Origin of the sequence: Desulfosporosinus sp. SYSU MS00001, from assembly GCF_049943955.1 — a bacterium.
Classification (GTDB): Bacteria; Bacillota; Desulfitobacteriia; order Desulfitobacteriales; family Desulfitobacteriaceae; genus Desulfosporosinus.
This window is the reverse complement of sequence record NZ_JBNFTW010000001.1, coordinates 1-57671: the sequence shown is the minus strand read 5'-3', so window position 1 is coordinate 57671 and position 57671 is coordinate 1. Positions and strand designations below refer to the sequence as shown.

Annotated in this window: 49 protein-coding genes, 4 tRNA genes and 1 pseudogene; 8 read left to right on the top strand and 46 right to left on the bottom strand. The window is 43.8% G+C overall.

Annotation, left to right across the window (positions count from 1 at the left end; translation table 11 throughout):
• Positions 1-713: 713 nt before the first annotated feature.
• The gene (locus ACPUYX_RS00270) at positions 714-1076 is read left to right on the top strand and encodes a hypothetical protein (RefSeq protein WP_426377754.1); all 363 of its coding nucleotides are present in this window, start codon (positions 714-716) and stop codon (positions 1074-1076) included.
• Positions 1077-1349: 273 nt separating this feature from the next.
• Here ACPUYX_RS00270 and ACPUYX_RS00265 read toward each other — a convergent pair whose 3' ends face one another.
• Positions 1350-1793: a hypothetical protein gene (locus ACPUYX_RS00265; RefSeq protein WP_426377753.1), complete on the bottom strand. Its 444-nt coding sequence runs from the start codon at positions 1791-1793 to the stop codon at positions 1350-1352.
• 474 nt (positions 1794-2267) lie between these two features.
• Here ACPUYX_RS00265 and ACPUYX_RS00260 point away from each other — a divergent pair, with 474 nt between their 5' ends.
• Positions 2268-2501, top strand: a complete 234-nt coding sequence (locus ACPUYX_RS00260; RefSeq protein ID WP_426377752.1) for a hypothetical protein — start codon at positions 2268-2270, stop codon at positions 2499-2501.
• A gap of 227 nt (positions 2502-2728) precedes the next feature.
• On the opposite strand, the gene ACPUYX_RS00255 is transcribed toward ACPUYX_RS00260, so the two are convergent.
• From ACPUYX_RS00255 to ACPUYX_RS00075, 37 genes are all read right to left on the bottom strand, one after another.
• Positions 2729-2811 (bottom strand) — tRNA-Leu (locus tag ACPUYX_RS00255).
• A 182-nt stretch (positions 2812-2993) separates the two neighbouring features.
• Positions 2994-3290, bottom strand: coding sequence for a hypothetical protein (locus ACPUYX_RS00250; RefSeq protein WP_426377751.1), 297 nt, complete (start codon positions 3288-3290; stop codon positions 2994-2996).
• Between the two features lie 351 nt (positions 3291-3641).
• Positions 3642-4787, bottom strand: a complete 1146-nt coding sequence (locus tag ACPUYX_RS00245) for a DUF5667 domain-containing protein (protein ID WP_426377750.1) — start codon at positions 4785-4787, stop codon at positions 3642-3644.
• A 171-nt stretch (positions 4788-4958) separates the two neighbouring features.
• Positions 4959-5603, bottom strand: a complete 645-nt coding sequence (locus tag ACPUYX_RS00240; protein ID WP_088228955.1) for a TVP38/TMEM64 family protein — start codon at positions 5601-5603, stop codon at positions 4959-4961.
• Positions 5604-5763: 160 nt separating this feature from the next.
• The gene (locus tag ACPUYX_RS00235; protein ID WP_426377749.1) at positions 5764-7926 is read right to left on the bottom strand and encodes a YhgE/Pip family protein; all 2163 of its coding nucleotides are present in this window, start codon (positions 7924-7926) and stop codon (positions 5764-5766) included.
• Positions 7927-7957: 31 nt separating this feature from the next.
• Positions 7958-10117, bottom strand: a complete 2160-nt coding sequence (locus tag ACPUYX_RS00230) for a YhgE/Pip family protein (RefSeq protein WP_426377748.1) — start codon at positions 10115-10117, stop codon at positions 7958-7960.
• Between the two features lie 530 nt (positions 10118-10647).
• Positions 10648-10723: transfer RNA gene (locus ACPUYX_RS00225), tRNA-His, on the bottom strand.
• 20 nt (positions 10724-10743) lie between these two features.
• Positions 10744-10820 (bottom strand) — tRNA-Arg (locus tag ACPUYX_RS00220).
• Between the two features lie 61 nt (positions 10821-10881).
• A tRNA-Pro gene (locus ACPUYX_RS00215) sits at positions 10882-10959 on the bottom strand.
• 120 nt (positions 10960-11079) lie between these two features.
• A complete protein-coding gene (locus ACPUYX_RS00210; RefSeq protein WP_426377747.1) occupies positions 11080-11673 on the bottom strand; it encodes an XTP/dITP diphosphatase in 594 nt (197 codons plus the stop codon).
• Entirely contained in the window at positions 11670-12395 is a 726-nt protein-coding gene (rph, locus tag ACPUYX_RS00205) for a ribonuclease PH (RefSeq protein WP_426377746.1), read from the bottom strand. Before rph ends, ACPUYX_RS00210 begins: the two co-directional genes overlap by 4 nt.
• Before the next feature lie 119 nt (positions 12396-12514).
• On the bottom strand, positions 12515-13450 hold the full coding sequence (locus ACPUYX_RS00200) for an alanine-tRNA synthetase second additional domain-containing protein (protein ID WP_426377745.1): 936 nt from the start codon (positions 13448-13450) through the stop codon (positions 12515-12517).
• A gap of 64 nt (positions 13451-13514) precedes the next feature.
• Complete coding sequence (locus ACPUYX_RS00195) at positions 13515-14258, bottom strand: heparan-alpha-glucosaminide N-acetyltransferase (RefSeq protein WP_426377744.1); 744 nt, start codon at positions 14256-14258, stop codon at positions 13515-13517.
• A gap of 2 nt (positions 14259-14260) precedes the next feature.
• The gene (locus ACPUYX_RS00190) at positions 14261-14914 is read right to left on the bottom strand and encodes an O-methyltransferase (protein ID WP_426377743.1); all 654 of its coding nucleotides are present in this window, start codon (positions 14912-14914) and stop codon (positions 14261-14263) included.
• A gap of 211 nt (positions 14915-15125) precedes the next feature.
• Positions 15126-16361: an HD domain-containing phosphohydrolase gene (locus ACPUYX_RS00185; RefSeq protein WP_426377742.1), complete on the bottom strand. Its 1236-nt coding sequence runs from the start codon at positions 16359-16361 to the stop codon at positions 15126-15128.
• A gap of 67 nt (positions 16362-16428) precedes the next feature.
• On the bottom strand, positions 16429-17673 hold the full coding sequence (locus tag ACPUYX_RS00180; RefSeq protein ID WP_426377741.1) for a methyl-accepting chemotaxis protein: 1245 nt from the start codon (positions 17671-17673) through the stop codon (positions 16429-16431).
• A gap of 461 nt (positions 17674-18134) precedes the next feature.
• Complete coding sequence (locus ACPUYX_RS00175) at positions 18135-18347, bottom strand: hypothetical protein (protein WP_426377740.1); 213 nt, start codon at positions 18345-18347, stop codon at positions 18135-18137.
• Positions 18348-18451: 104 nt separating this feature from the next.
• Entirely contained in the window at positions 18452-19009 is a 558-nt protein-coding gene (locus ACPUYX_RS00170) for a Fe-S-containing hydro-lyase (protein WP_426377739.1), read from the bottom strand.
• Positions 19006-19866, bottom strand: coding sequence for a fumarate hydratase (locus ACPUYX_RS00165; RefSeq protein ID WP_426377738.1), 861 nt, complete (start codon positions 19864-19866; stop codon positions 19006-19008). Before ACPUYX_RS00165 ends, ACPUYX_RS00170 begins: the two co-directional genes overlap by 4 nt.
• A 564-nt stretch (positions 19867-20430) precedes the next feature.
• Entirely contained in the window at positions 20431-23388 is a 2958-nt protein-coding gene (locus tag ACPUYX_RS00160) for a cell wall-binding repeat-containing protein (protein ID WP_426377737.1), read from the bottom strand.
• 314 nt (positions 23389-23702) lie between these two features.
• Positions 23703-24095 carry a hypothetical protein gene (locus tag ACPUYX_RS00155; RefSeq protein WP_426377736.1) on the bottom strand — a complete coding sequence of 131 codons (393 nt, stop codon included), beginning with the start codon at positions 24093-24095 and terminating at the stop codon, positions 23703-23705.
• 100 nt (positions 24096-24195) lie between these two features.
• Entirely contained in the window at positions 24196-24984 is a 789-nt protein-coding gene (locus tag ACPUYX_RS00150) for an acyl-CoA dehydratase activase (protein ID WP_426378288.1), read from the bottom strand.
• Positions 24985-25044: 60 nt separating this feature from the next.
• Positions 25045-26058 (bottom strand): 2-hydroxyacyl-CoA dehydratase family protein, encoded by a 1014-nt coding sequence (locus ACPUYX_RS00145; protein ID WP_426377735.1) that lies wholly within the window; start codon positions 26056-26058, stop codon positions 25045-25047.
• 687 nt (positions 26059-26745) lie between these two features.
• Positions 26746-27993, bottom strand: a complete 1248-nt coding sequence (locus ACPUYX_RS00140; protein ID WP_426377734.1) for a methylaspartate ammonia-lyase — start codon at positions 27991-27993, stop codon at positions 26746-26748.
• 77 nt (positions 27994-28070) lie between these two features.
• Positions 28071-29522 (bottom strand): methylaspartate mutase subunit E, encoded by a 1452-nt coding sequence (locus tag ACPUYX_RS00135; protein ID WP_426377733.1) that lies wholly within the window; start codon positions 29520-29522, stop codon positions 28071-28073.
• A 12-nt stretch (positions 29523-29534) separates the two neighbouring features.
• Positions 29535-30914 carry a methylaspartate mutase accessory protein GlmL gene (gene glmL, locus ACPUYX_RS00130; RefSeq protein WP_426377732.1) on the bottom strand — a complete coding sequence of 460 codons (1380 nt, stop codon included), beginning with the start codon at positions 30912-30914 and terminating at the stop codon, positions 29535-29537.
• A gap of 15 nt (positions 30915-30929) precedes the next feature.
• Positions 30930-31349, bottom strand: coding sequence for a methylaspartate mutase subunit S (gene glmS / locus ACPUYX_RS00125; RefSeq protein ID WP_426377731.1), 420 nt, complete (start codon positions 31347-31349; stop codon positions 30930-30932).
• A gap of 46 nt (positions 31350-31395) precedes the next feature.
• Positions 31396-32325, bottom strand: coding sequence for a glutamate racemase (gene murI, locus ACPUYX_RS00120; RefSeq protein WP_426377730.1), 930 nt, complete (start codon positions 32323-32325; stop codon positions 31396-31398).
• Positions 32322-33275 carry a GntR family transcriptional regulator gene (locus tag ACPUYX_RS00115; protein ID WP_426377729.1) on the bottom strand — a complete coding sequence of 318 codons (954 nt, stop codon included), beginning with the start codon at positions 33273-33275 and terminating at the stop codon, positions 32322-32324. Before ACPUYX_RS00115 ends, murI begins: the two co-directional genes overlap by 4 nt.
• 526 nt (positions 33276-33801) lie before the next feature.
• Positions 33802-35415, bottom strand: coding sequence for a cell wall-binding repeat-containing protein (locus ACPUYX_RS00110; RefSeq protein ID WP_426377728.1), 1614 nt, complete (start codon positions 35413-35415; stop codon positions 33802-33804).
• A gap of 94 nt (positions 35416-35509) precedes the next feature.
• A complete protein-coding gene (locus ACPUYX_RS00105; RefSeq protein ID WP_088228977.1) occupies positions 35510-36727 on the bottom strand; it encodes an ABC transporter permease in 1218 nt (405 codons plus the stop codon).
• On the bottom strand, positions 36724-37449 hold the full coding sequence (locus tag ACPUYX_RS00100; RefSeq protein WP_426377727.1) for an ABC transporter ATP-binding protein: 726 nt from the start codon (positions 37447-37449) through the stop codon (positions 36724-36726). Before ACPUYX_RS00100 ends, ACPUYX_RS00105 begins: the two co-directional genes overlap by 4 nt.
• A 38-nt stretch (positions 37450-37487) precedes the next feature.
• Positions 37488-39143 (bottom strand): efflux RND transporter periplasmic adaptor subunit, encoded by a 1656-nt coding sequence (locus tag ACPUYX_RS00095; protein WP_426377726.1) that lies wholly within the window; start codon positions 39141-39143, stop codon positions 37488-37490.
• Between the two features lie 125 nt (positions 39144-39268).
• Positions 39269-40801, bottom strand: coding sequence for a sensor histidine kinase (locus tag ACPUYX_RS00090; protein WP_426377725.1), 1533 nt, complete (start codon positions 40799-40801; stop codon positions 39269-39271).
• On the bottom strand, positions 40798-41493 hold the full coding sequence (locus tag ACPUYX_RS00085) for a response regulator (RefSeq protein ID WP_426377724.1): 696 nt from the start codon (positions 41491-41493) through the stop codon (positions 40798-40800). The genes ACPUYX_RS00090 and ACPUYX_RS00085 overlap by 4 nt, the downstream gene beginning before the upstream one ends.
• Positions 41494-41693: 200 nt before the next feature.
• Positions 41694-42128 (bottom strand): MarR family winged helix-turn-helix transcriptional regulator, encoded by a 435-nt coding sequence (locus tag ACPUYX_RS00080; RefSeq protein WP_426377723.1) that lies wholly within the window; start codon positions 42126-42128, stop codon positions 41694-41696.
• Positions 42129-42211: 83 nt separating this feature from the next.
• A complete protein-coding gene (locus ACPUYX_RS00075) occupies positions 42212-43036 on the bottom strand; it encodes a GerMN domain-containing protein (RefSeq protein WP_426377722.1) in 825 nt (274 codons plus the stop codon).
• 198 nt (positions 43037-43234) lie between these two features.
• Between ACPUYX_RS00075 and ACPUYX_RS00070 the strand changes: the two genes are divergently transcribed.
• Positions 43235-43981: a ZIP family metal transporter gene (locus tag ACPUYX_RS00070; protein ID WP_426377721.1), complete on the top strand. Its 747-nt coding sequence runs from the start codon at positions 43235-43237 to the stop codon at positions 43979-43981.
• A 179-nt stretch (positions 43982-44160) separates the two neighbouring features.
• On the opposite strand, the gene ACPUYX_RS00065 is transcribed toward ACPUYX_RS00070, so the two are convergent.
• Positions 44161-44862: a GDSL-type esterase/lipase family protein gene (locus tag ACPUYX_RS00065; RefSeq protein WP_426377720.1), complete on the bottom strand. Its 702-nt coding sequence runs from the start codon at positions 44860-44862 to the stop codon at positions 44161-44163.
• Positions 44863-45033: 171 nt separating this feature from the next.
• Here ACPUYX_RS00065 and ACPUYX_RS00060 point away from each other — a divergent pair, with 171 nt between their 5' ends.
• From ACPUYX_RS00060 to ACPUYX_RS00050, 3 genes are all read left to right on the top strand, one after another.
• Positions 45034-45516: a YlbF family regulator gene (locus tag ACPUYX_RS00060; protein ID WP_426377719.1), complete on the top strand. Its 483-nt coding sequence runs from the start codon at positions 45034-45036 to the stop codon at positions 45514-45516.
• 162 nt (positions 45517-45678) lie between these two features.
• Complete coding sequence (locus ACPUYX_RS00055; RefSeq protein WP_426377718.1) at positions 45679-46278, top strand: hypothetical protein; 600 nt, start codon at positions 45679-45681, stop codon at positions 46276-46278.
• The gene (locus ACPUYX_RS00050) at positions 46265-46552 is read left to right on the top strand and encodes a hypothetical protein (protein WP_426377717.1); all 288 of its coding nucleotides are present in this window, start codon (positions 46265-46267) and stop codon (positions 46550-46552) included. The genes ACPUYX_RS00055 and ACPUYX_RS00050 overlap by 14 nt, the downstream gene beginning before the upstream one ends.
• Before the next feature lie 212 nt (positions 46553-46764).
• Here ACPUYX_RS00050 and ACPUYX_RS00045 read toward each other — a convergent pair whose 3' ends face one another.
• Positions 46765-47607, bottom strand: coding sequence for a hypothetical protein (locus tag ACPUYX_RS00045; RefSeq protein ID WP_426377716.1), 843 nt, complete (start codon positions 47605-47607; stop codon positions 46765-46767).
• A gap of 112 nt (positions 47608-47719) precedes the next feature.
• Here ACPUYX_RS00045 and ACPUYX_RS00040 point away from each other — a divergent pair, with 112 nt between their 5' ends.
• On the top strand, positions 47720-48667 hold the full coding sequence (locus tag ACPUYX_RS00040; protein ID WP_426377715.1) for a metallophosphoesterase: 948 nt from the start codon (positions 47720-47722) through the stop codon (positions 48665-48667).
• Between the two features lie 321 nt (positions 48668-48988).
• Here the strand turns inward: ACPUYX_RS00040 and ACPUYX_RS00035 are convergent.
• Positions 48989-49345: pseudogene (locus ACPUYX_RS00035) on the bottom strand (cell wall hydrolase); the annotation flags it as partial.
• A 517-nt stretch (positions 49346-49862) separates the two neighbouring features.
• Between ACPUYX_RS00035 and ACPUYX_RS00030 the strand changes: the two are divergent.
• Entirely contained in the window at positions 49863-50255 is a 393-nt protein-coding gene (locus ACPUYX_RS00030) for a hypothetical protein (protein WP_426377714.1), read from the top strand.
• Between the two features lie 97 nt (positions 50256-50352).
• Here ACPUYX_RS00030 and ACPUYX_RS00025 read toward each other — a convergent pair whose 3' ends face one another.
• The 5 genes from ACPUYX_RS00025 to ACPUYX_RS00005 all read right to left on the bottom strand — a co-directional run bounded on the left by ACPUYX_RS00025 (position 50353) and on the right by ACPUYX_RS00005 (position 56867).
• Positions 50353-51828, bottom strand: coding sequence for a DEAD/DEAH box helicase (locus ACPUYX_RS00025; protein WP_426377713.1), 1476 nt, complete (start codon positions 51826-51828; stop codon positions 50353-50355).
• Between the two features lie 453 nt (positions 51829-52281).
• A complete protein-coding gene (locus ACPUYX_RS00020; RefSeq protein WP_426377712.1) occupies positions 52282-53502 on the bottom strand; it encodes a TolC family protein in 1221 nt (406 codons plus the stop codon).
• A gap of 19 nt (positions 53503-53521) precedes the next feature.
• On the bottom strand, positions 53522-54706 hold the full coding sequence (locus ACPUYX_RS00015) for a TolC family protein (protein WP_426377711.1): 1185 nt from the start codon (positions 54704-54706) through the stop codon (positions 53522-53524).
• 111 nt (positions 54707-54817) lie between these two features.
• Entirely contained in the window at positions 54818-55165 is a 348-nt protein-coding gene (locus ACPUYX_RS00010; protein WP_426377710.1) for a hypothetical protein, read from the bottom strand.
• Between the two features lie 64 nt (positions 55166-55229).
• Positions 55230-56867, bottom strand: coding sequence for a S41 family peptidase (locus ACPUYX_RS00005; protein ID WP_426377709.1), 1638 nt, complete (start codon positions 56865-56867; stop codon positions 55230-55232).
• Positions 56868-57671 lie beyond the last annotated feature (804 nt).

The window sequence follows — 57671 nt, the reverse complement described above, 5'->3', positions numbered from 1 at the left end:
ATAGAGAGTCTTTCATTCAGAGGAATGATTGACTCTCTATTTTGTTTGTTAATAAAATTGGGTCTAACATTAATACTTGTATTAAATCTATGATATTCACAAAATCCTAACAAATTTTTCAGCGAACGTTAGAGAAACACCCGTCCTGGCTTGGCGGCCTAGACGAGTGCTGACACAAGATGAACACCTGAGTGTCCTGTTCCAATTATAACAGGCGCTCCGGTCAGAGAAAAGAGGAGCAGAAAAAAGGGATTTGATACGTAGAAGAATTTATCATAGCAAGAACACTCGGCAGATACGCTAAAGGAACCTTTGATCAATAATTCAGGTCGTGAATTTACGGATACTTCCAGGGAGACATACTCACATAAACAGTGCTGGATGGCGCGGGGTATAACAAGTTTCAAGCGAGCTAACTAATGAAGCACTCGTTTCCTCTTCTGAGAAAACCTAATTTTTCGTGTTTTCTCCCATAGCACTCCTCCGACTAGGATGCCCGCAACGAAAGCTGGAAAAATATAAGCTATTTTTTTCATCCTCATTCTCCTTTAAAGAGAAATTTATATGCCCTTAGGCTATTTTTAGTAACTGAGAGCGTAATTTATTCATTTATGATTTTCACTCCATTAAACCGTCTTCCTTACCGAGTTTGACTTTTTTCTTTTAGATGTATTAAGATTCATGGAGTGACAATAATTATTGAGGTGAGTATATTGGTAAAACTTTTTTCTTTTGGATCTAATAAATCTAAGGTCAACAAAGACGAAGTAGTTAAATCCATTAACTACACTGACGAATTCCCTTATCTCCCATCTTACTTCGTATTAAAAGCAGCTAAATTTATTCCAGCGACTCCGGAAAGACCCTTAGCCGAAGCGGAATATATTATTCGCATAAGGCATGATACCCAGGTATATGAAAATTACCGAGCTACTTTAATCGAAGATGGTTGGAAAATTTCTGATGAAATGCCAGTTACTAAGTTTACTGCAGAAAAAGATACACACATTGCTTATATTATGATTTCCAGATTATCTGATACAGAGGATATATTGTTAAGAATTAATTCAAAATAATTCACGTATTAAGGTATCTAACTTAGATGCCTTAATATTTTAATTCGTAAAATGGGTCTTTAACAAAGTTTCGTCGATTAGGGTAATAAAAAAGGAGAGTGATTATGCTCTCTTTTTTTAATGAAAAACTCCCCAATAACTTCATATAGGAAGTGACCATCCAAAAGAATATTATATTTGTTACATTTGTTACATTTGTTATATTTGTTATATTTGTTATATTTTTATGCTTTATATGATTTACATGTTTTCCTTTATCCTAAAAAAATAATTCTATTTGTTAGGTTTAAATGAAACTGAATCTATTTTTTTACCCTCAACTATCGATTGAGTTGTTATCTGATGATCTGGATAAGTGACTTTCAATTGTGATAAATATTCACTAATTAATTGATGAGCATAATTTTTGTCTACTCCGCTCTTAAATGTAATATCTCCATATAGAATCCCTTTTTGCTCGTAGAATTGAGTTCCAAGGACATCTTTTTGGCCCATAATTTGCTTAGATAAATTACTAATGGTAGAAGATCCAGAAGACCCTTTTGGAACGGGGGTTAAATACTGCTGTTTTTGTTCCTGGGTACTAGTGCTTTGTTGATTACTAGTTGAATTTGTCGGGTTAGATTGTTGCTGAGTTTTACCTGTTGTGGCTCCACAGCCTACTAATGTTAATCCCAAAATTGAAACTAGCAATACTTTGTTTATTCTTCTAAACAAGTATAAACACTCCAATCAACTTTATTTTGACTTCGCATATTATACCACTTATTTAGAACTCATAAAAACTTAACAGAAATCGGTGAATTCTCATAAAGAGCTCTCACTATCTACTAAGCCAATCCAGCAATCACTATCGAAAGGCTCTTCCGTTTTTTCTAGCACATCGGGCTATTAAACCTAATTTCACCACTTGTACAAGTCTAATATTGCAAATCCCAAACACACATAGTATTTTCCTGAAGGTAGGTTTATTATGTAAATTTCGTCACCCTAGAACTTTCCTTTGTCGATATAATAATTCATTAATCAATTTATCGAGTTTTACGCTAATTTGAATTATCATCGGGCTATAAAAAAAGAAGCACCTCCCTGTTTTTGGTAAAACCCAGTTTTAAGATAGAATGCTCTCTTTAATGCAAAAACCCCGCAAACCTCTTTCATTAGCAGCATCTCCTTCAGGAGCAAAAAACTTTGTCAAGCGTAACTTTAGTCATTACAACTATATCCCATATTAATTGCGAATCATGGCGAAATAGCATAACTATTGCTAAAGAGAAATCCCCTTGGATAGAAAATAAAAAACTATCTAAGGGCTGTTCAAGCCAATTTCTTACTTCGCTTGCACTTCCCAAAGCATTATTAAAAAACCAAACTGCTTTTTGTCGTATAATTGAACGTTTCCCTTGGCTATATTTGCTGATATGATGTAGTTGCTCTAATAATTCGTCTAAACGCCAAAAATCCTCCTTTTAACCGTCTGAATCCAAACGGTTAAAAGGAGGATTCTACTTTTTCTAAGCAACAAAATCTCATTCAGTGATCCACTAGATTACTAAAATCAACTTCGCTGGATTTGCCCTTAAATCTCTTTTAAATTCTCATTTAAAAAATCCCGCAAATCCTTAAACCATAATCCTTGAGCCCAAATAAAATGGTGCGGGAGACAGGACTTGAACCTGCACGGTTGCCCGCTGGAACCTAAATCCAGTGCGTCTGCCAGTTCCGCCACTCCCGCATGTTGAAATCACGTAGCAGAAAATATAATATCATATTTCCTACAAAAAAACAAGTAATAGAATTTTAATTTGAGACCAATTCATTTCCCATTTTCCTAAATTTAGCGGTTTGCAATAAGCCGTAAAATTAAACAATTAATTTATCATAGTTTACCTAACCTGAGTTTACCCTATCACACCATTATCCCATGCTCCGTAATAACCAAAAATATTCGGATAGTAAAATGATCAGATCAATTCCTATCAAAAACAGCAAATTCTTCAGCCAATTCTCCGGATAGTTCCAAAAATACAAAATGAGATTGATTACGACAAGGACGACTGAGCTAATACCCCAACGCCAATACAAGCTTGAGTCTTTGGAAAAAAGATGAATAAACCAAATGATGGGCAAAAAAAGAAAGACACCCAAAAAGGTAATCATATTGTATCCAATTTGGCGACGCAGATCATCAGGGGTAGGTTTAGCTTTGCCCAAAATCTTCTCTCCTTATCTGCTCTGATTATTACTTGAATATCAGTATACCATGATTGTAGCAAATCCGAGAACATCGAAGAAACAAAGCTTAAAGATAACATGAATTCGATTCGAATAAAAATTCGAATTCGAATATGAACATAAGCATGAACATATTTTAAACGTACAATATACATAAAAAGACATTAACATTAAAACGCGAACATAATCCCGATTGTAATCATAAGCATCAGAAAAAACTTCCATAAACTTCTTCTGAATATAGAAACTCCCGCTCACTGCAGAAGTGAACGGGAGTACTTTTTCAACTATTGTTGCCATGCCTTCTCAGAGGATTCAGTTACCCCATCTCTAATCTCTTTGATGGTCTTCTCTGCCGTGGCTTTTACTTTTTGGCCCATTTCCATGCTCGGGATTTGTTGATCCTTTTACAGAAGGATGAACAGAATTGGCACTAGCCTTAAGACCGGGCATCGTGGTTCCTTGAGTCATCGGAGGTTGCTGAGCAGACGTAACTTGCTGAGTCCCGGAATTATCCTCATCCTGGTCCTGATCATCCAGGTTAAGCTTTACATTTTGCTTCAGGGACTTCTTAAAATTTTCTAAAGCGACTTTAGCTTCCTTTTCTAATTGCTTATTATTCTTTGTTGTCGGTTGAGTATTTGTTGGACTTGAGTTTGCTGTCACTGAGCCGGAATCAGCCACAGATCCCGATGTTGATGCAGAAGTGCCGGAAGCGACCGCCGAACTTGAAGTCGTACTCGCGGTGGAATCCATTCCTTCAGCCTGCAGCTTGGTTACATCCTTTTCCATAGTTTTAACAATATTCAAGGCTAATCTTTGGGCGGCTTGTGGGGGAAGCTTATCCAATAAACTGCTCAACACCGCAATATTATTTGAATTCACATTTGCGAGGGCTATGGAGAGAGCTTTAGCTGTTTCGCTGTTTGGATCTTTTGCTTGGTTAATGAAATTTTGAGCCTGGCTGATCTTGTCTGAGTATTGAGATAGACTGGCTTCAGCAGCTTCAGAATTTCCTTGCTGCATAAGGTTCTTAGCTTCGGCTAACTTTGCTAAAGCATGGTGCTCATTAATAGAAGCCTTATTCACAGGATCAGACGTCAATATCAGCTGAATTTTACCTAATAAATCTGTGAACCAATTTTCGGCTGTGACGGTATTGCCATTACCATCAACAACAGTCGCCGGAGATACCGTAACAGGCACTGTGGGGTCTAAAGGAGGAGTAGTTGTAGCTGTAGTTGAAGTTGAAGCTGGAGCTGTAGTTGTAGTTGTAGTTGTAGCTGGAGCTGTAGTTGTAGTTGTAGTTGTAGCTGGAGCTGTAGTTGTAGTTGTAGCTGGAGCTGTAGTTGTTGTAGTTGCGGTTGTATCGGTTGCCGAAGAGACAGAGGAAACGGTATCAGCAAGTGTTAGAGCGGAACCAACAGGCAGGGTAAGTAAGGTAAAGGTTGCGGCGATAGCTATTTTTCTTTTCATGTGTTGCATCTTGTTCATTAATTATCATAGTCCCCTTTTTTAAGCTTTAGTACGTACTATTATTTCTTACGAATATAAAAGACGTTTTAAGGGGGCATGCATGAAAATTTTATTAAAAAGGCAATCCTCAGTGAGCTTTTATCAGGGAAACATCAGCTATACCAAAACCCTTTAGAATACCGTTTTTCTTTTGTTGAGAAAATAACTGGTTCCCCAGAATAGTGCCAGGGCAGCAAATCCCAAAACCAGCCACAGCCAGGTCGCCCGCGCAATACCCAAAAAAACAAGAGCTGTGCCTATATAATAAGGAATCATGGAAACTGCAGCGGTCCAGAGATATGTCCACAGCTGCATCGAGGGCATGGCACCTGCTATGTAATTAACGGCAAAAGCGGGGATAGGCAGCAGCCGGGCCACTAATAAACCCATTGACCCTTTGCCTTTGACCCAATTATCGACGGTATTGAACCGTTCCGGCGAAATGAGTTTTTTCATCAGGGTTTGCCCATAATAACGCACAAGAATGAAAATCACCAAGGAACTAAATGTAGAACCGACCCAGGCAAAGAATACCCCTTCATACACTCCAAAAACTTTCAGAAACATAATAACCAGCCCTTCTGAGGGTATGGGTGTCATGCAGATCGCTGTCATCAGTAAAATAGCAAAAGCAACTCCCCAAATGCCCCAGGCCTGAATAACGTCGGAAATCCGGTTCTGACGATCATAGTAGAAAAAGGCCACTAACAAGATAATAAAAGCCACAGTAATAAGAGCGGTCAGGCCATACTTTCCCAGCTTGTTTTGATCTCCCATCGTTAGCCTCTCAGTCCTCCTCTTTTATCCCCTCGTGAGAAATTACTTGAAAACACTGATCGTTCCTTTGTCTTAAAACAATGAAGCCTAATTCCCGTTTAGTAATGTTCCCAAATCTTGCTATGTTATGTCTGATAATCCTTTTGCCCTTTTTGAGAACCTATAACCCGGATTCCTTAAATTTTCGCTCCATCAGTTCCGTCAGGCTGTAAAAAAGCTTCTTTAAAATCCCCAGGCAGAGAAATACCAGGCTAAAGATCAGCAGAGCGGCTGCATAGTTCATCACTTTACCCCATAACGGACCTGCTATCGCTTCTCTAAATCCTCCGATTGCATAAGTGAAAGGCCATAGAGGCTGCAGGATTCCAAAAATTCTTGGGTTTGTTTGAATAGGATATATTCCCCCGGAGCCGGCAATCTGAAAAACCATAATGACCACGACAATTGCTTTCCCAACATTGCCGAAGATTGAAACCAAGGTAAAGATTATACTGGTAAAGCAAATCCCCGAAAGCAAAGCAAAGCCCAGCATCAGGGGGAAATTTACCGGACTGACTCCTAAGATGAATTTGTCACCTAAGGTTACGATAACTGCTTGCACAAGGGAAATGGTCATAAATAAGAGCATTTTGCCATAATGTCTTTGGATCAGCGTCAATGTTCTTTTGTCATTATCCCCATAAGCAGTATGTTCAACACTCAATAATGATGAGGACAACAGCCCCCCCACCCAAATAGCCAAGACAGTGTAAAAAGGAGTTAAGCCTACCCCGAAGGTCTTCATGTTGTAAATATCAACTTCTTTGACATCAATGGGCGAGGAGAGAAAGCCGGCAGCCTGAGCAGGGTTCATTTTCATTATATTGATCATAGTATTAAGGTTATTTTCGTTTAAATCCTTAAGCTTAGCCTGTAATTGATTTAATTCGTCCTGAAGATTCGCAAGTTGATTATTTAAATCATTAGCCTCCTGTACGGATATCTCACTGCCCGCTATGCCATAATTGGCTAAAGCATTTAACTGAGGCACAATCACCTTTGTGGATTCCAGGATCGTATTAATATTATCTAAGCCGCTTGTTAAATTATCCGAGAGATTGTTAAAAACCTTTAGTCCCGCAGAATAAAAATTATTGGTTATCGGAACAAGATTATTCGCGATCTCCTGGTTTAGAGCAGCAGCTTGATCAATGGCAGAATTTAGAGACGCTTGGGAAGCGCCGTTGTTAAGAAGTGTTTTAAGTGCATTTACTTTTGTTTTCTCATCACTGACTAATCTCTGCAAATCCTTAAGCATACTTATTAATTGACTTATGGAGTTGTTGGGATAATTTTTATTGATGGATTCTAAGCTGTTAATGTCGGCATCAATTAAATTAGCCGCCGAGTTAAGGGGACTTGACAACTCAGCGATAATAGTTGCCAGATTACCGGCATCTGAAGTCGCGGCCATTTGCTTCAGAGTCGACAACAGGAGCTGATTTTGCTGATTAATAGCTTCCAGCTGAATCAAATCGTTATTAATCTCTGAAGCCGTGTTGTTAATTGCTTGCTTTGTGGAGAGCACCAGAGATTTATTGGCTTCGGAGGCACTTTGTAAATTGTTAATTTGGGCCGTAATTTGAGGCAGATTTGTTTTAACAGTTTTTAAATAACCTTGTAACGCTTCGGAGTCAGTATTTGCCTTAGCGATGAATCCCCGAATCGCTTCCAGATCACTGCCGGCCTGAGTCAATGTATCTTTTATCTGCAGGATTTTGGCCTTGTTGGTCTGAATATTGTCTGCCACGGGATTTAAGGTTTCTAAGACTTCCTTCGTAACTGTCGCCAGAAAATTACTCTTAATGTTATCGGCTAATTCCTGTGTTGCCGCATTAGAAATTTTGGAGGCGATAGCATTAAGTTTTTCATTAACCCTATAGATAATATTGGGTTTGGGGGCAGTAACACTTGTCAGACTTACTAACTTTTGCGAAAAATCACTGGGAATCTCTATGAGGGCGTAGTAGTATCCCTCATTGAGCCCATAGTTTGCCTGCCAGGAATCAAGGATAATCCAGTGGATCGATTGATTCTTTTTCAGTTCCGTAATAATCTGATTTCCCACGTTAATTTCCCGGCCATTAAAGGATGCACCTTCATCATTGTTCGTTACCGCTATAGGAAGATTGCCCGTGTTGGCATAAGGGTTCCAACTGGCTCGGATATTTATCCAGGCGTACAACGAAGGCAAAATGCATAAGCCTATAATGATTAAAATTGCTGCTTTGCTCCTGATAATGCTCTTTAAATCTTGTCTAAAGACTCCGAATACCTTTTTCATGCCCGGCTCCTAACTATTACGAAATTCAAACTTACTCTCCGATTCCAGACAACTTAAAATTCGTTTCGAATTTACGAACGCGCTCGTCCAACACCTTTTTAAGGAAGAAGCCCAGCAGGATGAATATAACCGCAATGAGGATCAGGATAAAAAAATCCAAAGCAACGCTGCTAATTAACGGGCCGGCCATGGCCTCCCGGAAGAGGGCAATAGCATAGGTAAAGGGAAATGTCGGCTGGAGTATTCTCAGGATTAAAGGGTCTACCTGGATAGGATACGTTCCCCCGCTTCCCGCTAATTGAATAATCATATAAATAATGGCTAAAGCCTTGCCAAGATTACCTAATAGGGAGACTAAAGTATAGGTGATAATGACAAAGGTTAAGGATGAAACTAAAGCAGCTACAATCATCAGAGGTGTACTGACTGAATACACGCCTAACAACAGCTTATCTCCCAGGGAAACAATGAGTCCCTGCACAAGGGCTAACGTTATAAAGGTTAACATTTTGCCAAAGTATTTCTCACGGATCGACAAGGTCTCAATTCCTGCAAAATAGGCAGCTTCCGTCTTGAGCAAGGAGGTTAAGATAAGTGTTCCCACCCAAAGGGCTAAAACCGTATAAACTGGAGCCATAGCAGAGCCATAGTTTGGCACCCCATAAATAGACTCCTCCCGCAAATTAAAGGGTGAAGCAATGTAACTTCCCATTAATTCAGGATTACTCTGAAGTATGGTTATAATTTGCGCTAAGTCATTATTGCTGACCATCTGAAGTTTATCGCTCAAAGTGGCGATGATCCCTTGATACTCCAATAACCTGCTTCTTAAATCGCCGGATACCTTGGCGGCCAATTGACTGCCTTGAATTGCTGTTCCCATAAGATTATTGATTTGAGTTTGAAGTCCTTGAGCCGAAGTTATGAGATTTGAAGCATCGTTGGCAGCATTGATCAGGTTATCCCCAATAGCGTTTAAATCCTTTCGGGCGCTGGCATTATAGGAATTTGCAACCTTAATAATTTGTAAGTTGAGATTTGTTGTTGTATCGTTTACTTGCTGCCAAAGTGTTTGATTAATTGTATTGGCCTGATTGAATTGCTGCTGTAAAGAATTTAATTGATTGGTTTCGGCGGTCAATGAGTTTTTAATGCTTTGCAACGAAGCAATTAGATTAGCCAGGTTTCCACTGGGGCTAAAATCATTAAATTTCTGCAAGTAAGAACTTATAGTGCCTATTTGGCTATTAAGGGCCTCTAATTCCAGGTTTATCTGTCCTATGGCGGAATTTACCTGAGATGTTGACGTATTGGCTGCTGAGGAATTCACGCTTTGCAGCAAATCATGGATTCTGTTCACTGAAGCCTGAGCATTATTCAAACCTGTGTCGATCGTATCAAAAGATTGGTTTAAAGTAAGCTGAGTCGTTTTAAGCATTGCCGAATTGTTGTCGTTAATTTGAGCAAGACCGTTTAATTGATTATCTACTGCCGGCATGGCAGCCTTGATTTCTGTCAACAATGAGCTTAAATTACCCGACCGGCTGTTGATGTCCTGAAGTAGCGGTAAGATTACACCCATGTTCCGATTAACCTGGATTATTTCATCTTTCCATTGAATTATTTTGCTTTTATTCGCTTCTGCATCTGCACCTACTTTGTTAAACAAGGTGAAAATACTGGCGTTGACGGTAGATATAAAGTTGGTTGAAATCTTGTCCACCAGTGAACTTTTGGCTGCCTCGGTTATTTTGCCGGCAACGGGATTGGCCTTCGTATCCACCTTATAAATTATTTCTGGTTTCTTCGTAGTATCCGTTAGAAAACTAACAAAGCTTGCCGAAAAATTGCTGGGGATCTCGATCACTGCAAAATAGGTCCCGTCAACGACCCCCAAATCAGCTTCATTGTCAGTCACGAATTTCCAGCCCATCTGTTTGTTGGTCCTTAGTGTAGTTACAATGGTATTGCCTATATTAATCGCTTTTCCTTGATATGTAACACCTTGGTCCTGATTCACTACCGCCACTGGAATTGTGCCGGTGTTTTCATAGGGATCCCAACAGGCCAGTATATTAACCCAAGCATATAGGGAGGGTAAAATGCATAATCCAGCAATGATTATTAAGGCAATAGGATTTGCTTTTATTCGCTTTAGGTCATTGCCATATAGTTTTAAGATATTCTTCAAAGGATCGGCCCTCCTTTTTAGAATTAATTATTTGCTCATGTGAACAGTATTTCCCTAACTCATATCGCTTATCAAAAAACAGTCTACGTTTATAATCAGAGAATATTCCCAAGTTTCTCCGTAATTATATCTTGAGATAAATAACTTTTCCAGACCAAGGAGCAACTTGGCCGGTTCTCGAAGGCACTGAACTTATTAACCTCTGCCGAAGGCGGAGGTTAACGGTTATTGGAGATTTGCAATACTAATACTAGAGGAACGTACTTAACGCAAGTCGAACTCTTTGATGTGGCCTTCTCGCCACAAAAAAATAACAGCAAACCTTCCTATGTTTCCTAAAAAACAGAGAAGGTTTGCTGTTATAATAATTATCAGATATTAGATATCCATTAACTATTTTAGAATTAAGCTTCCGTGAAAAAAGCGTATCACCGTAGGCGACTGATCATTTTATCCGCACATTACAATTGCTCACTTTTCCGTACAATGAAAAAAGCCAAGAACAATTCTTGACTTAGATTTTCCTAATATGGGGTGGGTGATGGGTTTCGAACCCACGAATGCCGGAACCACAACCCGGTGCGTTAACCGCTTCGCCACACCCACCATAGTGCAATAAAATTAATTGGTGCGCCTGGAGAGACTCGAACCCCCGACAACCTGCTTAGAAGGCAGATGCTCTATCCAACTGAGCTACAGGCGCAGTTTTAGAGATTACGATTGTCAACCCAGGTTACTCCTAAACCTAAACAAGTTGGGAATAATGGTCGGGGCAGAGGGATTTGAACCCCCGGCCTCCTGCTCCCAAGGCAGGCGCGCTAGCCAAGCTGCGCTATGCCCCGATTGGTGACTTGATTAGTATAGCTCATCTCCAAGTATTCGTCAAGAATTTATGCTCAATATTTTAAAGTTTTTTCGCCGATTTTTCAATGAATCGAATTTTGCTGGTTCATAATGGGAATCTAGCCTTGGAGGGCCTGCAAGATGGGGATCGCTTTACGGAAGGCCCTCGCTCTGTGACTCAAATCATTCTTCTCAGCCAAGGTTACTTCTGCTAACGTTCTTCCCAATTCCGGAACTAAAAACAACGGGTCATAACCGAAACCGTCCGTTCCCCGCCGCTGCCTGAGGATTTTCCCTTCAACGGTTCCCTCCGTAAGATATTCTTTCCCCTCGGGAGCCGCAATAACCAGGGCACAGCGAAAACGAGCCGTTCTCTTATCCTCGGGGATCGTTGCCAATAGCTCCAAAAGCTTGTCATTGTTGCGTTCATCGTCTTTAGGCTCTCCGGCAAAGCGGGCAGAAAAAACTCCGGGAGCACCGTTTAGAGCGTCTACCTCTAAGCCCGAATCATCGGCCAACGCAATGAGGCCAGTTCTTTGAACGGCTGCTCTTGCTTTTAGGGCCGCGTTCTCAGCAAAGGTTTCTCCGTTTTCTTCAACCTCTTCCCAATCCGGAAGATCCCGTAAGGAAACTACTTCAATCTCTACATCAGCAAGCAAATCCTGCAGTTCACTTACTTTACCTTGATTTTGGGTAGCTAATAATATCTTCATGAATTCGTCTCGATTGCTGTCTTCTGAACTTCCATGAGGGAACGAATCCCTTTTTCCGCTAATTGCAGAAACACATCCAAATCCCCACGATCAAAGGGAACTTCTTCAGCAGTTCCCTGAATTTCCACGAATTTCCCTGCTCCTGTCATAACGACATTCATGTCTACTTCTGCTTTTGAGTCTTCCTCATAGTCTAAATCCAGGACTTGAGTTCCCAGAACCTTGCCGACAGAAACTGCCGCCAAAGTGTCCATAATGGGATTCATTTTAATAAGTTTCTTGTCAAGCAAATACTGTATGGCATCCAACAAGGCTACATAAGCTCCAGTGATGGACGCTGTCCTTGTACCGCCGTCAGCCTGCAGAACGTCACAATCCAGCCATATCGTCCGTTCACCTAATTTTTTCAAGTCAACAACGGATCGCAAAGCACGGCCGATTAAACGCTGGATTTCCATAGTGCGGCCAGTGAGCTTTCCTTTGGTCGCCTCGCGCTGGGTTCGAGTTTGGGTGGCCCTGGGAATCATAGCATATTCGGCAGTTACCCAGCCTTTTCCCGACCCTTTTTGGAAGGGAGGAACTTTTTCTTCTACACTCGCCGTACATAAAACCCGTGTCCCGCCAACTTCGATAAGGACTGACCCCTCCGGTGCCTTCGTAAATTGTCTTGTAATTTTAACAGGGCGCAGCCCATCTGCGGCCCGATTATATGAACGCTGCATTATTAACCTAACCTTTCTTAACCTATAGCTTGTTAGTTTAGTTTACCAGATGACTTCAAAAAATGCCAATATTACACAAATATTTTATCCAAATGTACTGTCTTCGATGTTGGAACAAGTTACTTACCGTCAACATTTTGATTTCTGCCTGCAAACAAATCAAGCGAACGAGTAATCATCGCCGCTTCGCCAACAATCCCCGCAATGGTGTAAAGCCGGGCAATAGGATCAAAGCGGAATTCTTTAAGGAGGTGAAAGCCTTTAATGTCACTGGTCCTGCGAATGTGGATGCGCGGACCGGTACAGGGATACTTCATTTCGCCCACTCGGATGTGCTCGTCATCGGCAAAACAAATGGCCAAATCCGCTTTAATTAAATCTAAGACACGCTCTTCAACTAAGTCTAAATCAATGTCAGGTTTATCCGGAAGTTCCAGAACAAAACCATGCTTAATATCACTATGCACTTCAGGCTTTTCCAAGCCCATTTCTTCTAAAATCATTGATGTTAAATCTTCGGCACTATGAGCCATGCGCCGAAATTTTATAGACTCAAAAACAATATCTGCAATACTTTGCGGCTCAGGTCCAAATACCGTCGGGCGTGTCACGATGACTTCTTCTCCGACACCGATCAGAACTTCAGCATTTGCTCCCAAGTGGGGATACACAAGATCAAAATGCTCAACAACAACCCTATGCCCTTTAGAAATGGCTTTCTGAATGGCCTCTGCAATTTGCCAGGGCTGGGTGAAGGCTGACTCAAACCGGACATCCAAATGGTAGGTATGACATCGGAAATGGTTACGCTCCGCATCTTCCATTAAGGGCAGCGGCCGGATATTAATACCGTCATCATCATTGGTCAATTCCAAACCGGGAAACATTCCCCGAATGAGCAGCGACTTACCGGCACCCGCATCTCCAACAAAGCCAATTAGCTTATCTTCTGGGCTTAAATAACGCTGCTGTATATTTGTTCCCAAAAACAACAACCGCTTTCTCCCTCGTGGGGCAAAATATACGGCTTGCATCAAATGTTCATGGACAAACATCGTTTCAATACTTACTCCCTTCTATGATCAGGTTTAAACCAAACTCCGGTACTTCATCATTATCTTATAAATGGTTGCTTATGTATAGGAGCAGCAAAAGAATCGGTTGATGAATTAAATAGATCCCTAAGGAATTCCGACTTAACCATTGTATCCATCCCGGAAGACGCCAATTAATTCTCGGCCGGCTCCAGACAAGTAAGTTTTGCGAAGATCTGCCGCTTCCGGCTCCTTGGGAATAAAAATGCCGGTAAATAAGTATGCCGATGATAGTTACCGCTAAATAAGGGAACAGGGGGTAATAGTCAATGGTGCTGAATCCCCCGTACATCAGACCCAAAGGGAGGAAGAAACTTGTTTGGACCACCAATGTTTTGAACCAAAACCCTAAGCAAGCAATCAAAGCGGCTATGACCCAAAGGAGACGCGAAGACAATCTCCTGAAAAGAGGAGACAAAATCATGGCTATCCCTAGAAAATGTAAAATTCCGAAGCGGACATACTCCTCTTTCATAACCAGATACGTCACTAACGTAACAACCATTCCGTAAAACAGAACGTTTAGCCCCCGGCGAACCGGGGAACTACTTAAACCGCTGGACAGCCCGGATAAGAGAATAAAGAGCAGCGCCGACGTCTTCCCGAGGATAAACCAGAGAGGCGCTTGATAATCGACAGCCGCTCCGGCAAACTCATGCAGATCATAAACCATGTGAAAAATCACCATGAATACGATAGCGACAGCTCTTAAAAAGTCGATTTCCTGAAATCGCTGGGATGACCTCCGGAGGGGCTTCCTTTCTCCCATAATTATCTCCCTTTTTCAGCTTTCCTGCTGACAGATACGCCGTCTCCAAAAGGCAGAACCGTAGTCACATAGTCAGGATTAGCGCAAAGTTCCTGCAGAAATTTTCTCAATCCCCCGACCATGCGCTCATATTTCGGTGCAAAATTACTTTCCGGTACTACCCAGCCCCGAAAAAGGACATTGTCAACAACCAGGATTCCTCCTGGGATGATCAAATCATCGATCAGCTTTAAGTAATCCAAATATTCTCCCTTAGCTGCATCAATAAAAACATAGTCATACCCTGAAGTCAAGCCGGGCAGAATCTTACGAGCATCGCCTTCCAGAGCTGTGATAGTTTCCTGAAGTCCCGCACGCTGAAAATAGCCTTTGGCTCTTGTCAAGCGGTCCTTATTCATGTCGATAGTCGTAACATGACCTCCGCTCTTCTCCACCCCGCGGGCCAGCCAGATCGTGGAATAACCAATGGCAGTGCCGATTTCCAAAACTGACTGGGCCTTATTCATGGCGGCCAACAAGCAGAGAAAATTCCCTACTGTCGGTGTCACCACAGGTATAGTTTCCTGGAGAGCTTGTTCTTCCATTTCCCGCAGCAAAGGGTCCCTTTCACCCAACAAGGTTTCAAGGTAACGTTCCATTTCAAAGGGGTAAAACACGGTGATCGCGCCTTTCTCTATTCAATAGTTCCACTTTACCACAAATCCGACCTTAAATAAAAAATAAGTATGCTCTTTCTATAAATTGCTTGAATGTCTGACAAACAACAACAGAAAGCAGCATACCCTCTACATACATGTACAGTCATCGTGAAGAAAAACATTATAAGCCAAACCAGACTCTTTCCCTTAAAAACAGGAGAGCTGGCCCCTATGTGTTTGCCTGCAGCACCCTTCTCGCTAAAACAATCAATTCCCCATCAACACTAGTGCCTGCACCTCGCTGAATAATATCGAGAGCTTCAGTTGTTGACATGGCGTGCCGATAGGGACGATCCTCAGTCAAAGCAGCAAACATATCTGCAATCGTCATGAGACGGGAGCCAACATCAATTTCTTTGTCCTTAAGTGCAAAGGGATAACCTTTGCCGTCAAGACGTTCGTGGTGATGAGCAGCCCATTCGACCATCCTCGTCGGGAAACCAGCCTCAGTCAGCAAACGATGGGTATAATAAGTGTGAGTTCGGATGACGTCTACTTCCGAGGCATCCAAGGGCCCTTGCTTGTCTAAGATCTTTTTGGGAATAGAGAGCTTGCCCAAATCGTGCAGCAAACCAGCTACATAGATTTCGTGACGTTGTTGTTCACTCCAACCCAAGCCTTCGGCTAAACGTTCCACAACCTCTGCAACTGATCGTGAGTGGCGAGCTGTAAAACTGCTTTTTTGGTCGATGAGATCTGCAAACGTCGCTGCCAACTCGTCAGTGAATCCCGTTGTTTCTAATTCTCTTGTCAGGGGAACGTGCCATTTTCCATACAAGAGCCCCAAAACAATTTGCAGCAAATCCGGCTGCTCGATATCCAGCCAAAAGGCTTCTTTGATGGCTAATTGTTCAAAGGCTGCTGCCGGTTCAGGAAAAAACAGAACTCCCTTTTCCCTGGATATCCAGTTTAAAAGTTCATCCCGTTCTTTACGAGTGTGCTGACGGCGAGACAGACGCAAATCCACCTGATCCGCTAAGGATAAAATCCTAGCCATCAGCGGAACTTCAGCAGCAGGAACACCTAAGGCGCTCCGATCTGAACCCGGCGTTTCATGGTGATACTTTATCGCAGGGGCCAGAATAGCCCCCGAAGGAAACCGCTCAACGATCGCTGAACCGACCAAACAGTGTTTACTAAGAAGCTTTGGGTTGCCATAATGGGTCCTAAAGGAACCCATGGCCCCAATATCATGGAGCAGCCCAGCTACCGTTAAATGCACTAATTCCTTTTTATGAAGTCCCAAACAGCGCCCCAAACGCATGGCAATATAAGCTACCCGTTCGCCGTGCTGCTGCCCGACCGCAAACTTAAGTCCTCGTTCAACCTCTTCATCAACTAACCCGAGGTCAAGAGCTCGAGAAAAACTCCACATTCTCCGAATGTAAAAAGCGTCCTCAGGCAAAGTCATTATCTCCACCAACTTTATCCAATCATAAGGCTCTCTTTTCTAATTGAGAGCACACTCCTCACTATCTCATGCCCATTTGCGCCAGCGACGTGGCTGAATTAGCGACATCTTCCGAGGCTGCTCCAATCTGCCCTGCCGTCGTGGCTAAGGCATCAATCTGCTGAGCAATTCCCTGAACTTGTTGAATACTGGAATTGATTGCTGACATAATATCACCGAAGCGATTGACGACTTCTCCTGCCTCTACAGCTGCGTTTTTCATAGCGTCTGTAGTTTCCTCAATGGACTGGTTGACGGCTATGGTATTTTCTTTACTCTGGGTGATAAGAGCACTAATTTCCCGAACCGATTGTTCTGAATTTGTGGCCAGTTTCTTAACCTCTTCAGCAACAACACCGAAGCCACGGCCGCTGTCCCCAGCCCTTGCCGCTTCAATAGCCGCGTTTAAGGCTAAAAGGTTAGTCTGAGAAGCAATTTCTCGAATGACATCGGTAACCGAAGCAATGCGAGCTGAACTTTGATCCAACTGGTTCATTTTTTCCTGCATATCAGAAGCCATGTCTGCCAAACGCAAAATGGTTTCGGAAATCATTTGAATTTTACTCGCACCTTCTTGAGCTAAAGAATCGACTTTCCTCGAAAATTCAGCCGCTTCTGAAGCATTATTGGAAATACGCGCAGTCGCTTCGTTCATTTCAGCCGCTGATGCAGCCGTTTCCTCCGAAGTTGCCGCTAAAGCCTGGCTCGCTTCATTGACTCTCCGCTGCAAACTGTCAATCTCAAAGAGTGCTTTTTCCAATTCAGCTTTCTTATCAATTTCAGTCATATAGGATTGAATATAGCTTGCCATAACAACCTGCTGGTCAAAACTCAAAATTCGTTGAAAAGCTAAAGCTGAGCGCAGCGCCAAATCGGTTTTTTTCTTAAAATGCTTATAGATCAAGGGAATAATTTCATCACATAAGATCTGATTGGCGCTTAGATAATAAAATGGCGGTAAATTGATACGATTATGTACTTCTCCGATCGTCACGCGCCATTGCATAAATTGTTCATTAATCGTCTCCGGGCAAATTGAGAGCAAATATTTCTTCATGGTAATTTTAAGCTTATCTACCGATGAAAATTGATCAATAATTGCTTTTAAACCCGGAATCGTCGTAACATGGGCATAAAAGTTGGTCACGATTTGATCGGCATTCCTCTCGATAATCGCCCGTACCTCTTTAAGAAGGCTCAACTGCTCGGAATCGATCTTCAACAACTGAGTCGATTCTGTCAGCTCAAATTGATGTAATTGTATCAATGTCATGCACCCTTTCTTAAGTTAATTATCCTTTTTCTTGCTAAGTTCATAAACTATCTGATCTGAATAATTTCTTTGTTAATCATTTAAAGCCATGACCAATGAACTCGTTCAGCTAAGGCTGAACATCAGGGCCACTCCCACCACAACACACATTATAAATGTCACAATTCAAATATATTTGGGTATATGTCTCCAAAAAAATAGTTCAGGATAATCTATTAGAATGTCATTTCATTCATATTAGATATTGATTTTTTACATTAGATTCTTAGAATTCTATTAATAGTCGACAAAATCCTGCTTTTACTATTAAAATCCAATGAGAATTTTCTCAAAACGAAAAGAGAGCCCGTTTTTGAGCTCTCTTTGCTTAAGCTGATTCTGTTGTCATGTACTTATTTTTAAGCCTTAGTAAGTAAAAACCTCTTGCTATGCTTTAATTAATCTTCAACTTTAAGTCATCCGGCTCGGCGAACAGCGCGATGAGATATGACATGAGTGATAGGTTCATGGTCAACGATCAGTGGTTCAACCGATCCGTCAGACATGACCTCATAAATTTTAACCTCTCCACCTCCCTTAGTCCACTCGTGACAACACTCGCGGCAATAATAACGTTCACGGCCAATTCTGCCTACTTCACGCGCTCCACAAAAAGGGCAATAATCCATAGTTAGCACTCCTATCAAGGATTTCCAATAATATCTTATTATATCTTAAAATCCTTAATTGTACTTTAAGAAATTGTGAAGCTTTTGTGACCAATTCTGACGTGTTAAACCGTTCTATACTGGGCTTTCCCGCTCTCATACAGATTCGTTCCTTCTTGATCAATAATCACAATTGCCGGGAAATCTTTGACAACCAATCGTCGAACTGCTTCAGGTCCCAGTTCAGGATAGGAAATCACTTCTGCCGAAACAATGCGTTTGGCAATGAGTGCGCCGGCCCCGCCGATAGCTCCAAAATAAACGGCACCATGCTCTTTCATAGCTTCTATGACCTCAGGACTGCGCAGCCCTTTACCTATCATTCCTGTTAAACCTTGAGCAATTAACTTGGGGGAATAGGCATCCATCCGTCCGCTTGTCGTTGGTCCTGCTGAGCCAATCACTTGCCCTTCCTTAGCTGGAGTCGGCCCCACGAAATAAATGACTTGGTCTTTCATATTAAAGGGCAACTCTAGCCCTTGCTCCAAGGCTTCGACCATTTTCTTGTGAGCAGCATCTCGTCCCGTATAAATAACACCACTTAATAAAACATTATCTCCGGCTTTTAACGTCTTGAGTTTTTCTTGCGTAAGAGGGGTTTCGATGCGTTTTACATCACTCATTGATTCTCCCTCCCTTGTAAGGTGATTTCCTTATGACGTGTCGCATGACAGCCAATGTTTACGGCCACAGGCATTCCGGCGATATGCGTGGGATATACTTCTAAGTTGACGGCCAGCGCGGTCGTCACTCCGCCAAATCCTTGGGGTCCGATACCCAAGCCATTGATACGCTCTAATAATTCTTTTTCAATCTTCGCCAAACGTTCATCTTGGTTATGGATTCCCACTTCACGAAGCAAGGACTTCTTAGCCAAGAAGGTAGCCTTTTCCATAGTTCCTCCGACACCCACACCGACGATAATCGGAGGGCAAGGATTTCCGCCCGCTCGGTCAACGGTATCGACAACAAAATCCATCGCGCCCTGCAAACCTTCCGAAGGCTTACACATTTTCAGTCCGCCCATATTCTCGCTCCCAAATCCTTTGGGGGCAACAATAAGGCGCAGAACATCACCGGGTACAATATCGTAATGAATGATAGCCGGAGTATTATCTCCCGTATTGACTCTATCAAAAGGATCTTTGACAACCGATTTGCGCAGAAACCCCTGCTCGTATCCCTGTCGTACTCCTTCATTAAGCGCATCCGTCAGGCTGCCGCCTGCTATGTGCAAATCCTGACCGATTTCCACAAAAAGCACCGCCATCCCGGTATCCTGGCACATTGGGACTTGCTCCTTGTGAGCAATATCGGCATTTTCTATAAGACGCTCCAAGACCTCCTGACCCAAGGGCGAAGATTCCTTTTTAAGGGCTGAATGAAAGCCTGTCATAATGTCCGAACTCAAATTATAGTTTGCTTCCATACAGAGAGTTCGGATGGCTGAAATAATTTCATCCACGTGGATTTCTTTCATTTGGATGTCTGACCTCCTTTAATGTCTATTTATTTTCTTTGAACCTTTCAGAACACTTTCGTACACTTAATATACTTAATTACCTGCTAGTCCACAACTTATATTACTCCCCTGTTTATTTAAAGACAATCCCAAAACCCTCAATTAACGAAGCAAACAATGAAGCTTCAAATGATGAAGGGAGAATCGCTCAATGACACTGTGAACATGCTCCCACCACTTACGTTCTGCGAACGTTGAAGTGGAGGCAATAATTTGTTGAGATAATACAATTCATCCCCTCCCAAATCGTTGCGACGATTTGAGGGAGGGGATGAATTGCTGACGTGGTTAAAAGTCGTTTAGCGAGACTCCCTTTATCTAATCGTAAGCCGCCCACTTCGGCTAGTGGACGGCACTCCATACTGTCTTAGGCGGATGCAGAGACCATCCTTCAGCACGATAGATAGCATCTATTATGGGCTAGGCGCTTTCGGTGAAAGTGTCCGCAGGACACTTTCGTCACCGAAGTCTCGATGTTCAGCTTTAGCTGAACGAGTTCACTCGAACCTCCGGAACAGATCGTTAACTCGATGTCGTCGCTGAAGCAACGGGCGAAAATTGACCGGTAGCGGAACCGTTAACTGCCTGAATTTTATAATAATAGGTTGTATCGGCCCACAGACCGGTATTGGAATAACTATTTGTTGTTACTGTGGCAATATGGGTAAATGTACCCGAAGAGGATGTTGAGCCGAAGATATAATAACTCGTCGCACCGCTTACTGCATCCCAACTAAGGTCTATTTGGCTCGAGCTTACAGGGGATGCTGTAGCGAGTCTTGGTGCAGATAAGGTAGTAGATACATTTGTTGCGCTTGCACCATTAATGCTGGTTAAAACGCTGTCCGGCACAACAACTGTTCCGCCAAAGACAACTTCTTTTTGAATACCGCCTGAGATACTTCCCATGTAATCAAGAGTTGACTGTCCCACAGGATTGCCTACCAAAAAGACCGGGGAGCTTGTCAGTGAAGCCAAAACTGAACCAGCTAGAGCATCGCCATAGTTTTCACCTGTAGATATATAGCAGGTGCTAAAATCTAATTGGTCAGCAAATTCTTTGATGATACTGATATTCGTATCATATCTGTCTTGGCCGCTAAGTCTTGTCGGTGAAGGAAGTTGATTAACAACATTATCGCTGATAACTCCGGTCCCACCTACAACATAAGTGCTTTGTATCCCCTTCAGATATGTTTTCACGCTTGAGGGAAGCGTATCTTTCGGTGTCAGCAGGATGGGAATCCCCTTCATGGCGGCAATGGGGGCTATAGACAAAGCATCCGGGAAGGTTTCGCCGCTGGCGACGACTGCTTGACTCGTTGGCTCCATTGCCTGAGCAATTTTTACCGATGTTTCGTAACTGTCGTTTCCCGCAATTCTCGTAACTTGAATCCCCATATCTTTAATACTTTGCTCAACTGCGGCTGAAATAACGCCAACTCCGCCTACGATAAAAACACTCTTTACTTTCATACGCGTAAGCTGTGCTTTAGTTTGTGCGTTCAACGTATCCTTAGTCGTCAACAATAAAGGTGCATTATGCTCTGCAGCCAGAGGGCCGCTGCATAAAGCATCGGAAAAAGTTTCCCCGCTGACAATAACGGCAAAGTAAGAGGTATTCCATTCTGCTTTGGCGACCTCCGCTGCAGTCCCGTACATATCTTCCCCTGCCAGACGTTGGGCAGAAGTTTGTGAGGGATTCGTTGGCGCAGTACTGCCCGACCCCGACCCGGTAGCCGCCGCCGAGACTATAGCCGAAAAGGGGCTTGATCCTAAACTGCCCACCGCCTGAATCTTATAATAATAGGTTGTGTTGGATGACAAGTTAGAATCGGTATAATTTAACGTAGAAATTGTAGCAATATTCGTATATACATCTGATATGGAGGTTGCCCGATACACATAATAGGATGTTGCATTACTGACGGAATCCCAGGTCAAATAGATCTGACTGGTACTTAAAGCTGTCGCTGTAGGGTTGGTGGGTGCCGAAAGAGCAGTATTTGTAAGTATCGTTGTGGCAGGAACAACAGCTGATTCGGCACTAGAGCCGGCACTTCCTACCGCAACTACCTTATAATAATAGGTGGTGTTGGCGGCCAAGCTTGAATCAGTGAGGCTTGGTGTAGTAACCGTACCTATATTGGAATAAGTTAGCGAAGGCGAAGTAGACCTGTAAACATTATAATAACTGGCATTGGAAACGGCGCTCCAAGTCAAGTATATTTGACTGGTGCTTACAGTAGTCGCAGTTACATTGGTAGGTGTTGCCAATGCACCAGTATTATACGTTGTTGTTACAGTAACAATGGCCGAATCCGAACTGCTGCCCGAACTGCCGATAGCCACTACCTTATAATAGTATGTTGTAAGTGTCGATACCGTGGAATCTGTATAAATCGATGTCGCCGGGGCACCTACTATGGTATATGTCCCGGTAAGGGAGGTAGACCTATAGACCGTATAATAAGTTGCATTACTTACAGTCGCCCAACTCAAATAAACTTGATTACTCGCTAAAGCTATCGCCGAGACATTTGTCGGTGCGGCTAAAGCTCCGCTGGCGACGGTAGTCGCATTAGTAATAACGGAATCTAAACTTGGCCCCGCATTGCCAACAGCTGCTACTTTATAATAATAGGTTGTATTGGTCGATACGGTAGAATCAGTATAATAGGCCGTTGTCGGCGAAGCAACTACAGTATAAGTTCCATATGGAGATGTTGACCTATAGACATAATAAAAATTCGCATTGCTCACAGCACTCCAGCTCAAATAGATTTGAGTACTGCTGACAACACTGGCGATTAGATTACTAGGGGCAGATGGTACTGTGCTGGAAATTGTCGTTGTCGCGTAAACTATGGGAGAATCCGTACTTGTTCCATAGCTGTTTCTGGCTACAACTTTATAATAATAGGCAACATTGGCGGACAGGCCTGAATCGGTATAGCCTATAGTAGTGGGCGAAGCGATCATTGAAAATGGTCCCGATGGCGAGTTTGCTCTGTAAACATAATAGGATGTTGCACCACTTACGGCATTCCAGGTCAAATAGATCTGACTTGAACTTGATGCAGTAGCCGTTAAATTTGTCGGAGCCGGCAAAGTGCTGTTTGAGCTTAAAGTAACTGCATAAACTATGCTGGAGTATGAGCCTCCCCCAGCGCTATTTGATGCTTGAACTTTATAATAATAGGCGGTGCCCGACGATAAACCGGTATCTATATAACTTGAAGATGTTGTCGTACCGACAACCGAGTAATTTCCGGAAGAGGTTCCCCTGTAAATATAATAGGTTGTCGCACCGCTTACTGTGTTCCAGGTTAGGGATATTTGGCTGCTGTTAAGAGCAGAGGCATAAAGATTTGCCGGTGCCGTCGGAGTCGATAGAGCCAGGGCATTTTGTGGAAAGAATAACGTAGTGATCAATAAACATAACACTACTGCCATAAATTTGAAATTATGTAGTTTCATTAATAACCCTCCTGCGATGCTTTTGCCACTAATTTGCTAAGACACTGATACTATTTTATTTATTCCATCTCGCTGATAGCTTCGAAGTTGTTTATTTCTGTTTATATCCCTGCATTCTGTAATATTCTTGTTACAAACTCTATTATCCTTCTTGTCTAGACAAACATTTTCAAAAATTGCTCTAGACCATCTCTGGTTTACCCGGTTAAGGTTATGGCAAGAAAAAAGCCTGAGAGAACGTTTTTAACAGATCCTCTTGAAATAGAGCAGTTAAAAACGTTCTCTCAGGCTAATTTTTTTGTGCATTATTAATACTATAACCTTTTGAAAATTCTCTTTGCCCAATGAACAATGAGCAGGACTCCCTGATAAATCACAAAGACAACTAAAAAACCCCAAAGGCCTTCCATAATGTCTTGAAATTCCATGTTGCCTCGCCCGGTAATTTTTTGCTCTATCTCAATGGCAAAAACAAAAACAACAAGAACAGTAAAAGTATAGATAAAAGAAATGATCGTTAGGCTATAGCGAAGAAGATATTTAAACAACTTATTAACAATAATAAATAACACTATTCCCAATAAACCGATAATCAAAAAATGCAGTTGTTTGTCACTGTAATTTAAGCCAAAATACTGTGTTACGACGATTAATTTGTCGTGGAAAAAGTTCACGATTCCGGTAATGTATTTCAACCCTTTGACCAATTACTTTACCTCCAACGCTAAGCGAGACAACGCCTAATGGGCCGCTGGTCTGTCATTAACCTATTACGTTGGCTATCGATCAGTCGCCGTAAAATAGTTGTTAGTCACTCGTCTCGCTACCCTTAATGCAACATCCTATGGCCCCATTATATTGAGGTTCTTGCGGAATAATAACCCGCTTACCTGTACCTTCCTGCAGAAGCCTTGTCACCGCCTGATTATGGGCAACGCCCCCGGTAAAGACTAAAACCTCCCCCTCAAAAGAACGCAGAAGGGGCAAGATTCGCTTAACGATGGTGGCATTGACACCCGACGCCAGTTCCTTAATTGGACAGCCTTCAACGATCTTGCCAATAAGTTCGCTTTCTCCAAACACCGCACAGGTAGAATTCAACTCCACAGGAGCATCTGCATACTGGCCAAGCTCCTCCAGAGACAAATCTAAGATATTAGCCATGTTTTCCAAATAACGCCCTGAGGAGGCCGCACACTTATCATTCGTCAAAAAGTCAATCATTTTGCCTCGGCGAACTTGAATGATTTTGCTGTCCTGCCCACCTAAATCAACGAGTGTGAAATCCTTAAGCCCGGTTTGGTAAACAGCACCCAGAACATGAGCTTTTAATTCCGGAATCGCTTCTCCTCCGGCAAGCTCTAAGGTATTTCGACCATAGCCGGTCGATACAAGACTGTCAACTTCAGGCAAACCCAAGGCTTCAAAATTCACGACCAGCTTCCCATCGTGCTTACGTCCATATTCTCGATAAAAGCGGATAGTATCTAACCTTTCCAGCCGCTTGATCTCTATGGAATCAGATTCCGTTTGGAATTGCATGAGGGCAATCTTAACACTTCGACTTCCTAAATCAATACCACAAATCGTTTGCATAGACATTTTGACAATAGCCTCCAATGATTTAAACTTCATAAAAAACAAGAACGACTTTCTCTACTCCTTCAGCATACTCAAAAATGACTCAACCCTCATCTTACTCCGTGCATCCAGCCCCGTTGGATTCTCGCCTTCCAGCGTTAAGATCGGGTAGTCCAATTTTTTACGGATAATCAAATCCTCGATTTGACGATAACAAAAGCTTTGGGTATAGTGGATAATTCCATCCAGCTGACGTCGTTCCGCTTCATAACGAATATCCTCGATCCGCTGAAAAACTTGATAAGGATAAGTATAGCGCCTGTATTGTTCAACGATATCCTCCGTTGAAAAAGGCATAGAAAATTGCCTTTGAACTTCATTAAAAACGACACGCGCCCCATGTTCCTCGATAAAATCATAGATCTCGGGAAAAATCGGAGGAACTCCGATAAAACCCAATCGTACCTCCCGTAGCTTTTTCCGACCTTGGGACAGATTCCTCTCCGCTAACGATTCTCTTTGGCGAGCCTCTTGGATAAACTCCTCCATCTCGCGGGCAAATCGTTCCGGATCACCGTTAAAATCCGAGCAGGAAACTTGATAAAGATGATTTTCGAACCCCCTTACCCGATTTTCTTCCCAAGTCAGCTGATCAATCTCCCAGGCCAAGGCCCGGACTTGGTCAAGCCGCCTTTTCTGCTCCTTTACACCCTCCCAGGTTGTTCCTAAAGCAGTAATAAGTTTGTCCATTTGCAGCCTAAGCATGTCAGGATCACCATCATAAGGAAACGCAAAAGGTATTATATCAATCCCCTCAACTTCCCACGTCTCCATCAAAGCATGGGTATTGCTGCAATCTCCTTGAGTAACAGCTATAATACGTCGGATTTCAGGGTCCAGCAGAGCACTGGAATATAATCCCTTAATCCAACCGCAGACATTCCTCGGAAAACCAGCCAACTCAGCATCCTCAACACGCTTCATCGCATCCGAAGCAGTAATAAAAATATTATTTAAATCAATCGGAGTTTCACCTGCCGCATAAATAACCTCAACCGGCACCGTCGTCGTTAAACCAATCTTACCCATAAAGGCCCTCTTCTCCTTGTCCTTACATAGCTTAAATTGCTTATACTCTTTATTGTAAAGGTTTCAGCCCAAAAAGTTAAGTCCGCGGCCCTTTTACCTCATCTAACGTCGCCGCACAGCATCATCATAGCCAACGGTCCCTCTCGCCGTCCATGGTTTCAGCGAACACACTGCCAATCACACTGTAGGGATATGCGTAATGAGACGCGGCGTGGCGATAAGCCCGTCCGCCTACGTCATGGCCAGCAGTTGACATCGGAATACCAATGAGCGATATGGGCGCAGCTACCCGACCCGTAGAATCCATATTTATCCCTCGATGGCGCCATCAGGTCGACTTTAGCGTCGACAAAAAAAGGAGAAGACCAGACCCCTTACTATTAAATCAATAAGGAATCCAGTCTTCATCTTAAGAATCTTCCCCCTGAAAAACCATGGACCACAGAGGAAGGGAGCTTCGCCCACAAGAGTGAACTCATTGCATGGAGAGGCGGTAAAGCTCACAAAGTTTGCGTAGGAGAGCGGAACCGTGGTTCACATCAGGTACTACCCAGAGGTTCGGTGTAGCTCCCACGCAAACGAGTGAGCGAGCCTTGGAATGCTGAGTGAACGATGTGGGCGAAACTCCCTGACCCGAACGGCCCTATTTCCGAACCATTTCCAAACGACCCAATTTCCAAAGGAAACCTAACGTGACGCCTTCCTTCCTAACAGCGCCAACGTCCGATTCATCTCATTGTGCACGATCATATACCCCTCATCAACGCCCATCCCAGGCTTAGCCAGCATCTGATCCGGACGGCTTGCCAAAGCAACATGAACAGCCGTACGTCCACCGGCATCAGTTTCGTTGCAAGACCCTCCAACATAGGCACCTACGCCATACTTTTTGGCATAGATCACAGCTTCAATGGTATTTTGAATTCCGCCTAAATCCGGCGTTTTGATTTGTACCATATCCGCCGCTTGAGCATCCACAAACTCAACAATATCTTCATAGGTGTTGCACCACTCATCGGCAACGATTTCCACCTTCACGCCACGCTCTTTCAAGGCCACCCGCAGGGCTTTCAGTTGGGCAATCTGTCCCTCAGTACTGCCGGCATCCATCGGGCCTTCAATTCGCAAATGCAGGGGAGCAGCTGCTTTTTCCAGTTTGGCAAAATACTCAGCCATTTTTTGAGTATCATCCTTAAAGGCAATCCCAATGGTTCCATAAACGTCTATATGCAAAACCGGCCGGTAATCATCTCCACCAATGGTGAGAATGCGATTTCTCAGCCAGATGACATAGTCTAAAAGCAGTTCCCCGTTAACGCCAAGCTTTGTTTCAACGTTGTTGATTAAAGCATGAGGCAATACTCCGGCACGCTTAATAATAGCCTTATCAGCATTATCATAGCGGTCATCACCTGTTTGGGTAAAAATCGGAACAGGCTCCAGAATCATAGGGAGATCATATTCCTCCAGAATAACCTCCGTCATGGTTTTCTTCTTGGCTTTGGCAACACCATCAAGAATCGCCTGGCTGACTCCATAACGAATAGCCGTATGGTAACGGTCTCCGTTAGGTCGTTTGGAATTTTCCACCAAAGCTGCTAAGTGACGGAAGGAGTCGAGTTCCTGACCCAAAAGCTTAGGTGCAATTTCCTCCATAATAATGGGGATAAATTCTTCCGCCAAAAAGAGAGGATCACGGCCGCCCGCTCCTGAATATTGAACGGCAGCACAATCTCCTGAAGCGACTTGACCATCTTCCAGGATTAACATCACAGAAATAGACTCCCCGCGCTGTCTAACAGCTTTAAACCCCGGGGTCATTGGTTCGCCGGTATAAGCGAAGCCGTCATGTCCGGCTCCTGCTTTAATGGCCTGCTGATCGTCAAAATAAAATCCTGTAAGTCCCGGCGATGCTATTATATCAACAATTTTCATGATAGTGTTCCTCCCTCAGCTTCTGCATTTTTAGCAAGTTAAACTTGTTCAGTTAAAGTATTTCGGTCCCATTTGTCTTACCTTGGACGTCCGACAAGCATTCCTTTACCAATAGCGTAAATATCATCGATAACCATTTGGAAAGAAGGATCGCGGCCCTCATCACGTCCCCGTTGGGCAATACGTTCACGGTGGAAATCCTTGATCGTCTCATCAAAGGGAAGATTGCCGAAATCCAGCATTCTTACGGCTCCCGTAGTGTCCCGGGCCGGTAAAATTTTGCCGGCATTAAAACGGCTGGGAGCAAAAGGAACGTCGATAACACCTGCCTGGAAGGCTCGAACGGTGCCCACAGCCATGTCTCCTTCACCAAGACTTAAGACGCGATCCAAAATAGCCCTGGTTTCTGCCAAAATCATCTGTTCTTCTAAAGCCAGTTCCTCTGTCATCGGCAAGGTCTGGTCTTTTAACATGCTCAATACCTGTTTTGTAGCCCGGATTCCTGCCGCATTAGCTTCTTTGGTCGGTATGCCCAAAGCTTCGTGAGGTGTTTTAACAATAACCTTCGTCGCCTTGCCTAAGGCAGCCGTTGCAGCACCCCAGGAAATAACTCCGAAAGCCTTGGCTTCGTCTTGGGGGAATCCACCCATCCACTGGTGAAATACGGTGGTAATCATAGCCTTGGGATACCCAAGCTTCTCCATATATTCTTCAGCAAGGACCGGCAGAGTATGCAAAGCCGCGACATCTTGAATCAGGTTGCCGCATTGACCATAACCCAAGGTCAAACTGCGAACTCCCTGAGCCACTGCCAGAATTCCTTCGATTACAGCCACAGCATGAGAAACCGCGGGAGGAACAAGTGTCCCGGTCAAGGGGCCGAAGGGTTCGCGGTTAATTTTTACCCCTTGTTCCTCATACAAGCCAATAAGCCGGTCAACATATTGCCAATACTTGATCGTACTCTCAATCGAAACATCTTTGGAATAGGGAATATTATAAGAAATACCTCCCCCTTCAAAATCCGTAAAACCTCCGGCGATAGTTATTTCGGCTAACAGCCGGGCATCCGGAGTCCCATGACGAACCTGAACAGGTACATGAACGCTCTCAGCGACTCGCCGGCAGGCTGCAACCCCATGGTTCACCGCCGGAAAACCGTTCAGCATCGAACGTCCGATTGCTCGGCTTTCTTCAATCCCGGATTGTGCTTCGGTATAGCGGTTCTGACGCGTATAGGAGTCAATCGTCGTGGGCAGAAAATCTGCGCCTCCTTCATCCTGGAGGCAGCGCAGCAATTCAATATGTTCAGAGATTAGCGCTACTCCAGCACGCGGTTGAGCAAAGGTGATCCCTTTCTCTTTGCCTTCCGCCAGTTTCTCAGCAAAAATCTTGCTTTTAGGCAATCCCTTATGGTAGGCAACTGCTTCTTCGAAATTGACGTCCTTACCGGTCTCCCATTGCCCTAAGACTTCCTGACGCTGACGCTGAAATTCTTCAGCATCCATTTGCCGGACTGTTAATTCCATCGTTATACCCTCCTATAGTTCAACCACGTATTTTTTCATCATTCGAAGCGCAGCTTGGGGCGCAACTTCACGCAGCAAACCCATGGCTGCCAAGATATAATCTTTATCCAGATAGAATCTGGGTTTTTGAGGTTTCAGCAGAGTCGGTTCGGCAGAGTCAAATAGGGAACCCTTGAGAATTTCCAAAACATTCGGGTGATGAAGCAAAACTCCTCCGGTACCAATCACCACAGGCAGCGGTGTCAAATCTTTGCCGTGCTGAACATAGGTCGCTCCAAAAGGCGTATAAATCACTTCAATCGTTCCAACATGCCGGTCGACAGCTAAACCAACGGCCATGCGGCCCATGGCTGCGTCAAATTTAGCTTCCTCCTCAGTCTGAGGTATTCGCCAGGGATTTTCTTTGAATAGCCGCAGCTGACTGGCTACTTGCTCATCCGTCCAACCCAAAAAATCATACAAGCGCCGGCCTGAAGCTTCCACTAAAGCCTCTGAGCTGTAACGCATGCCCAGATCGCCTTCAACGGTTCGTTTGGCAAAAGGTTCAGGCAATCCTTTGAGGGTGACGCTCGGTTTACTCGGATCCCCTGTGGCGACTGAATGAACGTCTGTCGTGGCTCCCCCAACATCAACAATCATCAGTTCACCCAGTCCACGCTCTGATCCGGATCCTGCGGCCAATAATTCCGCTGCCGACAATACCGCCGCCGGGGTAGGCATCATAACCCGTTCTAAAAACTCTTCTGCCTTATCTAAACCTTTGGCGTGGACAATATGGCTGAGGAATATATCACGAATCGCCATACGGGCCGAATCAACTGCCAAAACTCCCAGATCAGGCATCACATTGTCCGCCACCATCACAGGTGCATGCCGTTGTCTGAGCAGATCTGCAGCCTGAACCGCTGCGGCTTTGTTGCCGGCGACCACCACCGGCAGACTGATTGGCAGCGTGCTCAGCAGTTCAGCGTTTTTAAGCAATATCTCTTTATTTCCGCCGTCAGTACCTCCTGCCAACAGGAAAATATCCGGCTTGGCAGCAATGATCTTCTCCAAATCCCGGGCCGTTAACTCGTAGCTGAAGACTTCAAGCAATCTGGCCCCTGCTCCCAAAGCAGCTCTTCTGGCCGCTTCAGCGGTTAATTCTTTGACCAAACCGCTGGCCATCATTTTCAAACCACCTGCCGCACTGCTGCAGGCAAGTTTACGGACAAAATTCCATCCTCCCGACGGCTCAGGTATCTGTGCCAGCGCATGATTCAAACCATCCATAATATTAGTTTCAATGGTCGTTCCGGCCCGGGCGGTGCCAAGGATCTCTTCCGTATCAAGGTCAACAATCGTCACTTTCGTGTAAGTACTGCCAAAATCAATGAGAAGGACTGCTTGCAAGGCTCATTCCCCCCTTTATTCTTCACTTATCCCCAAATCTTCCCGCAAATCTTTAATGGGAACTTCAGGCATGGTACCCGGCGGGTAAACACGATTAAAGCCCATTGCCAAGAAGCGTTCTTTAACCGAATCAAAATCTTGTTTCCCCACAACCAGATTACCGCCGACATACATTAAAATGTCACCTATTCCTTTTTCCTGACATTTTTCACGCAGTCCCCGGCAATCCATCTCACCATGGCCATATAATGATGAAACCATCAGGACATCGGCATTTGTTTCAATTGCAGCATGAATGAACTCTTCCTGAGTTGCCAGCACTCCGATGTTAATGACTTTGAAACCAGCATGAGTAAAGGCATAATCCAGGATGCGGTTTCCGACAGCATGAACATCTGAACCGATTACCCCTAATACCAAGGTCTTTTGTTTCACGATAAATTCCTCCCGGCTTTTTCAATTATGAAAACTAAATAAGAAGTTAGAGGTTAAAGGAACCCTCCACAAAAGTTACTTGTTCAACGGATTCTATCGAGTCCTGCAGAAGTGTATTGCCAACTTGTTTGAAAAGTTCCGGGTCTCCGCTGACAAAATAACGGGCCCGCCATTGGCTTTTCCCTAAAGCATCAGATGTTGATACTAATTCTAAGGAAGGATCGGATTTTGCTTCATCCCGCTGCTTCATCTGAGCCAGCAATTCTTTAAGCTCCTCTAACACGGCCAGAGCAGGGTCAACAATCAGAACATCCTCACCTAAAATTTCTTTAAGAACCGGTTCCAAAAAAGGATAATGAGTACAGCCGAGAATCAAGGCATCAACACCGGAGGATTGAAGAGGCGCCAGATAGGTGCGGGCAATTCCCCGTGCCTGCAAAGAATTGGCTAACCCAGCTTCGATCAGAGGAACAAAGAGAGGGCAGCCCTGTGCTTTGACCAAGGAAATAGCCTGTTCCCCATGCTGCCAAGCCGAGCGCAGATCAGCATTCTCCGGCACGCTTCCTCGGGCCAGAGCACGGCTGACCCCTAAGGAATAGGCCTTGCTGCGTACCGTCGTTTCCGTAGCAATCAATCCGATTCGGCCCGCTATGGTTTTTTTTACGGCTAAGCGGGCACCAGGTTCAATCATTCCGATCATTGGAATATCAAACCTCTCCTGGAGCGTGGGAAGTGCGGTGGCAGAACTTGTATTGCAGGCAACGACAATGGCTTCTGCCCCTTGCCCGATCAAAAAGGTGACGCTTTCTTCCCCAAAACGTATAAGTTCCTCCTGGGAGCGGTTTCCATAAGGCACTCGTGCCGTATCTCCAAAATAAACAATTCGTACATCAGGCAGCTGCTCCAGAATTTGTTTGGCCACGGTAAGTCCGCCGACTCCCGAATCAAATAAACCAATGACCCGTTGTTTCCTCAACGTTTACCCTCCTTTATTTCCAATAAAGCACCGCGCAGCAAATTTAAGCTCCCGGTATCTGGTTCGAAACGAAATTCTATACATTCCATATTATCCGGAAGAACTTTTTCAACCCGAAGGCGCAGCTTCGGCGCAAAAATTACTGCCCCGCAATCGGGCAAAGCCTCGCGTAATCTTATGTCATCGGGTTGTATCAACGTTCGAAAGGTGGGATGAAGCCCCGCTTGATTTAGAGCGTTGATAACCTTTTCCGCAAAATGACTGCTTTCGCAAACTAAGGCCAAGTCCCGTCCTACCGTCAATTTGGCGATCCGGACAATAGTTTCCAGCTTTGGCTGAAGTGAAACTCCCAAAATAGGCAAGTTAAACTTCTCAAATAATCGTTTAACCTCTGTCAAATGAGCTACTCCTGTGACGAGCATATCCATGCTTGCTAAACGTTTTTGAACCGTGAGTGAATCCTGAAGTTCAGAGAGCAAAAAGGGCAGCAAACTGACACCAGGGCCAAGGTTCCAGCGAGCATCGTTCAATTGCTCAGGGTTACATTCAATGAAAGCTACTTTCACCCGTGACAGGAAATGCTTTTTTTCCATCCCCCGCACATGAACGAAGGAGACAAAGTCATCAATGCTGAAGCCTAAGCCAACAGCCTCTTCCATGGCTACATCAATAATTCGCAGGACCTTCTCTTTGCGTCCCTCCTGCTGCATGATCAGCAACGTATCGGCTACAAACGTCCCTTTTCCTTGAGCTGAACTTAATACCCCTTCACTTTCAAGTTCTTTGTAAGCTTGACTGACTGTGTTACGGCTTACGGATAAACTCGCGGCCAGTTCCCGTTCAGTTGGCAATTTCATACCTGCAGCCCAAACGCCCTGAGTAATGTGACGTCTAATTTGTTCCTTGAGCTGTATGTAGTAGGGAACTCCGCTCTTACGATCGAGATCCATTTACCCACCTCTTAACTAAGTTTCAGCCCTTTGGCTTAGTCCTTATTGGCATGGTCAATTAGTCCAATTTTCTTACGCTATTATATTCGGCATTTCTCAAAGAATCCCTTCTCGTTTCCTAGTATTTTATTAAAATTAATTTATAATTCTCTCACCATTAAAAAGGAGCAGAAAATAAATTGGAGGGTGATGGCTAATTGCCATCACCCCCATTAATTTTTCTTCTATAGCATACCCAATAGTGAAGTGCTTTAGGGTAACAAGCCAAAGACCTACATAAAGGTTATATTCGATACGAGCTTATTGAGGCTATATTCACTACAAATATCAGTATGCATAATGAGCTGCAGTGTGGCCGATAAGCTCGTCCGCTTATCGTCATGGCCAACGGTTCACATCAGATACTACCCTGAGGTTCGGCAGAGCTCCCGCGCAAACGAGTGAGCAAGCCTCGGAATGCTGAGTGAACGGTGTGGGCGAAGATGCCTGACCCATAAGTGCCTAAGAAGAAGGGCAAAACTTCGACCTAATGCTCCAATAAATCCTTAAGCTCCGTCTCCAAATCCAGCGAAACACTGCTGTTAGTCCCAACAACTGACGATTGCTTAATATAACCTACATTATATAGCAGGAAGTAATTCAAACTCGAAGGAACAGTATTTTGCGGAACCATAGCAACAAACCCACCTTGTTTAGCAGCTAAAGCCGCTGTTACCAAAGCATCGGCCTTGGGATTTCCCGAACTTACATCACCTTGACGCACAAGACCGGAGGCGAAATAAAGGGGAGTCTGCGGTTTATCCGTGCTAAAAAGATTTTGGAAGATTATATTTTGCGTGTCATATTGATCATAGCCGCCCCAACGCTTGACGTGATACGTGGAACTTAGTTGATTTTCTACCGAATTTCCAATTACCGCTGTACCTCCCAGCAAAACAACATTACCTGCCTTAAGGTCTGTCAAAGCTTTAGCCGTAGAAGAGGGTACGGAATCTCTTTCTGTGAGCAAAATCGGACTTCCCTGTTCAGCAGCAAAAGCGCTAATGGCAATAGCATCGGGAATTGCGGCATAATTAGCGACATAAACAGTCTGGGTTGGATCAATTCCCACATTCCCAGATATTTGTGCTGCGGTATCATAAGCCTGCTGCCCGGCAATTCGGGTAACCGTAAACTCATTGCTCAAACTATTTTGAATCCCTTGGGAGACTGCAACAGTCCCGCCGACAATATAGATGTTCTTAGCTCCCAGATTTTGAATCTCCGTTAATGTGCGATCATCCAGTTTAGAGGAACCTGTCATGAGTATCGGTGCATCAAGCTTTTTTGAAAGGGGTGCTGCGGCAAGAGCATCCGAAAATTGATCATCTCTGGTCAAGATGACATTTAGGGAACCAGAAGCCCAACCACTTTGAGCTACACTAATCGCCAAGGATACATTATCCTGAGAATTTCCTCCGATGCGCGCGTTTTGAGTGTAGGCCGGAAGAACCGGTACGGAACCAATGATATGTCCGGCATAGAGAATATCAACGTTACCAAATTGTGTTGGGGTCATATTGAAAGTAAAGGTTCCATCGCTTAGCGTTGTATAGGAGATTGAGGAACCTCCAACTAGTGAGCCATCAATCGTTCCTGATTTACGCATCAAGGGATTTCCGTTGGAATCTGTCACTTTCACACTTATGGTATTATTGGTATTAATATATAAAGGAGCGGCAGCAACTGCTTTTGCGTCCAGAACCGTAATCGTTCCCGTGGCAAGGGCCGTTCCCAACGCCCCCTCACGAATTACTAACTGATAATCCCCCGCTGTTTCCAGGGTCACATTGGAAACTGTATAATCTCCGCTATTTCCAGATACCTGATATATTTTAGAGTTCCCATCAGAACCGGTAATTGTTGCACTCGCGACTGACCCAGTATAGGGATTAGAGGTATTGTCCCAAAGCTGAACGTTAATGTTACCCGTTTCTCCAGCTATCAGCGTTGCATCAGCACTGGTTGCGAAACTAAGCCATGCGAGCCATGTACTTCCGTTACTTGAATCAGCAGATGCTAACCCAGGAATCATACCGATCAGTAAAATCACGATGACCAGTACACTCATCACCATTTGGGCCCGTTTACTTTTCCTCACGTATTTTTTCCCCTTTCCAACTTTCCGATAACTAAAAATTGCACAATCGAAGCAAAAACCTGAAATAAGCAGCAAAACCAAAAGGATTGATAGATTACTCATACCTTAAAGCGTCAATTGGATCCATCGAAGCCGCTTTTCGAGCCGGAAAGACCCCGAAGATTATACCGATGGCTGCAGAGAAACCGAAAGCGACCAACACAGACGTCGGGGAAATGCTGGTACTCATCTTTAAGGCTTTCCCAGCGAGAGTTGATCCTCCAAAGCCGAGGACAATCCCTATTCCGCCTCCCAGAATACTAAGTACGATGGCTTCAATGAGGAATTGCATCATGATATCGAGACCTTTAGCCCCGATGGCTTTACGGATTCCAATCTCCCGCGTTCGTTCGGTAACCGAGACAAGCATGATATTCATGATTCCAATTCCCCCAACCAAGAGAGAAATTCCAGCAATACCGCCAAGGAGCATGGTCAGGGTTTGAGTCACTCCCGTCATGGTTTGTAACATATCCGCCTGATTTTGAATATTGAAATCATCATTTTTCCCGGCTTGGATGTTATGAGCCCTTTCCAGCTCGGCCGTAATCTGATTTTGAGCGGCTTGCATTTGATCCGCCGATGTAGCGGAGACCAGGATATTACGAACGGTCTTTTTCCCCAGCAAGCGCTGCTGAATAGTAGAAATCGGTGCGGTAATCATATCGTCACTGCTCATAAACCCGGTTGATCCTGTTGATGTTGTCACTCCGATAACTTGGAAAGGTACATTGTTGATTTTGATGACTTTGCCGATCACTGAAGCATTGGCATCACCGAAAAGGTCTGTAACTACAGTAGGGCCAAGGACAGCCACACGTGCAGCCTTGTCAACATCATCTGTTGTAATGAAACGTCCCGTTGCCATAGTTACGTTTTTAATTTCCTGATAATCCTGGGTCGTTCCCATAATCGTAGTCGAGGTGTTTCCCGAGCCGAAAACCACTTGTCCATTGGTGTTCGCGACAGGAGCGACTGCTTTCACAGCCGTTCCTATCTGGATTTTATCGACATCCGTCATTTTTAAAGTGTCCGAACTGCCCATTCCTCCCCGGACTCCTCCGGAATTGGACTGTCCCGAGCTGATGGTCAGAAGGTTTGAACCTAAGCCTTGAATCTGAGACGTAATCGAAGCTGTAGCCCCGTTACCAATGCCCACCATAGCGATAACAGCCGCAACCCCAATAATCATCCCCAGCATGGTTAAGGCAGAGCGCAGCTTATTGGCCCGTAAGGCCCGGAGAGAGACCCGAATACTTTCCAAAAAGTTCACTTTGCTACTCCCTCCTCTACGATCTGGGCTCGAGCTTTACGAGGATTGGCGACTTTCTCATCCCCTTCAATGTTGCCATCACGGAAATGAACAATCCGTTCCGTAAATTCCGCAATATCCGGTTCATGAGTTACCAGGACAATGGTATTGCCTGACTCGTGCAGCCGCTGAAAAATAGCCATAACCTCTTCACTAGACTTGCTGTCTAAATTTCCTGTGGGTTCATCCGCTAAAATGATCGAAGGTTTGGTAACAAGTGCCCTGGCAATGGCTACCCGCTGCTGTTGACCTCCTGAGAGTTCTTTAGGTTTATGATAAATCCGGCCGCCGAGGCCGACAGATTCTAAGGCTGCAATGGCACGAGTTCGTCTTTCTTTGCTGGGTACCCCGGCATAGAGCATGGGAAGCTCAACATTTTCTACTGCCATCGTGCGAGGCAGTAAATTAAATCCTTGGAAGACAAAGCCGATCTTACGATTGCGAATCACCGATAACTGGTCACCGCTTGCTTTGGCCACATCGGTTCCGTCGAGAAAATATTCTCCTTCTGTGGGGGTGTCCAAGCAGCCCAAAATATTCATCATCGACGATTTACCGGAACCGGAGGGTCCCATAATGGAAACAAACTCACTAGCTCCCACGTGAAGATCCACCCCGGCTAAGGCAGCAACTTGAATATCACCGTTGGCATATATCTTTTTAATTCCTTTAAGGTCGATCAAATTGCATCCCTCCTAACGTATTCTTAAAGCTAGATCACTTAATTTCCTCTGGGACGTGCACCGCCTCCGCCGCCACCGGTTATTGCTCTAGTAGCGCCTCCGCCGCCAAGGCTGAATCCCGATCTGGAACCGGAATTTGAATTGGTCGTCGTTGTGTTGGAAACGGTACCGGTAATGACCTCCTGCCCTTCTTGTAAACCGCTCTTGATCTCTACATTGGTGCCATCATCAAGGCCAATCACAACGGGAACCATACGAACATTAGCCATGGCATTTCTGCTGCCGGCACCACTTCTTGTTCCCGAATATCCGCTGCCGCCGGTTCCGGAACCTGTACTTCCGCTCCCTGAGTTTCTGGCACCTGAATATCCGTTAGCCGCGTTGCCGGCTTGGCCGGTACCGGTTTTAGATTGCCCTTGAGATTGAGATTGTGCTTGGGAATTGGCTGTTCCGGAAGTAGTCCCCGGAGCTGCAGGTACCATTACATAGCTTTGCGTACCTCTGGTCTTAACCGCTTCACTCGGTATCGTTAAAACATTTTTCGCTTCAGCGACAATAATATTGATATTGGCGTTCATACCTGCCCGGAGAAGGTCGCTGTTTTGATCAACTGTCGCGGTAACCTGATAGGTGGTAACATTTGAGGTCGTTGTGCCCTGCAAGGCGACCGCATTCACTGTCCCACTGATATGGTTATTCGGATAGGAATCAAGGGTGATATCTACTTTTTGTCCTACTTTGCATTGCGTAATATCTGCCTGGTCTATTGCAGCATCTACTTCAAGTTTGTCGCCTACAGGAGTGATGGTAATAATGGATTTGGAATCTGAATCTTGCCCCAGTTGAAGCGGGCAATCCACGACCACAGCATCCACCGGCGCAATGATTGAAGCATTAGCTAAGTCCGCCTGAGCGCTGGCGAGCTGAGCCTGAGCAATTTGAATACTGGCCTGAGACGATTGAACATCGGAGGATTTCGGGCCCTGCTTCTGTTGATCCACTTGATATTGAGCCGCAGTAACATCAGCCTGAGCAGCAGCTAAAGCTTTTGCCGCCCCTCCATTTTGATTGTTCTTCGCTGTCGTTAGAGCATCCAAAGCTGAATTCAGTGAGTTTTGCGCCGATTGGATGGAGGAAGAATTCACACTCAACTGCGCCTTTGCCAAATTGTCGCTGGCTTGTTTGACGTTATTGTTGGCCAAAGTCACTTGATTGGCCAAATAGCCAGGATCTGCATTCTGCTGGGCAGTCGTTAAATTCTGCTGTGCTTTGGCAAGAGTTGACTCCGCCTGCGCAAGAGTTTGAGCATTATAGGAATCCTCCAGATCCTGATACTTGGTTTCGGCGGAAGTCACATTGGCTTCAGCCTGTAAAACAGAGGTTTTCAATTTTGTATCGTCGATCTTGGCAAGGACTTCCCCCGCTTTAACCGTATCTCCTGCTTTTACGTTTAGTTCTACGATTTTTCCGGCTGAAGAAGCATTTCCTGAGGTTGGAAAGGTTAAGGTAATCGCGTGGGGATAATTTACTGTTCCGGTTGCTGTAATCACTTTTTGAACATCACCCAATTTAGCCTTGGAGGTCGTATAAGAGGCCGCCGCCGGTTTCGCCGTAAAATGCTTATACGCCCAATAGCCCCCTCCCAAGACCAGAAGAACACCAATTACCCCAATGGTCACCTTTTTTTTGTTCATACTCTTTCTCCTTTTCTCGCTCATTTAAACAACAAATCTTAAGTAGCTGCTTATGCTTAAAAATAATTCTTGCTAAGAATACCATAGACTTTTGTTCAAACAAGGAAGGACTTCTTAAGATGTTGTTAAGGATTGACATCTAACGTGTTTTTGGGCTTCACAGGCAGTAGAATCCGAAAACTGCTTCCCTCACCAAGTTCACTCTCAACCTTGATTCTTCCTCCGTGTGCTTGGATGAATTCCTTGGCAATAGCTAAGCCTAAACCAGTTCCGCCGTTCTCTCGTTCGCGTGATTTGTCGACTCGATAAAAGCGATCAAAGATATGGTCAAGTTCTTCCGCAGGAATTCCTTCGCCAGAATCTTTTACGGTTACCTGCACCCATCTTCCGCCTGACTCATCCACGGGATTTTTATCCTTAGAACCCGCTTCCTCGGTTTTATCATCCTTTCTCCGGAAGACATCCCGCAAGCGCCGTGAGACATCCTCCCCGGTCATTTCATTTTCCGGAAGATTTTCCACTTCTTCTAACTGAACGTTCAGAGATCCACCCGACGGAGTATGCAAAAGCGCATTACCAATTAAGTTGACAAAAACCTGAGTCAACCGATCAGCATCTCCAACGATCTCAGGAATTTTCCCGCCGCTGATGTTGATGTTTAAACCACGTTCCTCAAATTCTATTTGAAATTGTTCAATAATTTTTCCAACAATAGTATGAAGATTAACCGTACTAAGGGCCATAGGCAATTTGCCCGCTTCCGCCAGACTTAACTGCTGCAGGTCTCGAACCAGGCGAATAAGTCTTAAGGTTTCATCCTGGATTGGCAGAATTGTCTCCGGAGTTGAAGGCAGCACTCCCTCTTGAATGGATTCCAGTTTACCAAGAATAACCGCCAGAGGAGTACGCAATTCATGGGCAATATCTGCCACCATGTTGCGTCTTACTTCTTCATTGCGATTCAATTGCTCCGTCATTTTATTAAAATCGCGGGCCAGAAGGGCGATATCGCCATTGCCTTCGACTTCGACACGAGAAGCCAGATCCCCGTCACCGACCCGCCGCACAGCTTCCATCAGGCGATTTAAGGGCTTGGTAAAATGCCGGGTTAATAACAGTCCTAAAAGCAGCGCTATTAAAGACGTAATAATTAAGCCGATAATCATTCCTTTAATAATAGAAGTTCCAATGGTTTTCGCCAACTTGCTGTCTACCACTGAAGTGTGTATCGCCTGCCAATAATGCCCCACCGTTCTCCCATTGACCGTGATCGGCTGCCATTGCTTTTCGATTTTGTCATAATCCGGAAGAGCGGTGAGCTGTTTGCCCAGATCTTTATTCGAGGGATCAACGATGACCTTATTGTTTTGGTCAAACACTAAAAAACGCTGAAAATCACGGGGAGGGTGGGCAAATTTAGGATCAGGCGGTGTTGTCATAACCTGGGAAACGTGGTCCTGAACCCCCTCCCAGTTGTTGTGTCCCCCATAATAGACGCTGAGCAGTTGATTCAAGTGATCTCCGAAAGACTGCTGCACATAGGTTTCAGCATGCCCAATCAAAGCCTGAGTTGAGGCAAGTGCGATACAGGCAAAAACAATCGACATAAAAACAACCATGCCGATTAAAGCCAGGATAAATTTACGCCTTAACGTCATAGGTCCTCACCAAACCGATAACCGACTCCAAATACGGTTTCAATATATTTGGGATCACTGGGATTATCTTCGATTTTTTTGCGCAAGTTCGAGACATGGGTATCGATAGAACGTTCGTAATAAAGATACTCTTCTCCCATTGCCTGCCGCAGAAGTTGTAGCCGGCTGTAGACCGTCCCCGGACGCAGGGCTAATAAATGGAGGATATTAAATTCTGTCGGTGTAAGTAATAATTCCTGTCCTTTTTTTGTGACCTTATGGCTTGTAACATCAATGGTCAAGTCTCCGCGCATGAGGAGAGATGAATTAGAGTTCTCTTGAGCGCCCCCGGCGGACCGCCGCAGCACAGTTTTTATACGGGCTGCCAGCTCCCTCAGGCTAAAAGGCTTAACAATATAATCATCTGCGCCAAACTCAAGGCCTAATACACGATCGATCTCCTCTGACTTGGCCGTTAACATAATGATGGGGATTGTGCTTGTCTCACGCAAACGCTTACACATCTCTAACCCGCTAATTCCCGGCAGCATCCAATCAAGCAGCACCAGGTCCGGTTTTTCCTTTTCAATGAGTTCAATTCCCTCAAGACCGTTCTGCGCAGTCACAACACTAAAACCATCCCTCGAAAGATAGTCTCGCACGAGGGTTAAAATCTCAGCCTCATCATCCACTAATACAATTTTGGTTCCCACGTCCACAGCTCCCTCCAGCTCTCGATCTAAAATTTAATAATCCCAGTATACCGCGTAAGTTTCAGTTGCATTTAAGATTATTTTAAAGATTTTATGAAGATTTCGCTACCCTGCTGCTCTGGGCAGATGATACTCACTTCTAATATGCCAAAAAATACCTCCGCTTAAGCAAGCGAAGGTATTTTTTTCCCTCTTAATTATTATAAGTTCATCCGCTGTTCCAGAAGTTCTAAGCTCTGAAGCAGTTTCTGATATTCCTCTTCTGAATAATTCCGGAGAACGTCTCCCAGAAAGTTTTGCCGTTCAGAGACGACAGCATCAACAATTTCATTGCCTTTGCCCAATAAACGCAGCCGAACCATTCTCCGGTCATTTTTATCCCGAACCCGTTCCACCAGCTGCGCTCGTTCCATTCGATCTGCTAAATCTGTGGCAGTGCTGCAGGCTACAAATAAATGTTTTCCCAGTTCACCCATGGTTAGCGGCCCAAATTCCCAGATACTTAAGAGTGCATTGAACTGAAGTGAAGAAATTTCCATACTGACTAGAATCGATCGTCCGCGCTTAAACAAAATGGTGTTTGCTCGTCTTAAGGTCTCCTCTAATTGTTTGGTCAGTTCTTCCGTTGACGCCATCTCTCGTCCCCCATTCTCCATTTAGCTCTATTTTAGCATAGATTCGGGGGTTGTACACAAGGAAAATATACCTTTACCCTTCGTTAGGTAGAACTCGGCGGGTAATTAAAGAGATTAATGGAACTGGGAGAATCGGGGAGCGCACCGTTAGTTTTATCCGACTGAGAAGTACCGCTTCCCGAAGGCTGCGAGGACTGGGAAGATTGACCGGAAGTTCCTGAACTGCCATTATTCTGATCTGTCCCCTGACCTGTTCCCGCGCTGCTTCCGAGATTGGGAATTATCGTCGTAACAGGTGTTGATCCCTTCACCAAACTTGGCTTGCTGACCAAATTTGTGGCATCAATTGTGCCATACTTCGTAAGGGGTTTACCCTCGATGCGGAGTTGGACCTGTTTTATCGTCGAATATTGGGTCAGTGTATCGACAAGTCCGTAAAGTGCTGCTTCCGGTGTAACTTTGGAACTAGGCTGCAAAAACTCTTTGCTTAAATCCACGACCGCCAAATCACCTTTCACAGCGATATCCAAAAGTGTTGTTGAGGTCGGGACAGCGGCTTGATCTGTTGCCCCTTTCGCTGTTGCCGGTCCTTTTAACCACTCAGTTACCGTCTCTCTGGCGACACTTAAAGTCTTAGGCAATGTACGTTGTTCTTTGACAAGATACTTTCCTGTCGAGTCTGGAAAATAGAGAGTAATTACCTTGTTATCCCCCGGAGCTGAAGCCGATACCGCGGCGGTGGCTGCTGCAGAAATTGCTGCCGTTTTGTCCCCGCCAATAAAGTTTCCAAAAGAGCTGTCAGTCCCACCCTTGTTGACAAGAGTTTCCAAGGTACCGCAGCCTGTCAGAGACAACAGACTTAGGACTATTATCCCAATTAGTAGTTTAGACCCTGCTCTGATTTTCAATGATTGATGCCCCCTCCCAGATCTTTTAACCTCTGATTCCATTGTGGTTTCCTCACAATAAGCCTATGCTTTGTCCTCAAAAATAGTACAAGAACTCTGTCTTGAAGATGAATTTGGCCTGTGGAAAATATTTTGTATAAAGCTCAGCTTTACACCATAAATATGATAGCGGTTAAATGTTTGGAAAGGAGATCCCCTATGCAGGATCTATGGGAAGTATTTAAAATCAGTACCATCGCAGGACTGGCTACGACCTTGGGAAGTTTGCTCGTTCTTCTGTTCGGTAAACCGCAGGAACGCTTTCTGGCTTCGCTGTTGGCAGGGGCCGGCGGAGTGATGCTTGCGGTGGTAAGTGTTGATCTGCTGCCCAATGCCTGGAAAATCGGTCCTCCTCTTCAGGTTGGCTTGGGCTTTGCTTTGGGCTTGCTCTTTATGTTGTTTGCTGATCGTCAGCTCAAGACACCGGCAAGTGACTCGTCACTCCCTTTGACAAGACGTCAGCGTCTTAAACGGGCCGGCCTTCTCGTCGCAACAGGGATTGCCTTACACGATATTCCGGAAGGAATGGCCATTGCCATCAGCCAGGAAGCAGCTCCCAGCCTCGGTCTCCTTATTGCCATCGCTATTACCTTGCATAATCTGCCCGAGGGAATGGCTACAACTGCACCCCTAACCATGGCAGGAATTCGTTGGTGGAAAATATTGGCCTTAAATATAGGAATTGCTGTCTTCACGCCTCTAGGAGCCATAATCGGTCTTCTGGCACTGGAAGGAGTAGAAAACTCCCTGGCCTTTTTTCTGGCCTTCGCCGCAGGAGCTATGGCCTTTCTTGTCTTCGCTGAACTGATCCCCCTCTCACGGGAACGTCATCCTCATTATGCTCTCCTCGGCGGAACCATCGGTTTCCTTTTCTTCGCTCTGGTCAGTATGTTACTTCCGGCGTAACAGTCTTTAAATCTAATCGTATACGACGAAATGTTTCTTTGACGGCTCATAATAATACCCGTGAGTGAACTCGTTCCAGCTAAAGCTGAACATCATCAAAGTAAAGAAAAAGCCCGAAAGGTGTAATTAACGTCCTCTCGGGCTAATATTTTGCGCAATTATTTTTGGGCAGGAGAGCCTTACTTCAAGAGTTTGGCCGCATAATCTCCCATTTCTTCATAACCTTTGGCATTGGGGTACTTTCCATCTTTAGAGACTAAACCATCAACGTATTTCTTGGAGCTATCAAACAACACTGTCGTGAAATCCAAGGTCATAAGCGACTGTTTTTTGGCATAGTCGATCTCCCAATCTCGAAGTTCCTGGATATTCGTTTGATACTTTGGATACCAAACAGGCAAGGCCAATACAGGAATAATGTTCTTGGCTTTTGCTTTTTCGACCATCGCTTGAATATTCGTTTGATAATCTTTCAGAGAAACATCTTGAAGTGCATCCCCGGTGCCAACAAAAATAATCACTCGGCCCGGCTTTTCACTGACCACATCAGCGTCGAAACGAGCCAGCAAATCCTTGGAGGTCTGGCTCCCTTTTCCCTTATTGACAACGCTTATCTTCAAATCATCGGCTAAGCGCTGAGTCCAAGAATGTTGTGTGTCCAAGGGATATCCCAAAGTAAAGGAGTCCCCTAAAGCTACGATCTTTGAATTGCTGGGAGTTTGTACGGAAGCAGCAGTTCCCTGAGTCTCCGCAGCACCTGCTGTCGATGCCGATGGCTGACCGGCTTGACCCCACAATCCGAGAAATCCGGTGATAACGACGATTAAGGCCAGCGCAGCGGCGACTTGAATCAGACGTATCTCCAATCGATAAGTTCGCATAGAAACTCCTCCTTTTCCTTCTAAAATCTACTTATTCTACATTGTTTCCCTCTTTCCTTCTAACAAATTTTAGAAACTATATCCCGGGAACCCTCTCCAGAAGGTCAATACCCCATACACCAGTAAGCTTCTCAGCGCATATTTTATAGGAGGAAATAAGGAGGTGCCCCTATGAGTTACATTGACAAGGCCCGCGAATTGGGAGAAGCCCTGTCTCAGACCCCCGAACTTCAAGGACTGAAGGCAGCAGAAACTGCCATTATGGCTGACCCTCAGACCAGAGAAGCATTCAGCGAGTACCAGGAAAAAGAGCGCAATCTCGTCACTGCCCAAATGATCAGCAAAGTGGTTCCAGAGAAAGAGTCTCTAGCTCTGCTTGATCTTAAAGTTCGACTTATGAATAAATATCCTCTGATTAAAACCTACTTTGTACAGCAGCAAAATTATGAGAAACTTATGGCTATGGTTAATCTGACCTTGACAACTGCAATGCATGGGCTGCCTTCAGCAAGCGACCTGCCCATTCCGGAAGAGCTAAAGGGCATGGCCCAGCAAATTCTTGACAAAATCAGCGGCGGAAACCCCATGGAAAAAATGCAGGTCACCCCTGATATGGTAAAAAACCTTAAAATACCGCCATTAACTCAAAAATAGTCAAAGGCAGGAGTTAAAATGATCAAAGGTTATCGGGGCCCGCATTTTATCAATGATATAACACACCCTGTAACATTTATAGCTTTCCTGATTGTCATTATCTTAGGAAGCTGGGCAACGATTTGCACCTGGTTCTAAAACGTAAAGGAGAGGAGGAAGGCCGTGATTCAAAGAACTGAATGTGCTCCCCCCTTACCGGCTACTTCTTTCTCCTTTACTATTTTAGTCGATAGCCCCATTCGCCGTAATTTACCCTTCTGCCCTGTCAGTGCCATGTTATTTCCGATAGCCACAACAGAAGTCGAGTACGCCTCCATGATTGTTGCTGGTATTGATGTGCTGATGACGTTTCTTTTTAAGCGCTCATTAGCGCATCCACCGAACTTGGGCCGCCCAACACCGGAACATTATCCCGTGACTCTTACCCTGCCCCAGCTAACTCAGCTTATGCAGGCTTCAATCAACGGTCAAATACCTATGCAGCCGCTCCCTCAGCCTGTCCCCGGCCAGGGTTTCGGCCCTGTCGGTACTGATGAACCTCTATTCCCTGATAACCTAAGCGTTTCCTTAGTAATTTCTGCTCCTTTTGCACCGTTTGATGGAAGTCCTGACACATCCTTTAACGTCCCCTTATTTGAAATTCCGGGAGTCCCCGGCAACTTAATTATTGCTATGGGAATCATCATCGCCCAGTTCTTTATCGAGCGCAGCGGAATCGGTATTCCTAATGGAAATGGGGGGGATAGCATTGCCACTTTTTAACAGCTTGAAAGACGAATGCTCAAGACCCCCGCTCTGCAGCTATCCAAATACTAAATCACCGGCAGTCTGGGATTATGGCTTTAACCGTCTTGTTCCCATACTCCAGTCCCCATCCGTCGGAGCAGGAATGTTAGCCGTTACTTTTTTCTTTTTCATCGCCTTCTTCTCCAACGTTCTCTTGGCTCAATTATCGTTGAAAACCATTGGCATCGCAGTAACGGTTACAACCTATAGCTTAATGGCTTTAATCGTACTCATTTTGTTTTTACTGTAAATGATCTCGGGCAGCCTCAGCCTCTTTCAATTGAATCAGAATTAACTCAGAGCGCAAAAATAGCCGGATCATTAAATCCTGGCTATTTTAAATTTTTTAACCCATACAAAATTGCAGCGGTTTCGTTATCACTTCTAAAACTGTTTATAATTCTGCAAACTTAAAAAGGCCCCGTGTTTGCAGGGCCTCCGAGGGATAAACACTGAGAATAATTAAGGGGTTGGCGGAGGAAGTATTGTATCAGTAGGTGCCATGGCTTCAGGAGTCATCATTGTTTCAGAAGGTACTCCTATCTGACCCGGGACAGGCAGCACCTGCGGCGCTCCAGGAAGCCCTTCAGGGCTGATCGGCGGTTTCTTGCCTCTGAACAAGTTAGAGACCTTACCCCAGAAAGATTGAGCCGTATTCTTCATCGGACTGAGAAATGCTGCAGGTCCTCTGGGTTCTTGGACTTTCAGAATAATAGGTCCGTTGGGGGCCTGACCCAGTTGACCGATGCCCTCGACAGAAACTACCGTTCGAGTGTAGGGGTACAATGGAACAGGGCTCTGAAAATGGGTCCTATAAACACCATTACCCACAGGACGAAGAACACCTGCTAAAAATCCCATCTTCCCTTTACTATCAACAAGATAGGCTGCATACTGACCGAGCTGACCTTGCCCCAGGAAGGTTTGCGGCGGCGGGAGATTAGCTACTAAAAGAAAACTGTTATCAGGTGATATGGTCGCCACCCCATTAGCAGCAATTCCATCTTGAGCCGGTTGAAGAATAAGCTGTCTCGCCTGATTCATCCCTTGATTTGGCCCTTGAAACTGGGGTTGGGAGAAACTCCCTGAAAATTGACCTTGTTTAGGGCCGATAAATCCGCCTCGGAGATTTTGAACTTGACCATCCTTTTGAAAAATACCGTTGGCCTTGAGTCTTGACCCCAAGGTATCACGAATCGTTCCGGGAGAGTATCCCGGACCTAATGGAGCATTAGGTAATGATGGGAATCCTTGCGGACCCATGGGTTCATAAGGATTTGAAGGAGTGTTCCCGCTGAACTTCACCTTGCGCCCCTCCTTTATAAATTCAAACTAACCTCTTAACATGATATGTTTAAATGAAAGGAAGAGTTCTGATATACTGTTAAGAAAGGCAAACTATTCTTGGGAGGCTGCTATGCCGAATAAATTAACCACACTATTTACGAAAAAAATATCCCGTCGGGACTTTTTCCGCGGAGCCGGCGGCTTTATCGTCAATCACTGGCTGCTTTCACTGCTGCCCGTCGGAGGCGCCGGGCTGCTCGGCTGGGCAGAACATGATACCGAGGAATTACAGAGCGAAATGTGGGATCTATTCTATCCCAAACTGCCAAAAGCCCTGGAAGGAAAAACTATCTGCCAACTCAGCGATTTACATCTGGAAACCTTGAAAATAACACCCCAACGCATCATCCAAACCACAATGGCCCAAAAACCAGACCTGCTCGTACTGACCGGAGACATCATCTCAACACGAACCGACCTGGATAAAGTCAACTCCTACTTAGAAAAACTCTCCGCCCCCTGCGGAAAATATGTCGTCCTGGGCAACAATGATTACGGCCACCTCTCTCATTCTTTAATGAAACGCTTTCTGAAACAGCTTCAAGGTCTGGGCTGGATCCCCCTGCTCAACCAATCATCCTTCATCCCCTCACTCAATCTCTGGATGATCGGCATCGACGACCCAGCAACCGCACACGACAACGTCGATCAAGCCTACCAAAACCTCCTCACCACCCAAACCTCACCGCCAACATCCCTCTTTCGGCTAGCTCTTGCCCACTCCTCCGATTGCCTGGACGACGTCGCCTTCTACGGAGCCGACCTCTTACTAACAGGACACACCCACGGAGGCCAAATTCGCATCCCAGGCCTGCCGCCCCTGGTTACCAACACCTACCTCGGCGACAAAGGAATTTACGAAGGATACCATGTCATCCAAGGCATTCCCCTCTACATTAGCCGCGGCATAGGCGAAAGCATCATCCCGCTGCGTTTCAACGTCCCCCCGGAAATCACCTTCTTCACCTTCCACCAAGGAAATGAATCACCCAAACATCAAACCAAAGACGCCAAATAGCCCCGCAAACGCGGGGCTATTTCATTTTCCAAAACAGACGGCGCACATAAAATGTGCCGTCACCCAAAAACCGTCTCTCTTATTCTCGTTCCGTTACCAAGCCCGGGACGCAGTATGACGCAAGCGTGAGGCCTTTACGTAAGCAGCCCAGCAAACTTCCGTTCTAGCGACCGACCCCAGATACGGGGCGGTGAACAGGGATGTTCACCGCCGCCATAGCGCCCGGATGGCGCTTATGGCGGGAACCCCGCTCCCCAAAGCCAGTCGCTCGAACGGTTAGTTTGCTCTGCGCATGTACGGCCGAACGCTGTGTCATACAAGTCAGATACTAAACGTATGGTTCCCAATCCTCTTAATAACGGGCCTGCTTTTTATCCAGCGATCTTTCGTAAGCCGAGGATTATAATAATATATTGCCCCATTAGTGGGGTCATCACCTGAAAGGGCTGCTTCCGCAGCCTTGTAGGCTACGTCGTTCGGATCAAGATGAATCTGCTGATCCTTAACGGCCGTAAAAGCACCGGGTTGATAAATAACACCCCAAAAAGTTTTCGGAAAATGAGGATCCTTAAGGCGATTTAAAACGACAGCTCCAACAGCGACTTGACCTTCGAAATTCTCTCCCCGCGCTTCTCCATAAATTACACGAGATAACAGATTGACTTCCTCTTCTGTTACGAAACGCCCCAAACTACGGGAGAGAACTTGATGCCCTGTATCTGGTAGTGGTGTATCTTGAGACGATTTATTATTTTGATACTGATTATTATTTACAATAATATTATACGTTGGAATTTTGGTTGTCGACTTTGTTGGCTGAGACTCATTGGAACGAGAAGGTTGGGGTCCGGTGTGAGAGTTGGCAAACATGATTTCATATATATCATCTTGTCCTAAAACAGGATAGATCTCAGCTTGCCAAAGAAACAAACACATCAACCCACAAAGAAAGACCGCCCAGGACTTCCGACATCGTCGGTGTGGCAAAAAAATCACCTCTTAAGTTCTAAACTATTTCTAGTCTTTCCCAACAAAGGCGATTTTTATAACATCAGAAATTTTAATGATTAATGATGCCACTTTTTATCCTCTTTAAATCATATCCAGCAATCTATTTACATATACTTAGGCAAACCGAGCAAAGCTAGAGTGAAGTCTTATAATTAGAGCACGCAACTAAAGTGAGGGTGATGATATGCGAGCTATAATTAAAAACCTATTTTCATCGTATTCTTCACCGAATGAACCACCGCTGAGCGAGGCTGAACGACTATTGGGAGAAATTGAGGAATCTCGAGAAAAAATCGAATATGCTTGGAATCATTTTGATTTTGCAGATCCCGAGTATGTAGAAGTTGCAGTCCTAGAACTTCTTTTAGCAGAAACTCAATATAGCATTCTTAACAAACGCTATCGTCTGATGTTGGGCATACAGGAAAAATCATTATACCTAGAAACATCTGAAGCCGACATACCCTCCTTTTCTCTAGAGAGCCAGCTCCACAACCATGCCTTCTATGGAACGTTCTTTAATGACGATGAAAAATCGGCTCCTATGTCCCGGCTATTATCGCAAAATTCATCGTAACTTATCTAATTCAATAGTCTTACCATTCGCAAAAGAGTTGGCCCGAAATTAAATCAGACCAACTCTTTTCTTAAGCCCCGCAGGTTATGTTCTTTTCTTAACCGTTTCTCTTGTTTTCACGACTTCTAGAAGTTCCTCCAAAACCTCCGCGGGCATCGTGGCTTCTTCTTCTGGACCATGTATCTTGTTTTGGACCAAAGTTTTTTCTGTTAAAGCCATTTTTTTGACCTCTGGGATTTTCCATTCCCCTTACTCGAATCGGTGCAGCTTCGGTTAAACGAACTTCGACTGTTTCCGGTTCTTTTGTAATGATTTTCAGGGCAGCACATAAAAGCGTGACGGAGTCATTTTCGGCGAGAAGCTCTTCGGCGATCCCTTTGTATTTCTCTATATCCTCTTCAGCAATAACTCTCAAAATTTCATTCATAGTCAATCGCTGCTGCCCTTGGACCGCTTCTATTATCGTTGGGACAGGTTTGCGAGTAATCTTACGTTTAATTACGGATTCAATAAGTCTAAGCATCCCTATCTCTCTTGGAGTCACAAAGGTAATAGCAAGGCCCGTTTTCCCTGCACGGCCTGTTCGCCCAACCCTATGGACATAACTTTCCGTATCTTGTGGAATGTCAAAATTAAAAACATGAGTGACACCCGTAATATCGAGTCCTCTGGCAGCTACATCAGTAGCAACTAAAACTACAATAGATCCATCTTTAAACTGTCTTAATACGCTGTCTCTCTTGCTCTGAGTGAGGTCACCGTGAATTCCTTCCGCAGAATAACCACGTTTATTTAGAGCCTCAGATATTTCGTCCACCCTGCGTTTGGTACGAGCAAAGACGATTGATAAATCGGGGGATTGAATATCGAGAAGACGTGACAAAACATCAAATTTGAGTTTTTCAGGTACTTCAACATACTGCTGTTCTATATCTGAAACTGTTACACCCGTTGCCTTGATGTGAATCAGCTCAGGTTCCTTCATAAAGCGTTGAGCAATATTTTGAATTTGCCGCGGCATTGTGGCTGAAAATAGTAACGTTTGACGTTCTTCTGGGATCTCTTTAAGAATAGTTTCGATATCCTCCAAAAAACCCATATTTAACATCTCATCAGCTTCGTCTAAAACAACAATTTTAATATCATTCAAACGAATGGTTTTTCTCCTCATGTGATCCATGAGTCGTCCAGGCGTAGCCACAATAATTTGAGGCCTCTTCTTTAGAGCCCGAATCTGCCAGTCAATACTTTGCCCTCCATAGATTGGTAAAGCATGAATTCCTTTAAATTGACCGATTTTGTTTAATTCCTCGGCGACTTGAACGGCTAGTTCGCGTGTCGGTGCCAATACAATCCCATGGATTTGGTCAGACTGCTCCCTTATTTTTTCTACTAATGGTATTCCATAAGCAGCCGTTTTACCGGTTCCTGTCTGGGCCTGCCCGATAAGGTCACGATCCTGCATTACTAAAGGAATTGTTTTCTCTTGAATCGGAGTTGTTTCTTCAAATCCCATATTAATTATCGAACGAATGACCAGTTCACTTAAATTTAGATCAGAAAATGTTGCCAATGTTTCATACTCCTTTTTTGCCTATTTATTAATTATTAAGTTTGCCAAATGCGCCTATATCTATAACTGCGGGTCAATATTTTGTATATTACTTATATCTAAATACCGCTGAAACAGAACGTCCATAATCAAGCGACTTATTAATCTTAGAAAAGGAATTAGACGCTACTAGAACTAAAGTATCATCATATCACATCTTAATAAGATTTTAAATGCAGGATTCATCTCTTACACTACTTATTCTGACTTTCCCAGGCAAAATCTCAAGCCATAACAAAACCTTCCGCCTTCTGATATTCACTGTTTTCAACAGAATACCAAAAGGCAGAAGGTTTTTTCAAGCTATTTATCCACAGCTTATAGAAAAGAGGAAACACAAATAATCATTCCGCGTTATTTGGCTTCCTCTTTTTTGAATTAGTAAACTTAGGGCTTAGTATTAATTTCGATTTATTAGTCGTCTAAGCTGACTTGATAGTTCCCTACTGCTGCCATATAGTCGTTAATATCTTGCTGCAAAGTAACTTGGTCATTGAGCAATGTGTCTTGCAGAGTAAGGATATCTGCGCTGCTTGATTTTCCTGCATCAATATTTTTCTGCATCACATCAATATTAACTTGATCAGCTTGTACAGCAAGTTTATCTGCCTCAATCTTGTATTCCTTTGTTATTAAAGTGTTATAGTCTGTACGTAATTGAACCAACTTAGTTTTAGGCAGATCAGTAAGAGTTGATTTTTTATCCTCAATACTCAACTGTACCTGATCAGCTGATTGTGTATCATCATAGTAAAAGTCAATATTATACTCGATTTGAGAAATATCAATATCCTGTTGGTATTTTTGCACGTCATAATCATTCTGAATTGCTTTGGCTATTAAATTATTAACATCCGAGTCATCAAATTTGGTATAGGGGATAAGACTTGAGGTGAGTACAACATTTCTGTCGAGGTCTATGCCCAGATCGTTCTTTAATGAGATCATTGAATTACTAACATTATCAAGGGCCATCTTCTGGGCTGCTTCCAACTTGCTTTTATTTGCATTATAAGTGTTAATACTTGCCGGAATATCCAAACCAAGTTTTATTCTAAGATTAGCTTGCTCTATCATCTTATCTAAATTGGCCAGCTGTGTTTTAAGACTGTCAGCCTGTTGTTGGTAAGTTAAAATAGTTTCATATTCATTGGTTACTTGGACCTTAAGAGTCTTTAACAGATTATCCCTGTCATGTTTAGCATTATCTAAAGTCCACTGTGAACGTTTATAATTAAGATCTCGATCTTTCCTTGAGTCTTCATCGGATACTGTCGCATTGGTATGCCTTGCTAGAGCCTGTTGATTTTGCTTATCATAAATTTGCAGTTCGCTATCCGCGAGTTTAAGGGACGTATTTCCGGTTTCGATATCCTTCAAGGCATCTTCTAAAGAGAGATTTAGGGTTGTAGTATCTGCTGGCTGGGTTGAGGAATCCGATTGTTGCGAAGGATTTTCTGCAGCAGTAGAAGTAGTAGTATTAGAAGAAGCGTTTGAAGTTGTGGTAATAGCACCGGCAGAACTGTTTGAAGAGGTTGGTTGAGCTGCATTTTCCAGAGCTAGAGTATTATGCGTCGAAACCATTAACGAAGCTGAAACAACAAGAGCGATAAGCGCTAAATAACTTTTTTTCATTGAAATCCCTCCGAATTTATTAGTCGTTCCTATCATTAGGATTTGTAGGGTTTGGATTATTCTTGTGAGTAACTGTAGTCATTCCTGAAGAACTTATTGCCGGGACATAACCGACACCACAAGCCGAACCCATTGTTGTTTGAGCCAACCAGGCATCCAGTTGAGCATTCTTATAGTTCATATCGGCTTGTGCTTTAGCTACCTTAGCATCACCCAGCTCTTTTAAGGTAATCTGTCCGTTCTTAAATTCAGTTTCTGCTGCCTGGTAGCTAACAACTGCTTGATCTTCCAGATCCTTTTCAGCGTCCAAGTTAGTCATAGCTGCTTCTAGAGTGCCAAATAAAGTTACAATATTCTTTTGAACATTAATTTTGGCCAGATCCAAATCATTTTGAGCGCTGTCAATAACATATTGTTGCTGTTGGCAATAGAACTTATAGTCTGTTGGCATCTCCGACTTACCTAATTCATACTCTTTCTTATCTTTATCGAGTGTGTTTTGAGCATCAATAATTTCTGCTCGATTTGCTATAGCCAGGTTGACATATCCATCTAATGATCTTATATGATCAGTCGGAGTTATGTTATTGTCCTGCAAGGTTGAATATTGTTTTAATGTCTCCATATCCTCGCCCATTAAATTTTGGACATTCATAGAAGCTGATTGATAGGTTTTTTGAGCACTATTGTAAGCATATTGCGATTTAAGATAATTTATTTGACTAAGCCTTAACTCAGCTGGAGAAATTAATCCCAGAGACTCCTGCTGCTGAGCTTTTTGATAATCCCCATTTAAGCCGTTCATTAAACCCTGTTGTATATCCAGAGAATATTTTGCTTTTAAGAGATCAATATAAGCCTTATAAGCCGTTAATCTTGTTCCATTTGTAACAACTGATTGTGCATTATTAGCTTTGTCCAAATCATTTTGTCTTTCAACAGGAAGTGTAATAATGGCTACCATGCTTTGATAAGAAGGCCTTACACTCATCAGACTCCTTAAAAGATTCACTTCCGTGGTAACATCTTCATTATACTTCTCGGCTAAAGCTACCCTTCGCTCCACTGATTGGATATTTTGAGAGTTTTTAATTGACGCAATAGCGACTTTCTCGATATCTAAAGAATCATCGGCAGCTAAAGCAGTGCTGGTCGAAACAAGCAACATCAACCCAATAAACAATACAAATATTACTTTTTTCACATGATTTCCTCCTTTTTTAAATTATAGCTATCCTTATACGATTATTCGCTCTGTGTTCTCTCCACCCTTCAAGCTATCTGGATATTTCAATTTTAAATGTATTAGCATATTTTAGGTGTGCTCATTTTTCTTATTTCCCCGAAAATCCTGCCAAAGACTTAAAATCAGCTTTAACTTTTCAATAATTGCCGTAAGGAAAAACAAAGGATCCTTTTTGAGTTTATAGAGACTCGCTGCCACCTCACCGACACTTCCATATACATCCTCCAAAGTGCTTCGAATAAGATTAGTAATCACCTTAACATCCGAAAAAACAGACGGTGCATGTGTGTTAACATGATGAATGGTTTGCTGTACTTCATCCGTGAGTTTGCGCATAGAACGAATCCAAAGTATTAATTCTATGCCCAGCATTCCTAAGATAATAGTGGCTACGAGTGCACATACTTGATATACCATAGTTCAGCCTCCAGTATACCTCTATTTCATCCTGTCTTGCGGCTTTCCTAGTATTTTTTGATACCTAATTATTCATGATCGCCCACCCATAATCAGAATCACTACGGTTTATTAAATTCCTTTCCGAAACAACCTTAGATTTTACTATCGATTGAACCTTCTCCTTTTCTCCTCCTTTAACTGTATGAACAATAGTCAAAGTACCCTTACCTGCCGCCTGTCCTGCAGTATTTAATACTGTTGGATGGACAACCAGCCAATATGTTGAATCTGGAAGTAATGCTTTATCTGGAATAACTTGAACGTCTGAAGGTCCAAGAGTTTCAAAGGTTGTTAGAGTTCTGTCACCTGTCAAACTATTAATTAGTTCTATACTCGAATCATTTACGCTTTGCCAATTAACTGCCTCATTAAAATGTACCGTCAATGTCTGGTTCAAGGGAATTGCCTTCAATTCACTGATTTTTTCATATTCAGGATAATACCATTGATACGATTGAGTGCGATCATCATCTGTTTCTAAGTTTGAGAGTTCACCCCAAGCTTGCCAATATTCTGGACTCCTTGCCATTATATGAGCCTCTGTTTTATCAGAAAGCATTAACTCGGCGGCTTTTAACGAATCCGCATGATCTATTTCAACGTCAGGTTTTATCCCTACCTTATTAATCTCATGACCAAAAGCAGAATAGAAATGATCGACTGTCATTTTTAGTACTCCACCATTGGAAAGATTAAACATACTTTGTACAGTTCCCTTCCCGTAAGTCGTTTTCCCAACTATTGTCGCCTTATGATAGTCTTTTACCGCTCCAGTAAGCAGCTCCGATGCACTGGCACTATTTTCATTTGTTAGGAAAATGATTGGTTGATTTAACACGAATGGCTGCTTAGGAGCCTGATAGAGATGAAGAACTCCCTTTCGATCTTTAACTTGGACAGTAACTTGAGGCCCGATGAAGAAGCCCGCCAAATTTATCCCTGAGCTTAAATACCCGCCACCATTTTCTCGCAAATCAACAATCCAGCTATCAACGTTTTGGTTGTGTAAATTTACTGCCGTCATGGCAAATTCCAGCGGAGTTTGTTCTCCAAACGATTTAATATCTAGATAACCTATATGATTATTTAACACTGAACCTGTCACTGTTGGTTCGACAATCGCCTTACGGGTAACTGAAAAATCCTTGATCCCGGAACCTTGCTTTACAGTTATTTGAACCGTACTGCCCTCAGGTCCACGCAAAAGGTTACTGGCTTCATCCGAGGTTAAGCCAGTCAGAGAATGTCCATCTACACTTGTAATCAAGTCTCCAGACTTAAGACCAACGTCTTCTGCCGGTGAACCTTCTATTACTGAGTCTATTTTTACTCCCTCGGGCAACATCTCTATATAAACACCAATTCCTATGAAACTCAAGTTAATGTTACTAATAAAGTTTTGGTATTCTTCGGGAGAAAAATATGTAGTGTGCGGATCACCCAGGCGCTTTAACATTTCATCAATAGTTGGAGCATTCAAGACATCTTGGGAGACTGGGTCAGCGTACTGAGTTTGAAGCAAGGATCGAACCTCCGCAAGAACACCATTATTTGTATCCGCCCAAACTGGAGTTGAGGTGCCAAGAATTAAGATTAATGAGAGCAATATATTAACGAATAAACGCCTAACTGCCCTCTTGTTAAATAATCTTTGCTTCATAATTTTTCTCCCTTCACCTAAAGACATTTCTTACGGATAAATTGATTCGACACTTAACCCCAAATCACCTTCGGGTTCATGAAAACTTCTAGGAAATATAAACTAAAATAACTGCCTATAATGGTTCACTCTACCATTAAGGCAGTTTTAGATTCTAATTAAGATGATTCCTGTCTGTATAATCTCCTAATAGCTAATAATCTCATAAAATTTTACCGTCATATTAATTTTATCACGATTTCGCACCCAATCCATAAATCAAGAAGCCCCAGCGTCTTAAAGCAAGATTACCATAGACAACTCAAGTAATAAAATTGATGAACCAATGACATCCTTCTAACGTTATACGTTGTTTAGTGACTTGATTATTTACATACTAAAGGAGTTCTAACTTATTATATCATTGTTTGGAGAAAGTTTGTACTACTATTTCTTTGTTTACTTTACTATCTTAATGAGGCAATTTCGTTCAAGCGCTTAAACCATTCCCTTCAATAGAAATGCTATTCAAACCATGTAAAGCAAAAAATCAGAGAGTCATGCTGTTACTGTCAATTAGCTCTATACTTTTATTATAAAATAAGAAATTTCCGGTTTAGAAAGAATAACATTCTTTCACCACCTTAACAGGTTAAAGATAAATACATATAAATGTACTAAGTGTTATGACTAAGCCTTATAATCATTTCCATTATATGTATTTATAAGAAACCTTTAAAGTACAGCTAATTGTTTTAGTATTTGTTAAGATTTATTTTACTATATATTAATAATACTCGTTATTAAGCAATTGTTGGAAACATA

Coding starts and splice junctions, on each gene's coding strand:
- ACPUYX_RS00135 (WP_426377733.1), bottom strand. CDS start 29,522: ATGGAATTAACAGTCCGGCAAATGGATGCTGAAGAATTTCAGCGTCAG.
- rph (WP_426377746.1), bottom strand. CDS start 12,395: ATGCAGCGTTCATATAATCGGGCCGCAGATGGGCTGCGCCCTGTTAAA.
- ACPUYX_RS00040 (WP_426377715.1), top strand. CDS start 47,720: ATGCCGAATAAATTAACCACACTATTTACGAAAAAAATATCCCGTCGG.
- ACPUYX_RS00070 (WP_426377721.1), top strand. CDS start 43,235: ATGCAGGATCTATGGGAAGTATTTAAAATCAGTACCATCGCAGGACTG.
- ACPUYX_RS00245 (WP_426377750.1), bottom strand. CDS start 4,787: ATGAAAAGAAAAATAGCTATCGCCGCAACCTTTACCTTACTTACCCTG.
- ACPUYX_RS00145 (WP_426377735.1), bottom strand. CDS start 26,058: ATGGGTAAGATTGGTTTAACGACGACGGTGCCGGTTGAGGTTATTTAT.
- ACPUYX_RS00240 (WP_088228955.1), bottom strand. CDS start 5,603: ATGGGAGATCAAAACAAGCTGGGAAAGTATGGCCTGACCGCTCTTATT.
- ACPUYX_RS00165 (WP_426377738.1), bottom strand. CDS start 19,866: ATGAAAGAAATCCACGTGGATGAAATTATTTCAGCCATCCGAACTCTC.
- ACPUYX_RS00150 (WP_426378288.1), bottom strand. CDS start 24,984: ATGCAAACGATTTGTGGTATTGATTTAGGAAGTCGAAGTGTTAAGATT.
- ACPUYX_RS00020 (WP_426377712.1), bottom strand. CDS start 53,502: ATGAAAAAAAGTTATTTAGCGCTTATCGCTCTTGTTGTTTCAGCTTCG.
- ACPUYX_RS00160 (WP_426377737.1), bottom strand. CDS start 23,388: ATGAAACTACATAATTTCAAATTTATGGCAGTAGTGTTATGTTTATTG.
- ACPUYX_RS00200 (WP_426377745.1), bottom strand. CDS start 13,450: ATGTTTGTCCATGAACATTTGATGCAAGCCGTATATTTTGCCCCACGA.
- ACPUYX_RS00210 (WP_426377747.1), bottom strand. CDS start 11,673: ATGAAGATATTATTAGCTACCCAAAATCAAGGTAAAGTAAGTGAACTG.
- ACPUYX_RS00115 (WP_426377729.1), bottom strand. CDS start 33,275: ATGGATCTCGATCGTAAGAGCGGAGTTCCCTACTACATACAGCTCAAG.
- ACPUYX_RS00140 (WP_426377734.1), bottom strand. CDS start 27,993: ATGAAAATTGTTGATATAATAGCATCGCCGGGACTTACAGGATTTTAT.
- ACPUYX_RS00030 (WP_426377714.1), top strand. CDS start 49,863: ATGCGAGCTATAATTAAAAACCTATTTTCATCGTATTCTTCACCGAAT.
- ACPUYX_RS00060 (WP_426377719.1), top strand. CDS start 45,034: ATGAGTTACATTGACAAGGCCCGCGAATTGGGAGAAGCCCTGTCTCAG.
- ACPUYX_RS00005 (WP_426377709.1), bottom strand. CDS start 56,867: ATGAAGCAAAGATTATTTAACAAGAGGGCAGTTAGGCGTTTATTCGTT.
- ACPUYX_RS00195 (WP_426377744.1), bottom strand. CDS start 14,258: ATGGGAGAAAGGAAGCCCCTCCGGAGGTCATCCCAGCGATTTCAGGAA.
- ACPUYX_RS00010 (WP_426377710.1), bottom strand. CDS start 55,165: ATGGTATATCAAGTATGTGCACTCGTAGCCACTATTATCTTAGGAATG.
- ACPUYX_RS00095 (WP_426377726.1), bottom strand. CDS start 39,143: ATGAACAAAAAAAAGGTGACCATTGGGGTAATTGGTGTTCTTCTGGTC.
- ACPUYX_RS00175 (WP_426377740.1), bottom strand. CDS start 18,347: ATGGATTATTGCCCTTTTTGTGGAGCGCGTGAAGTAGGCAGAATTGGC.
- ACPUYX_RS00235 (WP_426377749.1), bottom strand. CDS start 7,926: ATGAAAAAGGTATTCGGAGTCTTTAGACAAGATTTAAAGAGCATTATC.
- ACPUYX_RS00170 (WP_426377739.1), bottom strand. CDS start 19,009: ATGAGTGATGTAAAACGCATCGAAACCCCTCTTACGCAAGAAAAACTC.
- ACPUYX_RS00065 (WP_426377720.1), bottom strand. CDS start 44,862: ATGCGAACTTATCGATTGGAGATACGTCTGATTCAAGTCGCCGCTGCG.
- ACPUYX_RS00080 (WP_426377723.1), bottom strand. CDS start 42,128: ATGGCGTCAACGGAAGAACTGACCAAACAATTAGAGGAGACCTTAAGA.
- ACPUYX_RS00090 (WP_426377725.1), bottom strand. CDS start 40,801: ATGACGTTAAGGCGTAAATTTATCCTGGCTTTAATCGGCATGGTTGTT.